This is a genomic window from Streptomyces sp. NPDC033216 (assembly GCF_055577115.1).
In genome coordinates this window covers 559736-617113 of record NZ_JBVIQK010000003.1, presented here as the reverse complement: position 1 = coordinate 617113, position 57378 = coordinate 559736, and the positions used below count along the sequence as shown (strand labels likewise).

Genomic DNA, 57378 nt, shown 5'->3' with positions numbered 1-57378 from the left:
GTGCGCCGAGGGAAGGACGCGTCACCATGCAGAAGACCGCATCTCTGAGCCCGGGCAGTGCCGTCGGCGTCCGCTCCACGGGAACGCTAGGGGCACTGCTGCGCGAGTGGCTGCCTCGGCAGCGCTGGTTCGCGGGCAAGGACCGGCCCCTCAACGACCTGCGTCTGCTGTCCATGACGGAGCTGTATCCGGGCTGTCTGCATCTGCTGGTGCAGACCGGCCAGTCGGGCATGCCCTCACCGGGCGGCACTCCCCCGCCCGATGACTGCTACCAGCTGCTCCTCGGCATCCAGCAGCATCTGTCGCCGCGGTTGGGCCGGGCCCTCATCGGCAGGGTCGAGGAAGGAGCGCTGGCCGGACTGACCGTGCACGACGCGTTGCAGGACCCGCGGTCGGCGCATCTGCTGCTGGAGCGCATGCGGCATCCAGGGCCGCTCGGTCCGCTGTGCTTCGAGTCCGACCCGTCGGTCCACGTGCCGGCCGGGCTGGCGCCCCGGCTGCTGGAGGCCGAGCAGTCCAACACCTCGCTGGTCTACGGCGACGCGTTCATCCTGAAGGTGTTCCGGCGTATCCAGCCCGGAGTCAACCCGGACCTGGAGGTGCCGGTCGCGCTGGCCGGGCAGGGGTGCGGCCGGGTGCCGGCCCCGGTGGCCTGGTACCGCACGACCCATCCGCAGGAGGCGACACTCGGTGTCCTCCAGCCGTTCCTGCCCGACGCCTCCGACGGCTGGACCCTGGCCCTGGACGCACTGGCCCGCGGGCAGGACTTCACTCCCCAGGCCCACGTGCTGGGCGGGGCCACCGCGGAGGTGCACCTCGCGCTGGCCGCGGCCTTCCCCGCCGGACCGCTCGGTGACAACGCGCGGACGGCGGCCGGGATGACCGAGCGGCTGGAGACCGCCGCCCACCACGTGCCGGCGCTGCGTCCGTACGTCCCCGGGCTCACCACGGCCTTCGGTGCGCTCGCCGCCTGCGATACGGGCCCGCCGGCCCAGCGCATCCACGGCGATCTGCACCTGGGGCAGGTGCTGCGTGCCGGACGCGAGTGGTTCGTCATCGACTTCGAGGGCGAACCGTCCCGGCCGCTGGCCGAGCGGCGCAGTGCGCAGTCCCCGGTCCGGGACATCGCGGGCATGCTCCGCTCGTTCGACTACGCCGCCCGGCAGCGCCGCCCCTGGCGTCCCGAGTGGGCCCGCCGCTGCCGGGAGGCGTTCTGCGCCGGGTACGCGGAACAGGCCGGCTGGGACCCCCGCAAGAAGCACGCCCTGCTGCGTGCCTACGAAACCGACCGTGCCGTGTACGAGGTGCTGTACGAGGCGCGGCACCGTCCCGACTGGCTACCCGTACCCATGGCGGCGATCGAACGACTCGCCGTCCGAGGAGGCTGACCGATGGCTCTGCGTGACACTTCTCGGCCCGAGTCGGCCGGCCCTCGCCCGCCGGTGGCCCCCGCGCTCGACCCCGCCGACCGGGGGCGCCTGCTGGCCGGAGCGCACCACGACCCGCACGCCCTGCTGGGCGCGCACCCGGTGCCGGACGGCATCCTGTTCCGGGCGCTGCGTCCCTTCGCACGCTCGGTCGCCGTCCTCGTGGACGGCCGACGCACCCCGCTGGTGTCGGAGGGCGACGGCCTCTTCGCCGCCGTCCTGCCACTGGCCGAGGTCCCGGCGTACACGCTGCTGGTGGCGTACGAGGGAGACGAGACGGAGGTGCACGATCCCTACCGCTTCCTGCCGGCGCTGGGCGATCTCGATCTGCACCTCATCCGGGAGGGCCGGCACGAGCAGCTGTGGAAGGCGCTCGGTGCCGAGCCGATGACCCACCAGGGCGTGGCCGGCACCCGGTTCACGGTGTGGGCGCCGAACGCCCGGGGGGTGCGGGTCGCCGCGGACTTCACCTACTGGGACGGCACCGCGTTCCCGATGCGCTCCCTCGGCTCGTCCGGGGTGTGGGAGCTGTTCCTGCCCGGGGTCGGCGAGGGCACCCGGTACAAGTTCGAGATCACCTCGCGCCACGGGCACCGCTTCCTCAAGGCCGACCCGATGGCCCGGTGCGCGGAGGTCCCGCCGGACACCGCGTCGATCGTGCACGCCTCGCACTACGAGTGGGGCGACGCCGAGTGGATGGCGCACCGGGGGGACGTGCCCGTGCACGCGGCGCCGTTCTCGGTGTACGAGGTGCACCTGCCGTCCTGGCGGCCCGGGCTGACGTACCGCCAGCTGGCCGATGAGCTGCCGGCGTACGTGAACGACCTCGGTTTCACGCATGTGGAGTTCATGCCGGTCGCCCAGCATCCGTTCTCCGGTTCCTGGGGCTACCAGATCACCGGTTTCTACGCTCCGTCCTCCCGGCTCGGCACGCCCGACGACTTCAAGCACCTGGTCGACGCGCTGCACCGGGCCGGGATCGGCGTCATCGTGGACTGGGTGCCGGCGCACTTCCCCAAGGACGACTGGGCGCTGGCCCGCTTCGACGGGGACCCGCTGTACGAGCCCGGAAACGCGCAGCGGGCGGAGCATCCGGACTGGGGGACGTTCGAGTTCGACTACGGGCGCACGGAGGTGCGCAACTTCCTCGTGGCCAACGCGGTGTACTGGTGCGAGGAGTTCCACATCGACGGGCTCCGGGTGGACGCCGTCGCCTCCATGCTCTACCTCGACTACTCGCGGGACGGCGGGCAGTGGACGCCGAACATGTTCGGCGGCCGGGAGGATCTGGACGCGAAGGCGTTCCTCCAGGAGATGAACGCGACGGTGTACCGCCGCAACCCGGGCGTGGTGACCATCGCGGAGGAGTCCACGGCCTGGGAGGGGGTGACCCGGCCGACCGACAGCGGCGGCCTGGGATTCGGGCTGAAGTGGAACATGGGGTGGATGCACGACTCGCTGGAGTACGTCGCCAAGGAGCCGGTGCACCGCAAGTACCACCACCACGAGATGACCTTCTCCATGGTGTACGCCTACAGCGAGAACTACGTCCTGCCCATCTCCCACGACGAGGTCGTGCACGGCAAGCAGGCGCTTGTCTCGAAGATGCCCGGCGACTGGTGGCAGCGGCGGGCCAACCACCGCGCCTACCTCGCCTTCATGTGGGCCCATCCGGGCAAGCAGCTCCTCTTCATGGGGCAGGAGTTCGCCCAGGGAGGGGAGTGGTCGGAGGCACACGGCCCCGAGTGGTGGCTGCTCGACGAGGGCTACGGCGCGGCGGCCGACCACCGCGGTGTACGGGACCTGGTCCGCGACCTCAACGCGCGCTATCGCGCGACCCCGGCGCTGTGGCAGCGGGACACCGACCCGGGCGGCTTCCGCTGGGTTCTCTGCGACGCGGCCGAGGACAACGTCTTCGCGTTCCTGCGCTACGACGCCGAGGGCGTCCCACTCCTCGCGGTCAGCAACTTCTCCCCCGTCGTCCGCCACGACCACCGGCTGGCCGTGCCGGACGACATCCCCGTCTGGTACGAGGCACTCAACACCGACGACATGCGGTACGGCGGCAGCGACGTGCGTCTGCTCGACGGGATCAAGCCGGAGAACGGGGAGGTCGTCCTCACCCTGCCGCCCCTCGCGACCGTGTGGCTGACGCCCACCTCCGTGTGAAGCGGTCTCGACGGGGCAGGCGGGTGCGTACCACCCACCCAGAGAAGGGCTGCATCACGTGCGCACCGTCGGAGTCGAGGAGGAACTCCTCCTGGTCGACCCGGAGACCGGAGAACCGCAGGCGCTCTCCGCCGCGGTTCTCGCCCGCGCCGCGCGGGACCGGGAGGACCAGGATGTTTTCGAGAACGAACTGCACAACCAGATGCTGGAGTTCGCCACCCACCCGCAGTCGGGCATGGACGAACTCGCGGAGGAGATCGTCCGCATACGCGGGGAGGCGGCCCGGCACGCCGGAGAGATCGGGTGCACGGTGGCGGCGCTGGCGACGTCGCCGTTGCCGGTGCGCCCCTCCGTCGGCATGAACCGGCGCTACCAGTGGATGGCGGAGCAGTACGGCATCGCCACCCGTGAACAGCTCGTCTGCGGCTGTCATGTCCATGTGTCGGTGGAGTCGGACGAGGAGGGCGTCGCCGTCCTCGACCGGATCCGGCCCTGGCTGTCGGTGCTGGCGGCACTCAGTTCGAACTCCCCGTTCTGGCAGGGCAGCGAGACGGGGTACAGCAGCTATCGCAGCAGGGTGTGGAAGCGCTGGCCGTCGGCCGGTCCGACCGAGCTGTTCGGTTCGGCGGAGCGCTATCACCAGCGGGTGGCGGACATGGTGGCCACCGGCACGATCCTCGACGAGGGGATGGTCTACTTCGACGCCCGGCTGTCGGCGCGCTACCCGACGGTGGAGATCCGGGTCTCGGACGTCTGCCTGCGCGCGGACACCGCCGTGCTCGTCGCCGCGCTGGTGCGCGGCCTCGTCGAGACCGCGGCCCGCGAGTGGAAGGCCGGCGAGGAACCTGCCGACCACAGTGTGAGTCTGCTGCGGCTGGCGGACTGGCGGGCCGCCAAGTCCGGGCTGACCGGCGATCTGCTGCATCCGGCGACCCTGCGGCAGGCGCCCGCCGAGACGGTGGTGCGGGCCCTGATCGATCATGTGGCGGAGGCGCTGGCCGACAGCGGTGACCTGGAGCGGGTCCGCACGACCTGTGCCGATCTGCTGCGCCACGGCAACGGTGCCATGGTGCAGCGCGAGCTGTGGGAGCGCACCGGAAGCCTGCGCGAGGTCGTCACCGGCTGCGTGCGGCACACCCAGGGCTGACGTCTCCCGCCGGTCCGGCCGTGGTCGGAGTGTGGGGGCTGTGGTCAGAAGATGAGGATCAGGGCGTAGGCCAGGAAGAAGCCCGCGACCAGCACGGTGAGAAGGATGATCAGGGTGAGCGGGCCCTTGGCCCAGCCCTTGGGGGGATTGTGGGTCTCCCGCGGTCCGGCCTCGGGCATGCTGCTCTCCGCGGGCGGTGTCTCGCCCGGCGGTACGCCGCCGCCCGGTTCCAGTCCTGTGCTGCGTTCCGGTTCGGGGTCGGGACTGATGTAGGTCATGTCCGCCGAGTGCCCGAACGTCCGGTTCGCCAACAGTCCGCCGCCGAGATCATCAACGCGGAATAGTTATCCGATCCCGGCCACAAGCGGTCCCGCCTGGGCTACATTCGACCACCGTCGATGACTGTCCTCGTCGGCGGAGTCACAGCCCGTACCTGTCAGGAGCAGCGCATGCGCGATGTCGCCCTCGCTCCCCCAGTCGCCCCGCCCCTGACCGGAGGTCTCGCCGACAGCGTTTTCGAGACAGCCGCCCGCACTCCCTCTCTGCCGGTACTCGCCCGCCGGTCCACTCCCTCGGGGCCGTGGGAGGACGTGACGGCCGCGGAGCTGCGCGACCAGGTCGTGGACCTCGCCAAGGGGCTCATCGCTTCGGGGATCTCGCCGGGCCACCGGGTGGCGGTCATGGCGCGCACCCGCTACGAGTGGACGGTGCTCGGCTACGCCCTCTGGGCGGTGGGCGCCGAGATCGTCCCCGTGCATCCGACGTCCTCGCGCGACCAGGTCGAGTGGATCCTGCGGGACGCGGGCTGTGTGGGCGTGCTCGTCGAGGACGAGCAGAGCGTCATGACGGTGGGTTCGGTGTGCGCGACGCTGCCGTCCCTGCGGCACGTCTGGCAGCTCGACGCGGGGGCGTTCGGGGACCTCACCCGCCGGGGCGAGGTGATCCCTCAGACCACCGTGGACTCGCTGCGCCGGATCGTGCTGCCGGACTCCACCGCGGTGATCGCGTACACCTCCGGCACCTCGGGCCGTCCCCTGGGATGCGCGCTCACCCATCGCAGCCTGGCCTCGCCGTGCGACACCCTGCTGGCCGGCTGGGGGAACACCGCGGGGCCGCCCGGACAGCAGCCGTCCGTCCTCGCCTTCCTGCCCTTCTCCCATGTGTACGGGCTGATGGTCCAGGGACTGTGCCTGCGCGGCGGCATTCTGATGGGGCACGAACCGGACCTGAGCGGGGAGGCCCTCGCCGAGGCGCTCCTGTCCTTCCGTCCGACCCACCTGTACGGGGTCCCGTCGGTCTTCGAGAAGATCTACAAGAACTTCCTGCGCGCGGCCCAGGAGACAGGCCGCGGGGCGCTCTTCGAACGGGCCGCGGACACCGCCCGGGACTTCGCGGCGGCCGTCGAACGCCAGCGGCTCGGCCGGGGTTCGGGCCCCGCCTTCGATCTGCGGCTCCAGCACGCCCTGTTCGAACGGACGGTGTACCGCAGACTCCGTGCCGCCCTGGGCGGCCGCGTGCACCGCGCGACCTCGGGCGGCTCGCCGCTCCACCGCGACCTGTCCCTCTTCTACGAGGGCATCGGCATCTACGTCCACGACGGTTACGGTCTGACGGAGACCAGCGGCGGGATCACCATGCAGCCCTTCGGGCGGGAGAAGTCGGGGACCGTCGGGCGGGCCCTGCCGGGTACGGAGATCCAGGTGGCCGGCGACGGGGAGATCCTGGTACGGGGACCGTCGCTGTTCCAGGGCTACGTCAACGACAACGCCGCCACGCGGGCCACGCTGTCGGGCGGCTGGCTGGCCACCGGGGATCTGGGGCACCTTGACGGCGACGGCTACCTGACCATCACCGGCCGCAAGAAGGACGTGATCATCACCAGCGGCGGCACGAGCGTGGCACCGGCCGCGCTCGAGCAGCGGCTGCGGCTGCACCCGCTCGTTCATCAGGCGGTGGTCGTCGGTGACGGCCGGCCCTGTGTGGGGGCGTTGATCACACTGGATCCGGAGTTCGTCGCGCACTGGCGCCGCAACCTGCCGCCGCACGGCGGCGACGGCTCCAGCCGGGAGGTTCGGGAGGAGAACGCCCTGCGGGAGGAGGTGGGGCGGGCGGTGGCCGCGGCCAGCAACGCGGTGTCCCGGTCGGAGTCGATCCGGGTGTTCCGGGTGCTGCCGGAGCCGTTCGACCACGCCAACGGGTTGCTGACTCCGTCGATGAAGCTGCGCCGCGACTCGATCGTGCGGCACTACGCCGCCGAGATCGAGGCCATGTACCAGACCCGGGTGCGGATCCCCCGGGAGAGCCCACCGGCCGAGGTGCTGAGTTGGGACGACACCGACGACGTGTTCCGCTGATGTGCGCCGGGCCGTGCCCGCACGACCGTGGCCGTCCGGTCGCCGTCCGTGGCCGGGCTCCGCGGCCCGGTGCCCGACGCGTAGACCGCCCCTCCTAGGGAACCCTGGGGAGTGGCAAGGAGAGAGCCCCACGAGAAAGGACGACGGTCCCGGCGACAGGGGGCCGCACGACGACATGGCAACCGAGCCCCGTGGTGACGACTCACCGGCCTCCTGGGCCATTCCGAGCCGCACCGCCCGCTTCGCGGGTGAACCGCAGGACGTGACAGGTGCGCGCCTGGCCGCCGAGGAGTTCCTCCGTATCCTCGCCCGCGCGACCCCGCCCGCGGCGCCCGAGTACTGGCACGACATCGTGCTGATCGTCACGGAGTTGGCGTCCAACGCGGTCCAGTACGCGCCGGGCCCTTTCGTTCTGCACCTGCGCCCCACCTTCGACGGGGTGCACGTGACGCTGCACGACACCAACCCCGCCGCGCCCGCGCCGCGCCCCTTCCACCCCGACGCGGGGGGCGGTGGGATCGGCTGGCATCTGATCCACACGCTGTGCAGCCAGGTGAGCGTGGTGTCCGCGGACGGAGGGAAGGACGTACACGTCTTCCTGCCGTGGTGACCGAAGCGGCGGCCGCTCGCAGGTCCGGGGCCGGGACGCTCGGGTCCGGATCGGGACGAGGCCGCTGACCGTCCGTCCGCCCGAGGGGCGTGGGCCGCGGCGCCGTCGCGAGGCGGTCCGATGCTCGATTTCGGCCGTGGCCATGGCCACGGCGGCGGGCCGTCGGTAGGCCGTATGCCGCGTCGGGACGACGGCGTCACCATGGTCGTGGACCCGTCAGCCGCACGCCGTCACGCGTCGGTGTCGCTTCGAAGCCGGCCGGAACCGCTGCCGTGCGGGACGGCGTCGACGACCACCTCCGGGACGACGAGCGGCAGGTGGGTGACCCCGGCTCCCGGCCGACCGTGCCGCCGCGTTCCGGCGGCGGGTGACGACCACCCCCGCCGGCGCGAGCTCGTACGGAGGTGGGGGCCGACACCCCGGCGGTGCCGCTCGGGCCGGCGCGGATTCGTCTCCCCTCACGGCACGGCCACCACCGCTCCGGTCAGGCGGTCGTGGTCCCGCGCGCGCTCAGCCGACGGTAGTAGTCGGCGACGTCCGTCAGATAGGCGGGGTCCATGGTCTCACTGTCGGTCCGGAAGCGTGGCGCCTCCTTGACCTCCTCCACGGTGCAGGCGAGGGATATCTTCCGGCCTTCCGTGTCGACGGACGTGACCAGGCCCACCGGGACGACGGCGCTCCTGCCGAACAGCCAGACGCCCGTGTCGACGACCAGGTGCCACATGCCGTGGTGGCCGTCCTCGCGTTCGACGTGCCCCACGGTGCCGTCGGTCCCGATCACCGCGTACCCCGTGAGGTCCTGTCCTTCGACATGCCCGCTGACCGACGGATAGCACCAGATGCTGTCGATGGTCACGCTGCTCCCTTCTCGTGTTCCCCAGCACTCTGATACCCGGCAGCCGCGACCGCATTCGGGGGCTTCGTGTCGTCCCGAGGTACGACCGGTTCACGCCACGCAAGACACTGGTGCGTCCGCCGCGGCATGAGTCGGGGAAGCGGGGGCAGACGGACTGCGTCATCTGGAGGCCCGGCGAACTCGGCAGTTCGGCGGGCCCACACGAACGGAGTGAGCGGCATGAAGGCCGTGACGGCACAGGAACGAACGGCCACGGCAGGGCGGCAGACCATCGACGACGCCCTGCGGGGCGGGGTTCCGCTCATCGACATGCCCACCGAAGTCAGTCCGAGGGACGCGCGGGAACTCTCCCGCCCCTTCTTCGACCGGCTGGCGGTCCTGGAGGAGGGCACGCGCGAGCACCAGTACGTGCGCAACACCCTGATCGAGATGAATCTCTCCCTGGTGCGGTACGCGGCCTCCCGGTTCCGCGGCCGGGGCGATTCGATGGAGGACATCGTCCAGGTCGGGACGATCGGACTGATCAAGGCGATCGACCGGTTCGAGCTGACCCGCGAGGTCGAGTTCACCTCCTTCGCCGTGCCGTACATCGTCGGCGAGATCAAGCGGTTCTTCCGCGACACCAGCTGGGCGGTCCACGTGCCGCGTCGACTCCAGGAAGCGCGGGGGGAGCTGGCCCGCGCGACCGACGAGCTCCAGTCGCGGCTGGGGCGCATGCCCACCACACGGGAGCTGTCGCAGCTGATGTCGCTCTCGGAGGAGGAGGTCATCGAGGCGCGCAAGGCCTCCAACTGCTACACGTCCGCCTCGCTCGACGCCGCCCTCACCTCCGACGGCGGTCCGGACGGCGAGTCGGCGCTGGCCGACTTCATCGGCGCGGAGGAACCCGCCCTCGAACTCGTCGAGGACTTCAACTCGCTGGCGCCCCTGATCGCCGAGATGGACGCGCGGGAGCGGCGGATCCTGCATCTGCGGTTCGTGGAGGAGCGGACGCAGGCGGAGATCGGCCAGGAACTGGGCATCTCGCAGATGCACGTCTCCCGGCTCATCAGCCGCATGGTGGCGCGGCTGCGGCTCGGCCTGCTGGGCTCCGAGGCCGCCTGACGAGGCCGACGGAGGGAAAAGCTTTTCTAGTACCCCGTTTCCGACCGTGCATGCACGGTGCGCACCCGGTGAATCTTCTGTGCGCCCGGCGTGGCGCGAGACTTTGTTCCGCCGTAGGCCCATGGGTTAGCCTTCGGCGGATTTATCTCATCGCGCACATCCGTGAACTGCGGAAATGCACACAAGACCGGCGAGCGCCGTCTTCCTGGGACGGCCCGGTTCCGAGCCCCCGCCGGGGGGGCTCCTGGGGAGCGGAACGAGGGTACGCATGACCAGCAACGCCACCGAGGCCGCGGACACGGCTCCCGGCGATCAGGAGCTCAGACGCCTCCTGGCCGGCCTGACAGCCGTACGGGACGGAGACTTCGGAACCCGGCTGCCCGCCGACGGCGAAGGCCTGATGGGCGACATCGCGACCGTGTTCAACGGCATGGTCGACCAGTTGTCCGTCTTCACCTCCGAGGTCACGCGCGTGGCCCGCGAGGTGGGCACCGAGGGGACCCTCGGCGGGCAGGCCGAGGTGCCCGGCGTGTCCGGCACCTGGGCCGACCTGACGGACTCCGTGAACGCCATGGCGGGGAACCTGACGACCCAGGTCCGCGACATCGCGCAGGTGGCGACGGCGGTGGCCAAGGGCGATCTCTCCCAGAAGATCGATGTGCCCGCCCGAGGCGAGATCCTTCAGCTGAAGGAGACCGTCAACACGATGGTCGACCAGCTCTCCGCCTTCGCCGACGAGGTCACCCGCGTCGCCCGCGAAGTGGGCACCGAGGGACGCCTCGGGGGGCAGGCGCAGGTGCCCGGCGTGGCCGGTGTCTGGCGGGACCTCACCGACTCGGTCAATTTCATGGCCGGAAACCTCACCGCCCAGGTGCGCAACGTCGCCCAGGTGACCACGGCGGTCGCCAAGGGCGACCTGTCGCAGAAGATCACCGTGGACGCCCGCGGCGAGATCCTCGAACTCAAGAACACCATCAACACGATGGTCGACCAGCTCTCCGCCTTCGCCGACGAGGTCACCCGCGTCGCCCGCGAGGTCGGCACCGAGGGACGGTTGGGCGGCCAGGCGGACGTCAAGGGCGTCAAGGGCACCTGGCGGGACCTCACCGACTCGGTGAACTTCATGGCGGGCAATCTCACGGCCCAGGTGCGCAACGTCGCCCAGGTGGCCACCGCGGTGGCCGAGGGCGACCTGTCGCAGAAGATCACCGTCGATGCCCGCGGCGAGATCCTCGAACTCAAGAACACCATCAACACGATGGTCGACCAGCTCTCCGCCTTCGCCGACGAGGTCACCCGCGTCGCCCGCGAGGTCGGCACGGCGGGCAACCTCGGCGGGCAGGCCACGGTCCGGGGCGTCTCCGGCACCTGGAAGGACCTGACCGACAACGTCAACGTCATGGCGTCGAACCTGACGGGCCAGGTGCGCTCCATCGCGCAGGTGGCCACGGCGGTGGCGCGCGGCGACCTGTCGCAGAAGATCACCGTGGAGGCCAAGGGCGAGGTCGCCGCGCTGGCCGATGTCATCAACACCATGGTGGACACGTTGTCGGCCTTCGCGGACGAGGTCACCCGTGTCGCCCGCGAGGTGGGGACGGAAGGCCGGCTCGGCGGCCAGGCGCACGTGCCGAACGTGGCGGGCACCTGGAAGGACCTCACCGACAACGTCAACTCGATGGCGAACAACCTCACCGGCCAGGTGCGCAACATCGCGCTGGTGACGACGGCGGTGGCCAAGGGCGACCTGTCGAAGAAGATCGACGTCGACGCCCGCGGCGAGATCCTCGAACTCAAGACGACCATCAACACGATGGTCGACCAGCTCTCCGCCTTCGCCGACGAGGTCACCCGCGTGGCCCGCGAGGTCGGCACCGAGGGCCGTCTGGGCGGGCAGGCCGAGGTGGAGGGTGTCTCGGGCACCTGGAAGCGCCTCACCGAGAACGTCAACGAGCTGGCGGGCAACCTGACCCGTCAGGTGCGGGCGATCGCCGAGGTGACGAGCGCCGTCGCCGAGGGCGACCTGACCCGCTCGATCACCGTGGAGGCCTCCGGCGAGGTCGCCGAACTCAAGGACAACATCAACTCGATGGTGGGGTCCCTGCGGGAGACCACGCTCGCCAACCAGGAGCAGGACTGGCTCAAGACCAATCTCGCGCGGGTCTCCGGGCTCATGCAGGGTCACCGCGACCTGCCCGTGGTGGCGGAGCTGATCATGGACGAGCTGGTGCCGCTGGTCGCGGCCCAGTACGGCGCCTTCTACCTCGCCGAGGACGGTGCGAAGGGTCCGGAGCTGCGGCTGGTGGGCGCCTACGGCTACCCCGACGACGACTCCCGCCCGACCCGCATCCCGTTCGGCCGCTCCCTGGTCGGCCAGGCCGCGCGCAGCCGTCGTACGATCATGGTCGACGATCTGCCCGCCGGGTACGTCGTGGTCTCCTCCGGGCTCGGTCAGGTGGAACCCAGCGCGCTGGTGCTGCTGCCGATCCTGTTCGAGGGCCAGGTGCTCGGGGTCATCGAGCTGGCGTCGGTCACCGCGTTCAAGGAGATCCACCGGGACTTCCTCGAACAGCTCAGAGAGACCATCGGGGTCAACGTCAACACGATCGTGGCCAACGCCCGCACCGACGAGCTGCTCGGCGAGTCGCAGCGACTGACCGCCGAACTCCAGGCCCGGTCCGCGGAGTTGCAGTCCCAGCAGGAGGAGTTGCAGCGCTCCAACGCCGAGTTGGAGGAGAAGGCCTCGCTGCTCGTGGCACAGAACCGGGACATCGAGGCGAAGAACCTTCAGATCGAGCAGGCACGACAGGAACTGGAGGCGCGCGCGCAGCAGTTGTCGCTGGCGTCGAAGTACAAGTCGGAGTTCCTGGCCAACATGAGCCACGAGCTGCGCACTCCGCTGAACAGCCTGCTGATCCTGGCCCAGTTGCTCGCGCAGAACCCCTCACGCAACCTGACGCCGAAGCAGGTGGAGTACGCGGGCATCATCCACTCCGCGGGCTCGGACCTGCTCCAGCTGATCAACGACATCCTGGACCTGTCGAAGGTCGAGGCGGGCAAGATGGACGTGTCCCCGGAACGGGTGCCGCTGCGGCAGCTCATCGAGTACGTCGAGGCGACGTTCCGGCCGATGACGACGCAGAAGAGTCTCGAGTTCACGATCAGCACGGCCGCCGGCGCCCCGGCGGACCTGCTGACGGACGACTCCAGGCTGCGCCAGGTGCTGCGCAACCTGCTGTCCAACGCCGTGAAGTTCACCGAGCAGGGCAGCGTGGAGCTGCGCATCGAGCCGGTGGACGCGGACGCGGCGCCCGAAGGGGTTGTCGGCGGCGGCACGGTGGTGGCCTTCCGGGTGAAGGACACCGGCATCGGCATCCCCGAGCAGCAGCTCGAAACCATCTTCGGGGCCTTCCAGCAGGCCGACGGCACCACGAGCCGCAAGTACGGCGGCACCGGCCTCGGACTGTCCATCACCCGGGAGATCGCCCACCTGCTCGGCGGTGCGGTGACGGTGGACAGCGCGCCCGGGAAGGGCAGCACGTTCACGCTCTACCTGCCGGTGGCCCGCGGGGACTTCGAGGAGGTGCTCAGCGGCGGCCGGACGGTGGAGCGTGGCCTCGACGACGGGCCCCTGGCGGAGGCCGGGCACCCGCTGGGCCTGCCCGCGGCGTCCGGCACGGCCCGGCGTCCACGCCGGCTGCTGGTCGTGGAGGAACGGCCGCGCGGGCTGCTGACGCTGGTCGCCGAGAGCGTGATGGCCGACATCGCGGGCGGCCGGGAGGACGGTACTCCGCCGCCGGTCGACGTGGTCACCGCTGTCGGAGCGCGGGAGGCGGCGGGGGCACTGGCCGCCGAGCCGTGCCACTGCGTGGTCCTGGAACTCGGAATGCCCGACGCGGAGGCCTCCCGCTTCCTGGAGGCCCTCCAGGGCGACTCGGCGCTGGCGAACGTGCCGGTGCTCGTGCACAGCGGTCACCGCACGGACTTCGCCCAGGAGGAGGCGCTCCGGTCCTGGTCGGCGGGTCGGCCACTGGAGTTCCTGTCGAGCCTCGACGAACTGCGTGAACGCATCACGCTGCACCTGTCCGCCGAGGAGCCCGGCGACGTGCTCGCCCTGGTCCGCCAGGACGAGCCGCACACCGTGGCACCGCAGCCCGTCGACGACGCCGTCGTCGGCCGGACGGTCCTGGTCGTCGACGACGACGCGCGCAACCTGTTCGCGCTCAGCGGCATCCTGGAGCTGCACGGCCTGCGGGTGCTGCACGCGGAGAACGGGCGCGAGGGCATCGAGGCGCTGCGCGACAATCCGGACATCGCCCTGGTCCTGATGGACGTGATGATGCCGGAGATGGACGGGTACACGGCCACGGCCGAGATCCGCACCATGCCGCAGTACGCCGACCTGCCCATCATCGCGGTGACCGCGAAGGCGATGCCGGGCGACCGGGAGAAGAGTCTCGCCTCGGGGGCCAGCGACTACGTCACCAAGCCGGTGGACACGCATGATCTGATGTCCTGCGTCCGCCGCTGGCTGACCGCGTGAGAGCGGCCCGCCGTCCGAGCACCAGGCGTACCGGCCGAGGAGTCGTCGCACCGTGAACATGTCCGAACAGCAGCCCGAGCGGACCGAGGGACCGGCCGGACCGGCGCAGGCCGCCTCTCCGGCACCGCCCACGGAGGGACCCGCGGTCGCCGCCCCGTCCCCCGGCGGGCCGGCCGCAGCGTCCCCGGAGGCGGCCGCGGGCGCCGGAGGCACGGCGTCCGGGCGCGGCGTCGTGGCGACCGGCCGGGAAGCGGCCCCGTCTTCCGTCGGACGCCTCGCGGCCACCGTCGAGCGGCTGCGCCGTGAGGTGCGGGCGGCGCAGGCCGAGGCCGAGGGGCGGGCGCTGGTCGAGCTGGCCAAGGGAATCCTCGTCGAGCGGCTCGGCTGCGGGCCGGCCGAGGCGGCCCGGCAGCTCACCGAGCTGGCCCGGCAGGCCGGGGTGACGCCGCTGGAGTTCGCGGTGGACGTCATCAACCAGGCCGCCCAGGACCGGGTGTCCGAGGTGACCGACGCCTTCATGGCGGCCGTCACAGGGGCCGTGGCGGCCGAGGAGTCCGCCGCCCTGCGGCTGCGGGCGGCCGAGAGCGGGGCGCTGGCGGCCCACGACGCGCAGGCTGTCGCCGACTCCCTGCTCCAGCACGCCCTGGACCCACTCGGCGCGGTGGCGGTGGCGATCTGGGCGGCGGGCTCCGACGGCTCGCTGACGCTCGCCGGAAGCGCCGGCTTCGCCCCGACCGAGGCCGCCCGCTGGCACTACGTGCCGCCGGACGTCGCCACGGTGGCCCGGCTCGGCCTCACCGAGCCCGCGGGCCAGTGGATCGGCTCCCTCGCGCAGACCGGGCTGCCCACCATCGGCCGGCAGGCCCATCCGGAAGGCGGCCGGGTCGCCGTCCCCGCCGGGACCGGAGGCCGGATCCACGGCGTCCTGGAGATCGCCTGGCCGTCGTTCCTGGATCCGCAGCCGCCACAGGTGGTACGCCAGGTGGAGGCGCTCGCGGAGCTGTGCGCGCACACGCTCCAGGCGTACCCCCACGCCCAGGGCGCCGACGGGGAACCGCGGATGCTGCCGGACGCCGCCGAGCTGATGGACCTCGCGGACGGCCTGCACGACCCGGCGCTGGTGCTGGTGCCGCTCGTCGACGCGACGGGGCAGCTGGTGGACTTCCGCATCCAGCACGTCAACGACCACTTCCTCGACCCGGCGGGTCGGCCGCGGGCGGTGGTCAACGGCGCCCTGCTGCTGGAGGCCTACCCGATGGCGGCGGGCGACAGCGACCTCTTCCAGCGCATCGAGCGGGTCCACGCCACGGGCGAACCGTTCCGGGCCCGCCGTATGAGCCTGACCGCGCTCGTCGACGAGGTACCGCTGTCGGCGGTGGCGGATCTGAGCATCAGCCGCCACGGCACCTGCGTGCTGCTCATCTGGCGCATCGAGGACGAGGCGGCCCGGCTGGCGAGCCTGTTGCAGCACGCCCAGCGTCTCGGCCGGATCGGCGGCTTCGAGGAGAACGTCCTCACGGGCGAGACGACGTGGAACGGGCAGCTGTTCGCGCTGTACGGGCGGGACCCGTCGAGCCCTCCGGTGCGGCTGGAGGAACTGAGGGCCCACGCCCACCCGGACGACGCGGTCTCCATCGGCCGCTTCCTGCGCACCCTGCTGCACCACCGGCGTTCGGCGTCCGCCGCCTTCCGGCTCCAGCAGCCGGACGGGGTGACCCGGCACGTGCGCATCGTCGCCGAGCCGGTCCTGGACACCGACAGGCAGCTGGTGGCCGTACGCGGCGCGTACCAGGACATCTCCTCCCAGCACTGGACGGAGGTGGCGCTCGCCGCCACCCGTGACCAGCTCGCCCAGACCGAGCAGCATGCCAGCGAGCGCAGCCGACTGGCCCTTCAGCTCCAGAACGCGATCATGCCGCCCACCCGGGCGCCGCTGAACATGGCGGGCCTCCAGGTGGCGGTGCGCTACCGGCCGGCCGAGGAGGAGCACCTCGTGGGCGGCGACTGGTACGACGCCTTCGTGCTGCCGTCCCGGCTGGTGCTGCTGTGTGTCGGCGACGTCGCCGGGCACGGCATCGAGGCGGCGACCAGCATGGTCGTCCTGCGCAACGCGCTGCGCGGTCTCGCCGTGACCGGCGCCGGCCCGGCTCAGCTGCTGTCGTGGCTGAACATCGTCGCCCACCATCTGACGGGCGCCGTCACGGCGACGGCGGTGTGCGGGCTGTACGACCCGGTCCGGCGCACCCTGCGGTGGGCCAGGGCGGGCCACCTGCCGCCGGTCCTGGTGCGCGGCTCGGCCGCCGCCCCGCTGCCCCTGCTCCAGGGGATGCTGCTGGGCGCTGTACCGGAGACGTCCTACGAAGAGGCGGAGATCGAGCTCGCGGCCGAGGACACGCTGCTGATGTACACCGACGGCCTGATCGAGCGGCGGGACCGGTCGGTGGAGGAGTCGCTGACGCAGCTGCTGAGCCAGGCGCGCACCAAGTCGCCGTCGCTGGATCAGCAGTTGGACCGGCTGCTCACCCACAGCAGGTCCGACACGGACGACGACACGTGCATCGTGGGGATGAGGCTGGGTTAGACGGTTCACCCGGCCGGAGACGCATACCCGTCCGCTTCCGGGGTATCCGCGGGGGCGCGGTGCGCGGCAGGAACACAGGTGGGGAGGGGAAGCGCACGGGCCGAGGCCGGTGCGCTCCCGTCCGCCCGCGTTCCTGCCGCGCACCGCAGTCGCCCACCGGGGCAGATCCCGGACCGTCAGTTTTCGGAGGTACTCGTGTCCATCGCCCAGAACCCGTTGTCCGTCGAGGTCACCCTGCCCCGGGAGGACGTGGCCCTGGTCACGGTCGCGGGCCATCTGGACCTCGACACCGCGACCGAGTTCCAGGCCCATCTGGCGAACCAGCTCCATCACGGGCGCCGGCACTTCCTGCTGGACCTGTCGGAGGTGCCGTTCATGGACTCGTCCGGGATGAACATCATCCTGCGGGTGTACCAGGAGGCACGGGAGCTGCCGGGCAGTGTGCACGTGATCGATCCGACGCCCGCCGTGCGCCGGGTACTGGACCTCACCGGGGTCAGCATCACGGTGCCCATCTCGGACAAGGTGGACGACGCCCTGGCACTCATCGACCGCGCACAGGCGTCGTCCGAGGCTCCGTAGCCCGAGGTCTTCTGTACCCGGCCGGCCGGCTCGCCGCACCCCTGCGCGCGCCGCGGGGTGCGGCCCACGGCCGTACAACAGTTGCCATTTGACAACCGTGCGGGCTGGGCAAGAGAGTGACGGGGCCGGTGTCGGCTGCCGCGCGGGTGTCGCGGCGCAGGCCGGCCCCCAGGACGAACGTCGTCCCGCCGGCCGGGCCGGTGCGCGGCGGCAGGACGCAGACGAGGAGTGAGGCATTGCCGGAGCACGAAGCGGCCGAGTCGCAGGGAACACCGACGGAGGAGGTCGGGGCCTTCCTGAGCCGCCGCCGGGAGCAGATCGCCCAGCGCTGGGCCGATGAACCCCTGTTCCGCGCCGTGTTCACCGTCTCGCGCGACGAGGCGGTCGAGGCCGGCCGGAGCGTCGTCGACGCCCTCGCCCAGGTCGTCGCCTCCGGGCGGGTGCAGGACTCCGACAGTGCCGGGTTCACCGTCGTGCGCGAGCAGCTGGCCCGGATGTCGGCCTCCCGCTCCCGGTCCGGGATGAGCACCTCGCAGGTCTCCAGCGAGGTGGACGCCCTCCGGGCCCCCGTGGTCAACCTGCTCGTCGCCGATCTGCCGGACGCGCCGGCGGACCACGTCCGGGAGTCGACGGAGGTCCTGACGGTCCTGATGGGCACCCTGCGGCTCGTGGTCATGGAGACCGCCCTGACGGAGGTCCAGTCCCTCATCGACCGGCAGCAGATGCAGCTGCTGGAGGTCGCCACGCCGGTCATCAGGCTCTGGGACGGCATCGTCGCCGTACCGCTCATCGGCACGCTCGACAGCGCGCGCAGCCAGGTCGTGATGGAGACCCTGCTGGAGGCGGTCGTCGACCAGCAGGCGCGGTACGCCATCCTCGACATCACCGGGGTGCCGACGGTCGACTCGCTGGTCGCGCAGCACCTGATGAAGACCGTCGCGGCGGTCCGGCTGATGGGCGCGGAGTGCGTCGTCTCGGGCATCCGGCCCGCCATCGCGCAGACCATCGTGCACCTCGGTCTCGACCTCGGTACCGTCATCACCCGCGCCGGTCTCGCCGATGCCCTGGCGTACGCCCTGCACGAGCTGGGCGCCGGCATCGTGCACGCCACGCCCGGCGGTGCGGGTCCACGGTGAACGACGACCACTCCCGCGCCGTCGGGGCCACCGTGCCGGTGCTCAGGATCGGCGACGTCCTGCTGGTCACCCTCCAGGGGGACCTGCACGACAGCACCGCGGAGCAGCTCCGGCAGGACATCGTGGAGGCCATCGCCCACAGCCGGGTGACCGGCGTGGTCATCGACATCTCCGGCATCGAGATCGTCGACTCCTTCCTCGGGCGGGTGCTCGCCGAGATCGCGGCCAACGCCCGGCTGCTGGCCGCGCAGACCGTGGTGGCCGGGATGCGTCCGGCGGTCGCGCTCACGCTGGTGGAACTGGGCCTGACACTGCCGGGCCTGCGGACCGCGCTGAGCACGGCGGCGGCTCTGGAACTGCTCGGACGGACGGACGGCACGGCGTCGGGCGGTCCGCGCCGGGAGCCCCGGTGAGCGGGACCGCGGCGGGCGTCGAGGCCCGCCTGCCGATCCGCTCGGATCTGGATCTGGTGTGGGTGCGGCAGCATGTACGGCAGGCCGCCGCCTCGCTCGGCTTCGGCCTGGTGGAACAGACCAAGCTGGTCACGGCCGCCAGCGAACTGGCCCGCAACACGCTGGTGTACGGCGGGGGCGGGGAGATGAGGGCGGTGCCGCTCACCGACGGCCGGGTCAAGGGGCTGCGGCTGACGTTCTCCGACTCGGGGCCCGGCATCCCCGACGTGGAGCAGGCCCTGCGCGACGGCTTCACCTCCGGTGGCGGCCTCGGCATGGGCCTGGGCGGCGCCCGGCGGCTGGTGCACGAGTTCACCATCGACAGCACGCCCGGTGCCGGTACGACGGTCACGGTGACCTCCTGGGCGTCCCGCACCCCCCGGCCGCGCGAGGAGCCCTGATGCCCCGGGTGTGGGACGTGCCGGTGCACGACTCGACGCGGGTGCGGGACGCGCGCGTGGCCGCCGAGGAGGCCGCGGCCCTCGTCGGCCTCGACGAGGGCCGCACGTCGGCCGCCGCGCTGGTGGCGACGGAACTGGCCACCAACCTCCTCAAGCACGCCGACGGCGGACAGCTCCTCGTCGACCTGGTCGCCCCGCCGGCCGGGCGGGGCGGGGTCGTCGTGCAGATAGCCGCGGTGGACCACGGTCCGGGCATGGCCGACGTACCGGCCGCGTTCGGCGACGGGTTCTCCACGGCGGGCTCCCTCGGCGCCGGGCTGGGCACCTGCCGACGGGTGTCCGACGGCTTCGACCTGCACAGCGCGCCGGGGCGCGGCACGGTCGCGCTGGCCCGGCTGGGTGCCGCCGCGCAGACCGATCCCGGCGATCCGGCACCCGCGCGGGCCGGCGGGGTGAACATCCCCTTCGCCGGCGCCGAGTGCTCGGGCGACGCCTGGACCTGGGTGCGGGCCGGTGACGTGCTGACCCTGATGCTCGCCGACGGGCTGGGCCACGGGCCACAGGCGGCCCTCGCCTCCTCGGCGGCCGTGGACGAGCTGCACCGCAGCGCCCACCTCCCGCCCGCGGAGATCCTGCACCGCCTGGACGCCGCGCTGCGCGGCACGCGGGGCGCCGCGGTCGCGGTGGCCCAGCTCGACGCGCGGGCCGAGCTGCTGCGGTTCGCCGGGATCGGCAATGTGGGAGCGCGGCTGCGCGAGGGCGACTCCTGGCGCCATCTGCTCTCCCGGCCCGGCATCGTGGGCGCGCACCGCCCCACGAGGCTGCCGGAGACCGTGGCGCCCTGGGCGGCCGACCGCCTGCTGGTCCTGCACAGCGACGGGCTGCCCAGCCGCTGGGTGCCACCCGGCGACCCCCGGCTCGCGACGGCCGACCCCGCGGTCACCGCGGCGGTCATCGTGCGCGACACCAGCAGTTCCGCCCGCCCGGTGCGTGACGACACGGCCGTGGCCGTCCTGTCCCCGATACCGCCGGACCGCCCCTGATGCGCACCTGGGAGATCACCACCGTCACCGACGCGGCACGCGCCCGTATCGCCGCCACGCGGCTGGCCGCCGCGTACGGCGTCGTGCCGCTGGAGCGGACGCGGCTGGCCACCGCGCTCAGCGGACGGCTGCGCCAGTGTCTGACCAAGGGCGGCGGCTGGCGGCTCGTCCTGGCGACCGACGGGGACCGGCTGCGCGTCGAACTCGCCCCGCTCCCCGCCACCGGGGAGCCGCCGTGGCACGTCACCGTGCCCTGCGCCGAGCCGGCCGATCCCGCCGTGGCCGCGGCGGTGGCGGACGACACGGCTGTCCTGGCGGAGGCCCTGCTCGGGGCCGACGAGGACACCGCCCTGGTGCTGGACCGGCTCGCCGAGCAGGAAGAACTGGTCGCCTTCCACCGGGAGGAGCTGCACCAGACCAACCAGGGCGTTCTGGCGCTGCACGCCGAGCTGGACGCGGCCGGACGCGCCCAGCGCGACGCGTTCGCGGCGGAGCGCGCGGCCCGCCAGGAGGCGGAGAGCGCCCGGCGCAGACTGACCTTCCTCGCGGACGCCAGCGCGGTGCTGACGGCGTCCCTCAACCACGAGGAGATCATGCGCCGACTGCCCCAGCTGCTGGTGCCCGAGTACGCGAGCACGGTCGACATCTGGCTGTTCGACTCCGAGGGCGACCCGCGGTCCTCCGTCCCGCGCCCGGCGGCCGCGGTCGTCGCCGCCCGGACCGGCCGTCCCCAGTACGCCGCCGACCACCGCGGCGGGCTGCCCGGCGTCGACGACCAGCCGCCGTCGGCACTGCACGCCGGCGGGCCGCTGTTGTGCGTCCCGCTGCCGACCCGTCGCGCCCCCCTGGGAGTGCTGACGCTGACCCCGCCGGGCGAGCGCTGGAACCCGGACGACGCCGTCATGCTGATCGAGCTGACCCGGCGGGCCAGCATCGCGCTGGACAACGCGCGCCGCTTCGAGCACAACCGGGACATCGCCGAGACGCTCCAGCGGGCCCTGCTGACCGATCTGCCGACCACTCCCGGCCTGCGCCTGGCGGCCCGCTATCTGCCGGCCACGTACGGGCTGAACATCGGCGGCGACTGGTACGACGCGTTCCGGCAGCCCGACGGCAGCCTGATCACCGTCATCGGCGACGTGACCGGGCACGGACTGCACGCGGCCGTCATGATGAGCCAACTGCGCACCGCACTGCGGGCCTACGCCGTCGACGGCGGCAGCCCCGGCGTGCTGCTGACCCGGCTGCACACCTTCCTGCACCACCTCCAGCCCGACCTGTACGCCACCGCCGTCATCGCCCGCTTCCAGCCCGGCGAGCCGGTGCTGACCTGGGCGGCCGCCGGGCACCCGCCTCCCGTGCTGCGCGACCCGGACGGACGGGTGCGCACGCTGGACGCCAAGCCGGCGGCGATGCTGGGCATCCCGCTCCACCAGGAGATCGCCGACCACACGGAGCCCCTGGTGCCCGGCTCCACGCTGGTGCTCTACACGGACGGGCTGGTGGAGCGGCGCGCCCAGGGCATAGACCCGGGAATCGAACGGCTCGCGGCGGCACTCGGCTCCTTCGGCACCGGGGACCTGGACGCGGACCTCGACGGCGCGGCCGAGCGCATCCTGGACCCGATGCTGAGCGACTCCGAGCGGGACGACGACGTGTGTCTGCTGCTGTGCCACATCGACAGCGGAGTGGTCACGGCGGGATGAGGGGCGGGCGGCCCCCACCGCCGGTCGGTCACCGGTCCCCGTCGGTCGGTGGCGCGAACCCGGTGGTCCGTGCCTGCCGGAAACCCGTCAGTCCCCGTTCCAGGGCGTTGCGCTGGCTCGGGGTCATGGCTTCGAGGACCGTCGCCAGGCGGCGTACGCGGCGTTCGGTGACGTCCGTGAGGACGCGGTGGCCGTAGGCGGTCAGCACGAGTTGCACCTCGCGCCGGTTGCGCGGCCGGACGGTGCGTTCCAGCAGGCCGGCCGCCTCCAGCCGGTCGCACAGACGGCTCGCGGTCGGCAGTGCCACGCCGAGTCGCTCGGCCAGGGCGGTCAGATTGAGCTCGGGGGTGTGGCGCACCGTCCGCAGGGCGAGCAACTGGCGGGCGGGCAGCCGGAGCGTGCCCTCCTCGGCCGTCGCGAGCCAGTCGGCCACCAGGCTCTCGACCGCGTCGACGACCCGCCTGGCCTGCGCCACCCGGCTGTCCCGCCGGCCGTCGCCGGAGCCCTCCGCGCACTCCACACCTCTGCCCTCCGGCCACCGCGCTTGTCATGTACGTCGGGCGTACCCGTAGGACGAGGGCGTACACGGGCGTTGGGCGGGTAGCACGGGCCCTCAGGAGAATCGTTCGTCTGCATGCTCCGTCCGGCTGGCGCAACCGCTCCGGTCGCGATGGGATCAACGGTGTGCGAAAAGGCCGCCGGCGGGCACCCGCACGACGTCGGGGCAGACCGCCTGGAGCCGCAGAAAGGGATGGACATCGTGACACGACCCAGGATCCTGGTGGTGGGCGCGGGCTTCGCGGGAGTGGGGTGCGTTCGACGCCTGGAACGCAAACTCGCCGCCGCGGAGGCCGACGTCACCCTGGTGACACCGTTCGCCTACCAGCTCTATCTGCCGCTGCTGCCGCAGGTCGCCTCCGGGGTGCTGACGCCCCAGTCGATCGCTCTGTCGCTGCGCCGCAGCGAGAAGTACCGCACCCGGATCATTCCGGGCGGCGCCATCGGCGTGGACCTGGAGTCGAAGGTCTGCGTCATCCGGACCATCACCGACGAGATCGTTAACGAGCCGTACGACTACATCGTGCTGGCTCCCGGCAGCGTCACCCGCACCTTCGACATCCCGGGGCTGACCGACCACGCCTTCGGGATGAAGACGCTCGCGGAGGCGGCCTACATCCGCGACCACGTCATCACCCAGCTCGACCTCGCCGACGCCAGCAACGACCCCGCCGAGCGGGCGGCACGGCTCCAGTTCGTGGTGGTCGGCGGCGGCTACGCCGGCACCGAGACCGCCGCCTGCCTCCAGTTGCTCACCCACAACGCGGTCAAGCGCTACCCCAGGCTGGATCCGAGCCTGATCAAGTGGCACCTCATCGACATCGCGCCGAAGCTGATGCCGGAACTCGGCGACAAGCTCGGCCGCAGCGCGCAGGAGGTGCTGCGCAGGCGGGGCGTCGAGGTGTCCCTCGGGGTGTCCATCGCCAAGGCCGGGCCTCAGGAGGTCACCTTCACCGACGGCCGGGTGGTGCCGACCCACACGCTGATCTGGACCGCCGGTGTGGTGGCGAGCCCTCTGATCGCCACGCTCGGCGCGGAGACGGTGCGCGGGCGCCTCGCGGTCACCTCTCGCATGGATCTGCCCGGCCACGACGGGGTGTTCGCCCTCGGCGACGCCGCGGCCGTCCCCGACGAGGCCAAGGGCGAGGAGGGCGCCGTCTGCCCGCCGACCGCCCAGCACGCGATGCGGCAGGCCAAGGTCGCCGCCGACAACGTCATCGCGCGTCTGCGCGGCCAGGAGATGCGGCCGTACGCCCACAAGGACCTCGGCCTGGTCGTCGATCTCGGTGGCACCGACGCCGTGTCCAAGCCACTCGGCATCGAACTGCGCGGCCTGCCCGCGCAGGTGGTGGCCCGCGGGTACCACTGGGGGGCGCTCCGCACGGGCGTGGCCAAGGCGCGGGTGCTGACGAACTGGACGTTGAACGCGATCGCGGGCGACGACTTCGTCCGTACCGGCTTCCAGGCCCGGCGCCCCGCCAAGCTGAAGGACTTCGAGTACACCGACACCTATCTGACGCCCGAGCAGGTGCGGGCCCAGGTGGAGGGCGGGCGCACCGAGGCCGGTTGAGACGGGCGGGAGAGTACGACGGCGTGAAGGCGGCGGCACGGTCATGGGCGGCCGGGGTACGGGACCGGGTCATGGCATCCGATCCCGGGCTTCTGCGGCTCGCGGCCGGGCTGCGGACGGTCGGCGCGATCACCCTCACGTTGGCCGTGCTGTCCCCGCTGGGCGCGGACATCACGCGTCTGGTCGCGGGAGCCATCGCCGCGATGGTCGCCACGTTCGCCGTCCGGGAGAAGCGGTGGGGCCCGCAGGCAGTGACTCTGGCACTGGGACTGCCGGTCGCGCTGGCGTCGGTGTCCCTGGCGGCCCTGCTGAGTTCCCATGTGGTGGCCGGCGACGTCCTCTTCGTCGTGCTCATCTTCTGCGCGGTGTACGGGCGCCGGTTCGGCGACCGGGGCACCGCGCTCGGCCTGATCGGCTTCCAGGTCTACTTCCTGTCCCTGTTCGTGGGCGCCACCCGGCACCTCCTGCCCGGCCTCTGGGGGGTCCTCGCCGTCGCCTTCGCGTGCAGCGCGCTGGCTCGGTTCGCGCTGGTGCCGCAGACGCCGAAGGGCATCCTGCTGCGGCTGCGGCAGGCCTTCAGGGCGCGCTTCGCGCAGTTGCTCGACGCCCAGCTGGAACTGCTCGACGCCGGTCCGGACGAGATGGACAAGGCACTGGCGCGCGTGCGTACCGGCACGGCCCGGCTGCACGAGACCGCCATGATGATCCACGGCCGGCTGGAGGAGGGCACGCCGGACGAGGCGACCGCCCGGCTGGTGCAGCGCCGGGTCGCCGACGCGGAGATCGCCGCCGAGCGGCTGGGGCTGCTGCTGCTGACGGCGCGCAGCACCGCGCGCGCGGACACACTGACCCTGCATCTGCCGGGCGCGCCGGTCCCCGGGGGCGGTCAGCCGCCGATGCGGGAGGAGGCGACGGACCTGCTCCGCCGCGACCTGCGGGCACTGCGCCTGCTGGTACGGCATCCCGTCGCCGACGGCACCGGGCTCGCGCAGGTCCGCAACCGGCTGCTCGGCTACCGCGACGAGGAGAGCCTGCCGCCCGCCTCCCCGGCCGTGCGGGACGTCTTCCGGGGCGTCGGTGAGAGCGCCCGCGCGGTCCTCGGCCTGCGCATCGCGCTCGACGGGCCGCAGGACGAGTCCGACGACAGCCCCGAGACCGCCCGTTCCCGGGAGGAGCTGGACGCGGAGGACGCGGCGATCGGCGGGTCGGAGGCCGCCGAGGGGACCGCGGACAAGCCCACGGGGCTGCGGCGGCCGACCACCCGCGCGGCCGTCCAGGTCGCCGTCGGCTCGGCGCTGGCCATCGTCGGCGGCGAGCTGCTGTCCACGCACCGCTGGTACTGGGCGGTCCTGACCTGCTGGATCGTGTTCCTCAACACCGCTTCCACCGGGGAGATCCTGGTCAAGGGATACCGGCGACTGCTCGGCACCGCGCTCGGTGTGGTCGCGGGGATCGGGCTCGCGGGACTGGTCGGTCACCACACGTGGACGGCGTTCGCGGTGGTGCTGCTGTGCGTGTTCGCGATGTTCTACACGGCACCGCTGTCCTACACCCTGATGTCGTTCTTCGTCACCGCCGCGCTGGGCGTGCTGTACACGCTGCTGCACACCTACAGCCTCGAGGTGCTGGTACTGCGCGTGGAGGAGACGGCGCTGGGGGTGGCCTGCGGAGTGGTCGCGGCGGCCTTGGTACTGCCGGTGCGCACGGACCGGCGGACGGACGAGCTGCTCACGACCGTCCTCGAACGGCTGACCGACGTCACCGGGGCCGCCGTGGAACAGCTCAGCGGCGGGCCGCCGACCGAGCTGCTGGACCGGGCCCGGGAACTGGACCAGGCGCTGGCCGACCTGCGCTCCGCGACACAGCCGCTGACCCATCCGGTCACCCCGCTGCGTACCCGGCGGGACACCGCCCAGTACGTCGTCGCCCTGCTGGAGACCTGCGCCTACCACGCCCGGTCGCTCGCGGCCACGGCCGAGCTGCTGCCGACCCACCCGTCCATCGCGGCCGACCCCCGGCTGCGCGGTGCCGGGCAGCGCATCCTGCACAACATCGGCGCCATCGCCGCTCGCGTCGCCGACGACCGCAGCGGCGTCGAGGTCCGCACCGGGGCGAGCGTCGCCTCCCTCCTCGGCCCGGGCGCACCCGGCGCGTCCCGTTACGGCCGCGTCACCGACCGCGTCCTGCGCCACCTGCAACGCCTGGACGAAGCGGTGACCGGCCTCGCCCGGCCGCTGGGGGTCGCGGTGGCGTCGCCGGAGAGGTAGGGGCGCAACGAGCGGGACACCCTGACGGCAGGACCGGCGAGCCGGACGTGAAGAAGGCCCTCGACCTCGCCAAGGGCCTCGAGGACCTGGTACGGCAGGGTCACGCGCGTGTGCCGCGTCCTCGGTGGCCCCGCGGCAGCGCGGCGACCGGCCGACGTCGGTGGGCGTCCGTCCGCCCCGCCACCGGCCTCCGGTCCCACGTGACCGTGGCGAGGCCGGGGATGCCGGACGACGGACTTCTGGCCCTGCTGCGCGCGCGTGCTTCGGGCGCCTGCCCCGACGCCGACCCGCGGTGCGCCGGCCACGCGGAACGGGCGCCCGCCTCGCGCCGGTCGGCGTCGGGGCGGGCGCCCGAGGTGGTCGTGCGGCCCGACCGAGGTCAGAAGTCCGTCGGCAGGCCGCTCGCCGCCGCGATGCCGCGCAGTTCTTCCGTGTCGTTCTGACGCTGCTGGATGCAGCCGGCGATCTCGGCCAGGCGGTCCGGGTCGGAGGCGGTCACCGCGTCGGTGACCACGCGGACCGGGCCGGTCCCGTCGACCTGGATCTCGACGAGCTGGTTGTCCAGTCGGCCGGTGACGGCCGTGGCGATGACCAGGGCGGCCTCGTCGCGGATCTCCTGGGGCAGTTCCTCGGTCTCCTGCGGGTCGAGCGCGAAGTCGAGGGTCGGGACGGATTGTTCGTCGAGGGCACGCAGAGCGGGCGCGACGACCTTGAGCAGCATCGCGAAGTCCTCGCTGTCCATGCGGACGCGCAGGAGGTCGAGGTACATGTCCACGGGCCGTCCGTCCGACGGGAACTCGGATTCGTTCATCTCCCCCGGGTTCCCCTCCGAAGGCATGTTCAGACCTTCCGCCAGCGTGCCATCGCGAAGGAGAACACCCCGAACAGCACCAGACCGGCCGCCACGCAGGCCAGCAACCACGGCCCGGCGGGCGTCTCGGCGAAAGAGCGCAGGGTGTCGTCGAGCCCCTTGGCCTTGTCGGGCTCGTAGTCGACGGCCGCGCGCACGGCGAAGGCGCCCGCCACCGCGAACACCAGGCCACGCGCCGCGCCGCCGGCCACTCCGGTGACGTCCACCAGGCGGCGCGTCCGCTCGGACATCTGCTCGAGCCGCAGCTTCTTCCGGTACTTGCGCAGGACGGCCCGGCCGCCGATCCAGAGGCCGGCGACGACGATCCCGACGCCGACCGCGCCGACGATCCACCGCCCGCCGGGAAGGTCCAGCACCCGCGCGGTGACGTCGCGGGACTGCTGGTCGCTCGACCCTCCGCCGTCACCCGATCCGGCGGCGAAGGCGAGGACGGAGTAGGCGACGAAGCCGTAGAAGACGCAGCGGGCGAGGGCCAGCAGGCGCTTCTTCGCCTTGCGGCCGTCCGGTCCGACGGAGCCGAAGACCACCTCCGACAGCCGCCACAGCGCCATGCCGACCAGGCCGATCCCGAGGGCCCAGAGCAGGACGGAGCCGAAGGGTCTCTCCGCTATCTCGGCTAGGGCACCCTGCCGGTCGGCCTGCCGTTTCTTGTTCTCGCCGAAGGCGATCTGGAGGGCCAGCGCCCCGACGAGCAGGTAGATCACTCCGCGCGCGGCCAGTCCGGCCCGCGCGGCCCCCTGCGTGACCGAACCCCGCGCCGCGCGCTCGGCCTCGGTACGACCGTTCCGCGCCAGGGCACTCGCGTTCATGTCAAACCTCCTGAAAGAGTCCCGGGAGACCCGGATGCCCCGGCTCGGGCCCCGCACACACAGACTCCGCACACAGACCCCGCACACGAACGCCACACGCGCGGACGCGCCCGGGCGCCGTACTCACAGGCGCCACTCGCACCTGCCCGACCCACACGGAAGTCCCGCCGCGGACGGGCCGCGGCGGGACGTTCGGGCGCCGGCCGGTCAGGCGTAGGCGTGGGGCCCGTGCTCGGTGGTGCGAGTGGTCTGGCGGGCCGGGGCGTCGATGTCGGTGGCCGCGGTGAGCCAGCCCCGGGCCACCTCCAGCGCCTGGACCACGTCGCGGGTCCCGGTGGAGACGCACAGCGTGTAGGCGAGGTCCTGCGCCCGCGTGGCGGTCGCGTGCGATCCGGCCGCCGTCGCGGCCTCGTACTCGGCGACGAGGGTGCGCAGGACGGCAGGATGGGGCATCAGCATCAGAGGTCGCTCCTTGTCCGAAACGGGGGTGAGTGCGTACGGCTGGCGGGGCGGGGATCAGCGGTCGTCCGATCGCCCCATCGCTTCCTGGCGCACCTGGGCGCAGCTGCGGCTGATGAGCCGCGAGACGTGCATCTGGGAAATGCCGAGCCGGTCGGCGATGCGGCTCTGCGTCATGTCCTCGAAGAAGCGCATGTAGAGGATGGCCCGCTCGCGCTCCGGAAGACGGCGCAGGCTCTCCTTGGCGGACTCGCGGTCGACCACGATGTCGTAGGAGACCTCGGGGGCGCCGAGGGTGTCCGCGAGGCTGTAGCCGTCGTCGCCGGCGGGGAGTTCGGCGTCCAGCGACAGGGTGCTGAAGCTCTCCAGGGCTTCGAGGCCCGCGACGACCTCCTCCTCGGTGAGGCCGGTGTGGGCGGCGAGGTCGGCGGTCGACGGCTCCGGCGCGCCGGGGGTCTGGGCCAGCTCGCGTCGGGCGACGCGCACCTTGTTGCGCAGTTCCTGCACGCGGCGGGGCACCCGCAGGGCCCACATCCGGTCCCGGAAGTGGCGCTTGATCTCCCCGGTGATGGTGGGGACGGCGTAGCTCTCGAAGGCGCCGCGTTCCGGGTCGAAGCGGTCGACCGCTTTCACCAGGCCGAGCGCCGCCACCTGCCGGAGGTCCTCGATGGCCTCGCCGCGGTCGCGGAAACGGCCGGCGATCCGATGGGCCATGGGCAGCCAGGCGGTGACGATCCGGTCGCGTACGGCGTCCCGGTCGGGCCCTTCCTCCATCGTGGTCAGCCGGATGAACAGGCTTGCCGTGTCGGGAGCGTCGTCGTGGGTCCTGCGGGACTGGGGGGTCGAGTTCGGGGCGGTGGTGGGGGGACGGCTTGTCGACATGTCGATGAGCATGCGAAATCGCTCCTGAACGGTGGAGTCAGGGGTATGACCACGAGAGGGAGGGTCGCTGCCGTCCGGGGCATCCGAAGCGCCCCGGAGCGGTCATACCGCTCCCGTCGGCGCGCCTCCGGTCCGAAGCACGAACCTCCGTCTGCCCTGCGTCCGGACGAACAAACTCCGGTCGCCGGGAAAGGTGATCGGAGGGTCGGTGCGACCGAGACGGCGGATCACCATACGGGAACCACGGCGGTGATCCGCTTGCCGCCGGACGGCAGGCCGGACACCCGGACGTCGCGAGCCAGCCGGCAGACGATGGACCAGCCCCGACCGCCGGTACGGCGCCGCCCCTGGGCGTCGAGCGGGTCGCGGACCACGGGCAGCCGGTCGCTGCGGTCGCTCACGGAGACCCGCACGGCCCGCCCGTCCATGTCCACGTCGAAGCCGGTGACGCCGCCTCCGTGGAGGATGGCGTTGGTGGTGAGTTCCGAGGCGACGAGCAGCGCGTCGGAGACGGCCGCCTCGTCGTAGGGGCCGCGGGCCCCCTTGCCTCGTCGGTCGATCGCGCGCCGGACGGCGCTGCGGACGTCGGCCGGCAGGCAGGGGCCGTCCCCGTGGCAGTGCACCGGAAGCGCTCCGTCCGCGCGGTCGGTCCTTTCGGTGCGGTCGGACCTGTCGGACCTGTCCGACCTGCTCGTGCGGTCGGTCCAGTGCTTCGCGTTCGCACGCATCCTTTCGCTCTCCTGACGTCTTCGACTGATCGGTGGACCCTCTCCCCCGCCGGGCGGGCACCGCCCTCTCCCTTCCGGCTGGCCCCGGGAGGCGAGGCCAAACCTGCCTTTCCGGGCATTCGGCAGGATCCGGTGAGGCCGTCGACGGCGGCGGGGGATCGACGAAGGATCGTGGTCATCGACGGACCGCGCGGGGGTAGGCGGACCACATGACGGATGTCGTGGACTCGGACGAACTGCTGCGGCGCATCCAGCGCGCCAGGACCTGCGCGCGCGAGGAGCTGCGGACCCTTCGATCCCGGAGCGAGGAGCTGGGCCGTACCGATCCGGACGCGGCGCGCGACGCGCATGTCCGGAGCCTGGCGTACGAGGCGGTCCTCGAAGTACTCGAGGAGATCGTGACGCCGGGGCACCACACGAACAGCACCTGACGAGGTCCTTTTCCCCGATGCCCGCGGGACGGGCGGGGGCTCGGGCACCCGGGCCGCAGGGCGGCGGTCGATGAGCCCTGCGGCCCCGGATCGCTGCGAGCGGCACACAGCACACCCGTCGCAGCGGGCGTGGCGGCTCCGACCGACGGGGCGGGCGCGCGACGGCGCCGCCGTATCCGCCGGCGCCGTCTGTGGCGCGCCGACCGGACGCCGTATCCGCCGGGGGCGGCGGCGCGCCGACGCCTTCTTCCCAGCGGGCCGCTGCCGGCCCGCGGCGGCACATCGGACCGACCGACCGGCGGCTCGACACGGCCAGGGTGCTCCCGCGGGACCGCGGCGTGAGCGGGGCGGGCGGCGCGGCTCGGGGCACGCGACTCGGGACGCGGGCGCGACAGCAGTGAAACAGGTCACGTGACCGGGTTATGACTGGGTGAAAGGTGCCGGAATGGTTTACGGTTCACCCAGTGGTGGCGGAGTCGAGTTCCACTCCTCCGCATGCCGCATGTGGCGGCCCTGGCTGGTTTCCCCCGTCCAGCCAGGGCCTGCCCATGCCCGCGGACAAAACATGCCACCGCCGAGGTGCCCGAGGCGCCCGCAGCGGCTGAAATGGGCTTAGGGCCGCGAGGCCCCAGGGAACGTCCCGGAACCATCGCCGGCGAGGAGCCCCGCGCCATGACCCAAGCCACAAAGCTGCTGACCGCCCTCCCCCCGCCCCAACGCCAGCACCTGATGACCCTCGCCCGCGAGGTGTCCTTCCCGGAGGACACCAGGATTTTCGAGGCGGGCGGCACGGCCGACCGGTTCTGGGTCATCCGCTCCGGCGCGGTCTCCCTCGACCAGCGGGTGACGTCCGTACACCGGGTCACCGTCGCCAGTCTCGGCGCCGGCGACCTGCTCGGCTGGTCCTGGCTGTTCCCGCCGTACCAGTGGGACTTCGGCGCGGAGGCGTTCAGCCCGGTCCGCGCCTACGAGTTCGAGGCCCGGCCGGTGCTCAAGCTGTGCGAGGAGGACCCCGCGCTCGGCCTCTCCCTGGTCCGCATCGTGGCGGAGATCCTCGCCCACCGCCTGGAGACGACCCGGGGCAAGCTCATGGAGCAGTACGGCATGCACCGCCGCGGAGTCATCTGACCGGCGCCGGCCCGGCTCCTTCCCGGCCCCTGGGAACACGTCCCCCGTCATGCGGGCGTGGGGGCCGGGTCGCGTCTGGGCAGAGGCGTCGTCCGCCCGTCCGCGCAGACCTGCCGCGCGCCGGTCATCAGCCCCGCCGGACCAGGCCCTGGCGGCCCAGACCAACGCCACGGTCGAACGCTTCCACCGCACCCTGCTCGGCGACGAGTGGGCCTACCACCGGCCCTACACCTCGGACCGCGGACGCCAGGCCGCGTTCCCCGACTGGCCGGACACGGGTACACCCGGTCTCGTCGCCGACGACAGCCGAGACGCTGCTGGAGCCCGCGAACGCCGCCGAGGGCACGCTGTGCCTGGCTACCACCGACCCCACACCGGCATCGGCGGCCGGCCACCGGCCGGCCGCCTCACCGACCTGTCCGGTCAGTACACCTGGACGCGGTACCGCCGCAGAGCCGGTGCCGCGGCCGCCAGGCCCAGCATCACGGCGACGACCAGCAGGCCGCCGCCCGCCACCGCCGCGCGGGGGCCGAAGGCCGCGCCCGCCGTGCCGTGGAGCACGTCGGCCAGGCGCGGGCCACCCGCGACGACGACCGTGAAGACGCCCTGCATGCGACCGCGCATCTCGTCGGTGGCCGCGGACAGCAGGATCGCGCCGCGGAAGACCATGGAGACCATGTCGGCGACGCCCGCGGCGGCCAGGAACACCACCGCGAGCCACAGGCTGCCGCTCAGCCCGAAACCGGCGATCGCCGCGCCCCAGGCGACGACGGCGCCGATGACCATCCAACCGTGCCGGCGGGCCCGCGAGAACGTGCCGGAGAACAGGCCGCCGAGCACCGCACCGATGGGGACGGCGGCGAACAGCAGACCGAGCGCCAGACCCTCCCCGTAGGGCGCGTACGTCTCGGCGGCCAGTTGCGGAAAGAGGGCGCGGGGCATGCCGAAGACCATCGCGACGACGTCCGCGAGGAAGGAGAGCAGCAGCACCTTGTGCCGTGCGATGTAGCGGAACCCCGCCAGGATCTCGCGCAGTCCCGCGCGCCGTGCGACCGAGCCGTCGAGCGGCGGCAGCGCGGGCAGGCGGGCGACGGCCCACAGCGTCACGCACAGGGCGAGCGCGTCGAGCAGGTACAGCTCCGGCAGGCCGATGACGGGTATCAGGGCACCCGCCAGCAGCGGGCCGGCGACCAGACCGGTCTGCATGACGGTCGAACCGAGGGCGTTGGCGGCGGCCAGTTCACCGGCGGGGACGAGGCGGGCGATGGAGGCGGTACGGGCCGGCGCGTTGAGGCCGAAGAACGCCTGCTGGGTGGCGAGCAGCACCATCAGCACCGCCACCGAGTCGAGTCCCGCGGCGGCCTGGAGCCAGAAGAAGACGGAGGTGACGGCGATACCGGTGTTGGTGATCAGCAGCAGCTTGCGCCGGTCCATGGTGTCGGCGACCGCGCCGCCCCACAGCGCGAACACCACCATGGGCAGCAGTCCCGCGAGGCTGGCGTAGCCGACCCAGGCGGAGGATCCGGTGATGTCGTAGACCTGCTTGGGTACGGCGACGGCGGTGAGCTGGCTGCCCACCGCGGTGACGATGGTCGAGGACCACAGTCGGCGGTACGCGGGCCGGTGCAGCGGACGGGTGTCCATCCCCCAGCGGCGCCAGCCGCGCCGTGCCTCGCCCCGCGGACCGGAATCGGGGCCCGAACCGGGAAGGGGACCCGAATCGGGAACGGGGCTGGGGCCGGAAGTCTGCCCGACGCTCTCGGTTTGGGCCCTGGCCTCGGGTGCGTCGTTGCTCTCGCTCGTGTTCACGGAGTCCCTGGTTGCTCGTTACACCTTTTCTTGTCCGGGGGTCACTATCGCAGCTCGGACCGCGGCGTCACGGCCGCTCAGGCTCCCGCGATGAGGGTGGCACCGAGGGTGATCATCGTGACGGCGACGAGTCCGTCCAGGACGCGCCAGGCGCCGGGCCGGACCAGGAAGCGGCCGAGCAACCGGGCGCCGAAGCCCAGCGCGGCGAACCAGCACAGGCTGGCCGCCGCCGCACCGAGGCCGAAGGTCCAGCGCAGCGCGCCGCGGTCGGCGGCCACGGTGCCCAGCAGGAAGACGGTGTCGAGGTAGACGTGCGGGTTGAGCCAGGTCATCGCGAGGCAGGTGAGGACCGCCCGCCGCCGGGAGCCCGCGGCCTCGCCCGTCGTCTCCAGGGCACCGCCCGGCTTGAGCACCCGGCGGGCGGCGAGGGCGCCGTAGCAGAGCAGGAAGGCGCCGCCGAGCCAGGCGACGGCGGTCAGGACGCCCGGCCAGGCCACCACCAGCGCGCCCACCCCGGCCACACCGAGGGTGATGAGGACGGCGTCGGACAGGGCGCAGATGGCGACGACGGCGAGGACGGCGTCGCGGCGGATGCCCTGGCGCAGGACGAAGGCGTTCTGTGCGCCGATGGCGACGATGAGGGACAGACCGGTGCCGAAGCCGGCCGCCGCGGCGGCGAGGGAGGTGGACATGAGGCCCACGCTAAAGAGGGAATCACCGCAGGTACAGCTAAAGATTCTTACGTATCATTAGTGATTGTGATGACAGATCTGCCCCTGGACCAGGTCCGCACCCTGCTTGCCGTGGTCGACGAGGGCACCTTCGACGCCGCGGCCGCCGCGCTGCACGTGACGCCCTCGGCGGTCAGCCAGCGGGTGAAGGCGCTGGAACAGCGCACGGGACGGGTCCTGCTGCTGCGCACCAAGCCGGTGCGACCGACGGAGTCCGGGGAGATCGTCGTTCGGTTCGCCCGGCAGCTGGCCCGGCTGGAGCGCGACACACGGTCCGAGCTGGGCATGAGCGGCGCCGGGGATCCGACCCGCGTCACCGTGGCGGTCAACGCCGACTCGCTCGCCACCTGGTTCCTGCCCGCCCTCACCCGCGTACCGCGCGAGCCGCGGTTCTGCTTCGAGCTGCACCGGGAGGACGAGACCCGGACGGCGGAACTGCTGCGGGAGGGCCTGGTGATGGCCGCGGTGACCTCGTTGCCGGACGCCGTCACCGGCTGCTCGGTCAGGCCCTTGGGCTCGATGCGCTACTTCGCGGCGGCGAGCCCGGACTTCGCCGCGGCCTTCCTCGACGGCATGCCGCTGGGCGAGGGGCTCACGCGGGCGCCCGTGGTCACCTTCGATCGGCGCGACGACCTCCAGGACGCCTTCGTACGCCGGCTGCGGCGCGGCCCCGACGGCGCGAGCCGGCTGCGACACGCGGTGCCGACCTCGGAGGGGTTCCTCGACGCGGTGGTGGCCGGGCTCGGCTGGGGCATGGTGCCCGAGATGCAGGCCGAAGGACTGCTGACGGCCGGGCACCTGATCTCACTCGCGCCGGAACGCCCCCTCGACGTCCCCCTGTTCTGGCAGCAGTGGAAGCTCGATTCCCCCGCCCTCGCCGCCGTGACGACCGCCGTCGCGGCGACCGCGGCGCAGACCCTGCGGAGCTGAGCACTCGTCGGATCATGGCCACCGGCCTGCCCGGCGCGGTTTCACTTCGGCCTCACCGGTGACCCGATCGGGAGCAACCCATTCGAACCGACTTCGATCGCAGGTGACTTCGATGGACGACTGGCGACAGCGCGCCGCGTGCCGCCAAGAGGACCCGGAACTCTTCTTCCCGATCGGTACCTCGGGGCCGGCACTCCTACAGACCGAGCAGGCGAAGACGGTCTGCCGGGGCTGCCCGGTACAGGCCCCGTGCCTGGAGTGGGCGCTGGAGACCGATCAGGGGCTAGGGGTCTGGGGCGGCACGAGCGAGACCGAACGGCGCTCCCTCAAGCGGCGCATCAGGGCGCGGCAGCGCAGTTCATGAGCCGGGGCCCCATGGGCGGACGGGCCGGTACTCACCGGCCCGTCCGCCGCAGCGGGCCCCATGCCGCCTCCAGCCGCGCCATCTCCTCGCGCGCTTCGTCGATCACCGACGGGTCGATCCAGCACAACGGCCGTACGTCGGTCACGAGCGGCTCGTTGTCAGGGCCCCGGCCGATCTCCCGTCCCGTGAGGATCCAGGGGCGCACGCCGGTGCCCTTCTCGTGCGGCAGGTGCGCGTAGTCGTACAGGCGCCGGGCCACCCAGAGGGTGCGGGAGCGGCCCTCCCACCAGTCCTCGACGTCCAGGGGGTTCGCCGACAGGCCGGGCATCGGGAGGCCGGTCAGGTCATCGATGCTGGAAGCCCTGCCGAGGTCCGTGCCGGGTCCGCGCGACCAGCGGACGAACAGCCCTCTCCGCCGTACGACCAGGTCAGCCAGTTCGGTCAGGGAGCGTGCGACCGGCAGGTCGTCGGACGAACTCATGATTGACCTCCTACTCCGTCAGGGCGTCCTCCGCCGTCCGGCACCGGGGTACCCGCACCGCCCGGAGGGAATCAGGCGCCCGGACCGTCCCTGAAGACTCAGCCGTCCCGCGGTGCCGTGGCAGCGGGCAGCGGGCAGCGGTATGACGTCGGCGGCCGGACGGGACTGCGCGCTCTCGCCTCGATCTCGCTGCGCGGGCGCGATGCGTGATCATGACTCGACCTGGGCCGAGGTCTGAGGAACTGGGCGGATCCTCAGGGTCGGTCGGGCTTTCCCGGAGCGTAGAGCCAGGTCTTGAACACACTTCCGAGATCCTTGCCGGACACCTTCTCCGCCAGGCGCTCGAACTGGACCGTGGTGCCGTTGCCGTCGCGGTGGGCGGACGCCCAGGCACGCAGGACGCGGAAGAACGCGCGGTCGCCGACCTCGGTGCGCAGGGCGTGCAGGGCCATGGCGCCGCGGGCGTAGACGGGCGTGCCGAAGATGTTCGCGCCGCTGCCGGGGTCACCGGGCGGGAACGCCCACAGACCGTCGCTCGCCGGGCGGGCGTACAGCGCGTCGAACGCGGCCTGCGCGCTCTCCCCGCCGTGCTGCTCGGCGTAGAGCCACTCGGCGTAGGTGGCGAAGCCCTCGTTGAGCCAGATGTCCTTCCAGGAGGTGAGCGAGACGGAGTCGCCGAACCACTGGTGGGCGCTCTCGTGGACGAGCGTGCTCAGGTCGGGCGCGCTGTCGTAGACGGGCCGGGTCTGGGTCTCCAGGGCGTAGCCGACGTCCGGGGCGTGATCCACGATGGACCCGGCCGCGCGGTACGGATACGGGCCGAACAGGCCGCTCCCCCACTCCAGTACGGAGGGCAGCTTCGCCAGCACGGGCTTGGCCGCGGCCGCCTCGCGAGGATCGACGGCGTCGTAGACCTTGATGCCGTCGCGGGTGGTGTACTGCCGGACCTGGAAGGTGCCGACGGTGGCCGTGGCGAGGTAGGCGGCCATGGGCTCGGCCTGCCGCCAGCGGTAGGTGGTGCTGCCGTGGGCGGTCCGCTTGCCGAGGAAGACGCCGTTGGCGACGGCCGTGCGGCCCGCGGGGACGGTGATCGTGAAGTCGTACGACGACTTGTCCGTGGGGTGGTTGTTCGCCGGGAACCAGGTCATGGCGCCCTGCGGCTCACCGGCGACGAACGCGCCGTCGTCGGTGGGGATCCAGCCGTCCGGTGAGCCGTCGGGGTCGGTGACCGGGCCGGGCGTGCCGGAGTAGGTGACGGTCACCTGGAACCGCTCCCCCTGGCGCAGCGCGCGGCGCGGGGTGACGACGAGTTCCTGGCCGTCGCGCCGGTGTCGGGCCTTGACGTGGTCGACGGTCAGGGCGGTGACCTTGAGGCCGTGCAGGTCGAGGTCGAAGCGGCTCAGGGACTGCTTGGCGCGGGCGGTGAGGACGGCTTTGCCCTCGAGGTGCCGGGATGCGGGGTCGTAACGGAGGGTCAGGCCGTAGTGGTCGACGTGGTAGCCGCCGTTCCCGGCGAGTGGGAAATAGGGGTCGCCGACGCCGGGCGTGCCCACCGGACCGGCCGCGAGCGCGGGATCGGCGGCGGCGAGCAGGGCCGTCACGGCGAGGGGTACGGCCGCGAGGAGGGCGGGGCGTCTGCGGAGGTGTGTCACGTTCGCTCCTGGGAGGTGGCTGTTGATCAAACGTGATCAGACTAGGCACCGAGCCCCTCGGATTCGCCCACGTTCAGGTCAAGCCGCGCGGCGCGGGCGGGCGTCCCGTGCTTACCCTCGGCATCACCGTCCCCCCCGTGGAGAGGTCGCCCATGAGTGTCCGCGTACGCCGTGTGTACGACCCGCCCGAGCCGGACGACGGCGTCCGTGTCCTCGTCGACCGGCTGTGGCCGCGCGGTCTGGCGAAGGACGCGGCGCGGGTCGACGAGTGGCCCAGGGGGCTGACCCCGTCGAACGAGCTGCGCCGCTGGTACCACGCGGGCGAGGGCTCGTACGAGGAGTTCGCGCGGCGGTACGAGGCGGAGCTGACCGAGCCGGAGGCGGCCCAACTCCTCGATCACATGCGTGAGTCGGCGGGCGCGGGGCCGGTGACCCTGCTCACGGCCGTGAAGGAGCCCGAGCACAGTCACGCGGCCGTCCTGGCCCGCCTGCTCGGCCGAGGGCAGGCGGGCCCGGCCGGCTGAGGGCGTGCCGCCTGCCCGGCAGCGGGGCGCGCCGCCCACTCGACGGCGGGCCGCGCCTGATGCTCGGCCGCCGACCGGGAGTCGGCCCGCCTCCCCTGTCGAGGGTCGGCCCGTCCAGCCGAGGGCCGGCCCGAGGCCGCCCCGGGCCTCACCCCGTCTGTCGCGCCGCCGCCCGTCCCGCCGCGCGTCCCGAGAAGAGGCAGCCGCCGAGGAAGGTGCCCTCCAGGGCGTTGTAGCCGTGGACTCCTCCGCCGCCGAACCCGGCGACCTCGCCCGCCGCGTAGAGGCCCTCGACCGGGCTGCCGTCGGCGCCGAGGGCGCGCGAGTCCAGGTCGGTCTGGATGCCGCCGAGGGTCTTGCGGGTGAGGACGTGCAGCTTGACGGCGATGAGGGGGCCGGCGTCGGGGTCGAGGATGCGGTGCGGGGTCGCGACGCGGCCGAGGCGGTCGCCGATGTAGCGGCGGGCGTTGCGGATGCCCTGCACCTGGGCGTCCTTGCTGTAGGGGTTGGCCGTCTGGAGGTCGCGGGCGCGGATCTGACGACGGAGGACGTCGGCGTCGAGGAGGGTTCTGCCCGTCAGTGCGTTCATCTTCTCGACCAACCGGTCCAGGGTGCCGGCGACGACGAAGTCCGCGCCGTGGTCCAGGAAGGCCCGCACGGGGGCGGGCGCGCCCTTGCCGAGGAGGCGGTCGCGCAGGACGGCCTTGCGGTCCTTTGCGGTGATGTCCGGGTTCTGCTCGGAGCCCGACAGCGCGAACTCCTTCTCGACGATCTTGCGCGTGAGGACGAACCAGGAGTGGTCGTGTCCGGCGAGGTCGTCGGTGGTGCGCAGATGCCGCAGGGTGCTGAGGGTGTCGTAGCCCGGCAGACAGGGGTCGGGCAGGCGGCGGCCGAGGGCGTCGAACCACATCGACGACGGGCCGGGCAGGATCCGGATGCCGTGTCCGGGCCAGATGGGGTCCCAGTTCCGGACGCCCTCCGTGTAGTGCCACATGCGGTCGCGGTTGACGAGCCGGACACCGGCCTGGGCGCTGATGTCGAGCATGCGGCCGTCGACGTAGGCCGGGACGCCGGTCACCATCTCGGCGGGCGGGGTGCCGAGGCGTTCGGGCCAGTGGCGGCGGACCATGTCGTGGTTGGCGCCGATGCCGCCGCTGGTGACGATTACGGCCTGGGCGGTCAGTTCGAAGTCGCCGACGCGGTCGCGGTTGGAGGAGACCCCGCGCGGTGAGTCGTCGGGCGCGAGGACCGTGCCGCGTACGCCCCGGGCGGCGCCGGCCTCGACGACCAGCTCGTCGACGCGGTGGCGGTGGTGGAAGGTGAGCAGCCCGTCCCGCGCGGCCTGCTCGGCGTACCGCACGAACGGTTCGACGACGCCCGTGCCGGTCCCCCAGGCGACGTGGAAGCGGGGCACGGAGTTGCCGTGTCCGTCGGCGCGCAGGTCGCCGCGCTCGGCCCAGCCGACGGTCGGCACGAAGGAGATGCCGTGCCCGGCGAGCCAGGTCCGCTTCTCGCCGGCCGCGAACTCGACGTAGGCGCGCGCCCAGCGCACCGCCCAGGAGTCCTCGTCGTCGGTGCGGTCGAACTGCGCGCTGCCCTGCCAGTCGCTCCAGGCGAGGTCGAGGGAGTCCTTGATGCCGAGGCGCCGCTGCTCGGGCGAGTCCACGAGGAACAGCCCGCCGAAGGACCAGAACGCCTGGCCGCCGAGGTTGGCGGCGTTCTCCTGGTCGACCAGGGCGACCCGCCGGCCCCTGCTGGTGAGTTCGTGCGCCGCGACCAGGCCGGCGAGGCCCGCTCCGACGACGATGACGTCCGCGTCCATGGCGACCGTTGCCCTTCTCATTCGGGGTGGTTTTCGACGTGGCTTTGGGGGTGAGGGCTGCCTTCGGTCAGCAGCGCGGTCAGGAGCTGTTTGAGCCAGGCGCGGGCGCCGTCCACGTCCTTGTCGAGCAGCAGTTGGGTGGTGACCCCGTCGTACGCGGCGACCACCGCGCGGGCGGCGGCGTCGGCGTCGCCGAGCGCGGCGGGCAGCGCGGTGCGGCCCCGGTCGCGGCCGAGCCGGTCGGCGATGGCGCCGCGCAGCGTCGCCCGGTGTTCGAGCAGGGTCCGGGCGACGGCCGGGTCGCGGGCGGCGTGCACGAGGAAGTCCGTCTTCACCAGCAGCCAGTCGTGGTCGAGGAGCAGCACCTCGGTGACGCGGTCCACGGAGGCGGGGACGTCGAGGCCGGGGCCGTCCCCGGCGAGGGCGTCGGCGACCTGGCGGGCGATGAGCTCGGCGCGCTGCCGGTAGAGCGCGAAGAACAGCTCGTCCAGGCTGGCGAAGTTGGAGTAGAAGGCGCCCCGGCTGTAGCCGGCGGCCTCGCAGACCTCCTCGATGGACACCCGCCCGAAGCCCTTGGCGGCGAACACCGCGAAGGCGGCGTCGAGGAGGTTGGCCCGGGTGCGCGCCCGGCGCCGGGTGACACGCCTCGCCGTCTGCTCCGCCGCCATGCCGGACACCCCCCGTTCGATACATGAATGTATCCGATGCACTGATGTATCGAAAGGGGCGTGCGCCGACGACGAGGGGCGACCACCTCGCATGGAACGTATATTCGATTACGAGTACGCTGGATGCATGACCAGGCACCTCCAGGGCTCCCTCTTCGACCAGACCGACGAGCTGCGCCTCGGTCCGCTCGCCGGGATCCGCCGCACCGCGCTCGGCTCCGGCGCCTGGATCGACGTGCTGCCGGGCTGGCTGTCCGGCGCGGACCAGCTGTTCGAACGACTGGCGGCGGAGGTCCCGTGGCGTGCCGAGCGCCGCCAGATGTACGACCAGATCGTCGACGTGCCGCGGCTGCTCGCGTTCTACGGAGAGGACCGGCGGTTGCCGCACCCCGTCCTGGACGAGGCCCGCGCGGCCCTCAGCGCGCACTACGCGGACGAACTGGGCGAGCCCTTCGTGACCGCGGGGCTGTGCTACTACCGCGACGGACGCGACAGCGTCGCCTGGCACGGTGACCGGATCGGCCGGGGCGCCCGCGAGGACACGATGGTGGCCATCCTCTCCGTGGGCGCGCCCCGCGACCTGCTGCTGCGTCCGGTGCGCGGCGGCGACACCGTACGGCGGCCGCTGGGCCACGGCGACCTGATCGTCATGGGCGGCTCCTGCCAGCGGACCTGGGAGCATTGCGTGCCCAAGTCGGCGCGGGCCGCGGGTCCGCGCGTCAGCGTCCAGTTCCGGCCGCGCGGCGTGCAGTAGAAGGCGGCCGGGACCCGCCCCGGCGTCCGCGCGTCCCCGGTGGTCTGCTTTGCTGTCCCCCGTCGAGCACGGACCTCACCCCACGGGACGATCATGCGGGCAGACGTACGACAGGTCGCGGACGGCACCTACCTGGTGCACGGCAGCAACACCAACTGGGTGATCCTCACCGAGGGCGACGCCCTCACCCTGATCGACACCGGCTACCCGGCGGACCGGCAGGGGCTGCTCGAATCCCTTGCAGCCGTGGGCGGTTCGCCGGCGGCGGTCACCGCCGTCCTCATCACCCACGCGCACAACGACCACCTCGGGTCCGCCGAGCACCTGCGCACCGAGTACGGCACCCCGGTCCAGCTGCATCCGGCCGAAGTCCCGCACGCGAGGCGGGACTTCCTCCAGCAGGTGAGCGTCGGCACGGTACTGCGCAACGCCTGGCGGCCCGGTGTGCTGCCCTGGATGGTGCACGCACTGCGCTCCGGCGGCACGGAACAGCACCCGGTCACCGCGCCGGAGCCGTTCCCGGCCGCCACCGGCGCCCTGGACCTGCCGGGCCGGCCCGTCCCCGTGCACACCCCCGGTCACACGGACGGCCACACGGTCTTCCACCTGCCCGAGGCCGGGATACTCGTCTCCGGTGACGCGCTGGTCAGCGGCCACGCCACCTCACGGGTCCGGGGGCCGCAGTTGCTGCCCGACATGTTCCACCACGAGCGGGCCCGCGCGCTGGCCTCGCTGGACGTGATCGAGTCCCTCGCCGCCGACACCCTGCTGCCCGGCCACGGCCCCGTGCACCGGGGGTCCGTCCGGGAGGCCGCACAGCGGGCCAGGGAACGCGCCGTCTAAGGTCGGGCCATGGCTTTGCAGATCAGTGCCACGAACCCGGAGCACCCGGCCCTCCTGCTGGAACTGCCCTGGCAGATCCCGCTGGAGGAGTGGCCCGAGGACGTCCTCGTACCGCTGCCGCGCGGCATCTCCCGGCACGTGGTGCGCTACGCCCGCGCCGGCGACGAGGTGATCGCCGTCAAGGAACTGGCCGAGCGCCCGGCGCTGCGCGAGTACGAGCTGCTGCGCGACCTGGACCGGCTGGGCATCCCGGCCGTCGACCCGCTGGCCGTGGTCACCGGGCGCACCGACTCGGAGGGCGATCCGCTGGAGTCGGTGCTGGTCACCCGGCATCTGGGCGGGTCGATGCCGTACCGGTCGATGTTCGAGACGACCATGCGCCCGGCGACCATGCACCGTCTCATGGACGCCCTGGCGGTGCTGCTGGTGCGGCTGCACCTGGCGGGGTTCGCGTGGGGCGACTGCTCGCTGTCCAACACGCTGTTCCGGCGCGACGCGGGCGCCTACGCCGCGTATCTCGTCGACGCCGAGACCGGTGACCTGCATCCGCAGTTGAGCCCCGGGCAGCGGGACTACGACCTCGACCTGGCCCGCGTGAACATCAGCGGCGAACTCCTCGACCTGGAGGCCTCGGGCGCCCTGCACCCCTCGGTGGATCCGGTCGGCTTCGGCAGGGAGATCTGCGCCCGCTACCTGGGCCTGTGGGAGGAGCTGACCCGCACCTCCGTCTACCCGGCGGGCAAGTACCACTACATCGAGCGCCGGATCCGCCGGCTCAACGAGCTGGGTTTCGACGTGGCGGAGATGCAGATCGAGCACTCCTCCAACGGCGACACGGTCACCTTCGTGCCGAAGGTCGTCGACGCGGGCCACCACCAGCGGCAGTTGCTGCGGCTGACCGGACTGGACACCGAGGAGAACCAGGCCAGACGGCTGCTCAACGACCTGGAGAGCTGGATGGCCACCCAGGACGACTACGCCCCGGGCGACCCCCTCGCCGCCCGCCCCGAGGTGCTGGCGCACCGCTGGGTGCGCGACGTGTTCCGGCCCACCGTCCGGGCGGTTCCGGTCGAACTGCGCGGCTCCATGGACCCGGCGGAGATCTACCACGAACTCCTCGAACACCGCTGGTACCTGTCGGAGCGCGCCCAGCACGACATCGGGCTCGACACGGCCGTCCAGGACTACATCGCCAGGGTCCTGCCCCGCGCGCGGGAGACCCTGGAGCCGACGACACCGCAGTGAGCCGGACGCCTGCCGCGTCGGACCCGCGAGCGGGTCACTCGTGCGGGACCACCGCGACCGGGCAGTCGGCGTGGTGCAGCACGCCGTGCGCCACCGAGCCGATCCGGGCGCCGACCGCGGTACGGCGGGCCCGCCGGCCCACGACCACCAACTGGGCCCGCCCGGACACCGACAGCAGCACCTGCCCCGCGCTGCCGATCTCCACGTGCTCCACCACCGGCACCTCGGGGAACCGCTCACGCCACGGCGCGAGGGCTTCGGCCAGCGCCTTCTTCTCGTACGGCTCCAGGCCACCCGCGTCGTCCAGCAGCTTGAGCGAGGCGGGGCTGTAGGAGAACACCGGGGGCAGCGTCCAGGCCCGCACGGCGCGGACCGAGGCACCGCGGGCGGCGGCCGTCTCGAAGGCGAACCGCAGCGCGGGCGCGCTGTCCTCGGCCGAACCGTGCTGCCCCACGACGATCTCGTGCCCGGCCACCTCGGCGGCGGGCCTGTCGCCGGCCCGCACCAGCACGACCGGGCGGCGGGTGTCGGCGATCACCTGCTGGCCGACCGAACCGAGCAGGAACCCGACGACCGCCCCGTGCCCGCGCGAGCCCAGCACCAGCATCTCCGCCTCCGCCGCGGCGGCGACCAGCGTGTCCGCCGCGTCGCCCTCCAGGACGTCGGAGGTCACCCGCAGCCCTGGGTGCCGTCCCGAGACCTCGTCGACGGCCTCCCGGACGGCTGCCCGCACCCACTCCGCCTGGGCGTCCCGGTCCGCCACCTCGGCCGCCGCGTCCCGCTGGAATCGCCAGGCGTGCACCACCCGCAGCGCGAGCTCCCGCCGTACGGCCTCCCTGGCCGCCCAGGCCAGTGCAGCCAGGCTCTCTTCCGTTCCGTCGACCCCCGCCGTGATCGGGCCCGTCATCCCGCCGCCTCCCCGCATCGCACTTCATCCGTCGGGAACAGTCTTCCCCATCGGCTTTCCTCGCTCGGAGGCCGGCCCGTCCTGGCCGCCGGGCACGTGCCCGGCGGCCAGGACGGTCAGGATCCGTCTCCACCTGGACGTCGGTGACGAGGACCACCGCGCGGAGGCAGACCGTCCTGTCGCCGGGTGGGCCACCGACGACAGGGGGAGGGCGACGGACCGTGGCTGCGGGGAGGGGCCTCCGTCCCGCGGTCGGCGGGCACACGCGGAATTCGTGGTCCTCGGGCCCCCGGCCCTCCACCGACGGTGCCCCGTCGTGCACCGAGAGCGCACGCCCCGCCCGGTCCCGGGGCGGACGCGGACTATCGAACATACGATGGGCGGAAACCGGCGCGGGGCCCGCCGTGCCGCGAGTCCGGAACATCCGGGGTGGGAGACGTATGGCACAGGCCGCCGAGACCGCGCGGACCGTCATCCTGACCGTGGACGACGACCCGGGGGTCTCCCGTGCCGTCGCCCGCGATCTGCGGCGCCGCTACGGCGCCGCGTACCGGATCGTGCGCGCCGAGTCCGGTCAGTCCGCGCTGGAGGCGCTGCGCGAGCTGAAACTGCGGGGCGACCTGGTGGCCGTGATCCTGGCCGACTACCGCATGCCGCAGATGAACGGCATCGAGTTCCTCGAACAGGCCCTGGACGTGTATCCGGGCGCGCGCCGCGTGCTGCTGACCGCGTACGCCGACACCAACGCGGCGATCGACGCGATCAACGTCGTCGACCTCGACCACTACCTGCTCAAGCCGTGGGACCCGCCGGAGGAGAAGCTCTACCCGGTCCTGGACGACCTGCTCGCCGCCTGGCGCGCGAGCGACCACCGGCCCGTGCCGGCCACCAAGGTCGTCGGGCACCGCTGGTCGGCGCGCTCCTCGGACGTGCGTGAGTTCCTGGCCCGCAACCAGGTGCCCTACCGCTGGTACTCCTCCGACGAGCCCGAGGGGCAGCGGCTGCTCGCCGCGGCCGACGCCGACGGGCAGCGGCTGCCACTGGTGATCACCCCCGAGGGCACCCCGCTGATCGAGCCGGACGCCACCGAGCTGGCCTCCCACGTCGGTCTGGCGACGACTCCGGAGTCCGAGTTCTACGACCTCGTGGTGATCGGCGGTGGCCCGGCCGGGCTCGGCGCGGCGGTCTACGGCGCCTCCGAGGGGCTGCGGACGGTGCTGGTGGAGCGGTCGGCGACCGGCGGGCAGGCCGGGCAGAGTTCCCGCATCGAGAACTACCTCGGCTTCCCGGACGGCGTGTCCGGCGCGCAGCTCACCGACCGGGCCCGCCGCCAGGCCGCCAAGTTCGGCGCCGAGGTCCTCACCGCCCGTGAGGTGACGGGACTGGAGGTCAACGGCGCCGCCCGCGTCGTCCGGTTCTCCGACGGGTCGGCGGTCGCCGCGCACAGCGTGATCCTGGCGACCGGCGTGTCGTACCGGCAGCTCCTGGCGCCGGGCTGCGACGACCTCAGTGGCTGCGGTGTGTACTACGGCTCGGCGCTCACCGAGGCGGCCTCCTGCCAGGGGCAGGACGTGTACATCGTGGGCGGCGCCAACTCCGCGGGCCAGGCGGCCATGTACCTGGCACGGGGCGCCAAGTCGGTGACGCTGCTGGTGCGCGGGGAGTCCCTGGCGGCGTCGATGTCGTACTACCTGATCCAGCAGATCGAGGAGGCGCCGAACATCTCCGTGCGGACCCGAACCGTCGTGGAGGCCGCGCACGGTGAGGACCACCTGGAGCAGCTGACGCTGCGGGACGTGGAGACCGGGGCCAGCGAACTCGTCGACGCGCAGTGGATGTTCGTGTTCATCGGCGCGGCCCCGCTGACCGACTGGCTGGACGGCACGGTGCTGCGCGACGAGCGCGGGTTCATCCTGGCCGGGCCGGACCTCACCGCGGACGGACGGCCGCCGGCGGAATGGGAGCTGGACCGGCCGCCGTACCACCTGGAGACCAACGTCCCCGGCGTGTTCGTGGCGGGCGACGCGCGCGCCGAGTCCGCCAAGCGCGTCGCGTCCGCCGTCGGAGAGGGAGCCATGGCCGTCATGCTCGTCCACCGTTATCTGGAGCAGTCATGAGCGGGCGGCCGATGCCCTGCGACCCGGCCGACATCAGCACGCTGTTCCTGTTCGAGAAGCTCTCCGCCGAACAGCTGGGGCGGCTGTGCGCCGAGGGGCGGGTGGAGCGCTTCGAGCCCGGCCCGGTGTACACCGAGGGCGACCCCGCGACCTGCTTCTACGTGATGCTCGAGGGCACCGTGGTGCTGTACCGCCGGGTCGGCGGTGACGACGTCGAGGTCAGCCGCACCTCGCAGCGCGGCGTGTACGCGGGCGCGATGCAGGCCTACCTCGGGGACCGGGTGCCGCAGGTCTACAACAACTCGATGCGGGTGACCGAGCCGACCCGCTTCTTCGTGCTGCCCGCGGAGTCCTTCTCGGACATCATGCGGGAGTGGTTCCCGATGGCGGCGCATCTGCTGGAGGGGCTGTTCTTCGGCTCGAAGAACACCCAGCGGGCCGTCGGGCAGCGTGAACGGCTGCTGGCGCTCGGCTCCTTGTCGGCCGGGCTCACGCACGAGCTGAACAACCCCGCCGCCGCGGCCGTACGAGCCACGGCGACGCTGCGGGAACGTGTGGCGAAGATGCGGCACAAGCTCGCCGTCATCTCGCAGGGCGCCTACTCCCGCGAGGTGCTCGCCGGACTGATCGACATCCAGGACCGCACCGCCGAACGGGTCGCCAAGGCACCGGTGCTGAGCCCCCTGGAGGCCTCCGACCGGGAGGACGAGCTGACCGACTGGCTCGACGACCACGACATCCCGCAGGGCTGGCGGATCGCGCCGACGTTCGTGCAGGCCGGGCTCGACGTGGACTGGCTGGAGCAGGTCGCCGCGGCCGTGCAGGCCGACATCCTGCCCAACGCGATCGGCTGGCTCAACTACACGGTCGAGACCGAACTGTTGATGGACGAGATCGGCGACTCCACCAACCGGATCTCCCACCTCGTCGACGCGGCCAAGCAGTACTCCCAGCTCGACCGGGCGCCCTACCGCGTCGTCGACGTCCACGAACTCCTCGACAGCACCCTGCTGATGCTGTCCGGGAAGATCGGGCAGCGCATCAAGGTCGTCAAGGAGTACGACCGCTCCCTACCGGACGTCCCCGCGTACCCGGCGGAGCTGAACCAGGTGTGGACGAACCTCGTCGACAACGCGGTGTTCGCCATCAACAGCGCCGGCGGGGAAGGCACGCTGACCGTGCGGACCGCCCGTGAGGGCGACCGGCTGCTGGTGGAGTTCGGCGACACCGGACCCGGCGTCCCGGCGGACATCCGCAGCCGGATCTTCGACCCCTTCTTCACCACCAAGCCGGTCGGCGAGGGCACCGGCCTCGGCCTGGACATCTCCTGGCGGATCGTCGTGAACAAGCACCACGGCAGCCTCCAGCTCGAGTCCGCGCCGGGCGACACCCGCTTCCAGGTGCTGCTGCCGCTGACCGCGCGGGAGGCCGCGCCCTCCGACACCGATGCCGGCCCGGAGAGCGCTTCGGGCACCGCCACCGACCCCGACACCGCCGAGGAGTCCGTATGACCGACGCCCACGCCATCGACCCGAGCGTCCCGCCCAGCGGCGCCGGCTGCGCCGAGTGCGACGCGACGGGCGGCTGGTGGTTCCATCTGCGGCGCTGCGCCCAGTGCGGCCACATCGGCTGCTGCGACTCCTCCCCCGCCCAGCACGCCTCCGCGCACTGGAAGTCCACCGGTCATCCCCTGGTGCAGAGCTTCGAGCCGGGCGAGGACTGGTTCTGGGACTACGACAGTGACGAGCTGTACGAATCCGGCCCGGAACTGGCGCCGCCGTCCGGCCACCCCCTGGACCAGCCCACGCCCGGCCCCGCGGAACAGGTCCCGGAGGACTGGACCCGGTTGCTGAACCGCTGAGCCGCCGAGGTCCCGAAACGGGCCTCCGCCGCTCGCGGGCGGGGTCGTCGGTGTCGCGTGCCAGGATGGAGCCGTGCCACCCGCAACGTTCGCCACCCCGTTCATCGGCCGGGACGAGGAAGTCGCCCGGCTCTCCGACGTGCTGGAGCGCGCCCGCGCCGGGGAGGCTCGGGCGGTGCTGCTCGCCGGGGACGCCGGCGTCGGCAAGACACGGGTGCTGGACGAGATCGCGGCGAGGGCCGCGCGCACCGGCACGACCGTGCTGACCGGACACTGCGTCGACCTCGGCGACGTGGGCCTGCCCTACCTTCCGTTCACCGAGATCCTCGGCCCGCTCGCCGGGGACGAACGCTTCGCGGCCGTTCTCGCCGCGCACCCCGTCGTCGACCGGCTGCTCGGCGGCGGGCCGGACGACGCCGTACGGGACCCGGACGGGCGGCTGCGGCTGTTCGAGGGGATGGCGGGCCTGCTCGCCGACCTCGCGGAGGTCACCCCGCTGCTGATCGTGCTGGAGGACCTGCACTGGGCGGACGAGTCCTCGCGGGACCTGCTGCGGTTCCTGCTGAGCCGGGGTGTCCTCCAGCGGCCCGCGGGCGGTGCGCCCGCCCACCGCCTCGCGGTCCTGGCCTCCTACCGCGCGGACGACCTGCACCGCAGACATCCGCTGCGGCCGCTGCTGGCCGAGCTGGTGCGGCTGCCGGGTGTGGAGCGGCTCGAACTGCGGCCCCTGGCGGACGCCGAGGTGACCCGGCTGGTGCGGGCCCTGGAGGACCGTCCGCTGCCGGACGCCACGGTGCGCCGCATCGTGGAGCGCGCCGAGGGCAACGCGTTCTACGCGGAGGAGCTGCTCGCCGCGACGGACAGCGAGGCGGGCGGGATGCCGAGCGGGCTGGCCGACCTGCTGCTGATCCGCGTGGAGCAGCTCTCCGAGACCGCCCAACTCGTGCTGCGGACGGCGGCCGTGGCAGGGCGGCGGGTGGATCACGGCCTGCTGCGGGACGCGGTCGCGCTGCCCGAGGACGAGCTGGAGTCGGCGCTGCGCGAGGCCGTCGGCCGGCAACTCCTCGTCGCGGGCGCGGGCGACACCTACGCCTTCCGGCACGCGCTCGCGCGTGAGGCGGTGTACGCCGACCTCCTGCCAGGGGAACGGGCGCGGCTGCACGGCGCGTTCGCCCGGCTGCTCGCCGCCCGCGGGCGGCGCGCCGAGACCGCCGCCGAACGGGCCCACCACTACCGCGAGAGCCATGACCTTCCGGAGGCGCTCGCCGCCTCGCTGGAGGCCGCCGACCACGCCCAGCGGGTGGGCGCGCCCGCCGAGGAGCTGCGCCACCTGGAGACCGCGCTCGACCTGTGGCCCGCGGTGGACGCCTCCGCCCGGCCGCCGGGCGAGGGCACCGACCGGGTCACGCTCATGCTGCGCGCCTCGGCGGCTGCCGCGCACGCCGGACAGGGGCACCGCGCGGTCTCCCTGACACGCGCCGCGCTCGCCGGGGTCGGCCAGGACGCCGACTCCGAACTGGCCGCGCGTGTGCGGTACACGCTGGCCGGCACGCTCCTCGGCGTCGACAGCCTCACGGCCGCCTTCCGCTACAGCAGCGAGGCCCTGGCGATGATCCCCGCCGAGCCGCCGTCCGCGACGTGGGTGTGGGCCGCGGCCACCCATGTCCTGACGGCTCGCCAGGTCGGGGACAACGGGACCGCGTTGCGGGTGGCCCGCCAGGCGCTGGGCGTCGCGCGGCAGCTGAAGGTGACCGACGCACAGGCCGACCTGCTGATCTCGCTGGCCGTCCTGGAGGGCCACGGCCGGCGTTCCCCCGAGGGCCGCGAGCGCCTGCGCGAGGCCCGCGAGCTGGCCCGGCGGGCCGGCAGCGCTCCGGTGGAGATGCGGGCCCTGTTCAACCTGGCCATCGGCTGCTACGAGGCCGGGGAGTTCGAGGAGTGCCTGCCCTGGCTGGCCGACGGCCTGGACCGGGCCCGCCGGGCGGGCCTGCTCTCCTCGCCGTATCCGCTGGAGATGCGCTATCTGCAACTGCTGCTGCTCCACACCCTCGGCCGCTGGGACGAGTGCGTGCGGACGGCGGCGGCCGACTTGGCCCTCCTGCCCTCGACGGGCGGGTACGCGGCAGGGCCCGCGCTGTACGTCGCCCTGGCCCGCGGTGAGCACGGCGCTGTCGAGCGGGCACGGGCCCTGACGGCGAAGGGCGCCCCCGACTGGATGGCGACACTGGTGGCGGCCGTCGTCCTCACCGACGCGGCGGCCCTGCGGGGCGACGCCGAGGCGGCCGTGGCGCAGCTGCGCGCCTCCCTGGAGGCGCTCACCGACGAGGCGGGCAGCCGCCCCGACGTCACGGTCCGGCTCGTCGCGCTCGCTCTGCCGCCGGTCGCCGACACCGCCGCCTCGGCCCGCACCCGCGGCGACGAGGCGACGGCCGCCCGCTGGACCGCGGTCGCGGCCGAACTCGTGGACCTGGCCCGGGCGGTGGCGCGGTGTGGCCAGGCCGGGGTGCCGCAGGGTCTGGAGGGGCAGGCCTGGCTGGCCCGCGCCGAGGCCGAGCGGGCACGAGCGGCCGGTGAACCGGACGCGGCGGCCTGGGAACGGGCGGTGGCCGCGTTCGAGTTCGGCGATGTCTACGAGCGGGCGCGCTGCCGACTGCGGTGGGCGGAGGCCCTGCTGGCCGCCGGCCGGCGCGAGGAGGCGGCCGGCGAGGCCCGCGCCGCCCGGGAGACGGCCGTACGGCTGCGGGCGGCGCCGCTGCTGGAGCGGGTGGACTCCCTCGTCCGGCGGGGCCGACTCGCGCCGGCCCCGCCCGGCAGGGTGGGACCGGCCGTCCTCACCGCCCGGGAACGGGACGTCCTGCGGCTGCTCGCGCTGGGCCGCACCAACCGGCAGATCGGCGAGGAACTCTTCATCAGCGGCAAGACGGCCAGCGTCCATGTCTCCAACATCCTGGCCAAGCTGGGCGCGGCCGGCCGCACGGAGGCGGCGGCGATCGCCCACCGGGAGGGGCTGTTGGGGCCGGAACCGGAGACCGGTGCGGGGGCCTCGGGCTGAGTACGGCGTGGCGGGGCGTGACCGGCAGCCCCTCTCCCTCGCCGCGCGTCTCCCGGCCCAACCCGGTGAGGGCCGGCGCCCGGGATGTCGGGACGGCAGGATGTGGGCGGGTTTCCGGGGACGCGGCGGCGTCGCCGGAAGGTGCCCCGGCCGCTCCGGGCGGCGCGGTCCACGGAGCCGCGTGCGGCGGTGCGTCCGACATGCACCGGCCGACATGTGCGGGGCCCAACTCCGCTCCGGCGGAAGCCTGATGGGCTCCGGCGGCCCCGGCGAGTGATCTGCGCCTCACAGGCAACCCCGTCCGCCGTACGCACGTCTTGACCGGCAGCAACACACGGGAAACGGTGACGCCCGCCCCGGCCGGTTCTCTCGGCCGGGGCGAAATTCCGGCGCACTATACACATCAGGTATACACACAGCGCATACCTGATGGCGGAAAGGAATCGATGTACGGCAAGGCTTTCGCCCCGGAGTACCAGGGCGCCCTCACCACCCTGTCCGTGAATTCCTCCCTGGTCGACGTGCTGACAGCCGGCACCGAGCAGTTGGAGGCGGCCGAACGGGCCGGAGAGCACGCCGAGGCGGCCCGCTCCGGACTCGCGGTCGCCGAGGCGCACCGTCGGCTGGGCCAGGTACGGGAGGCGGACCGGGCCTGGAAGGCGAGCTACCGCGCGGCCCGGGACGCGGGCGACGTGGCGGCGATGGCGTGGGCCCTGTGGAGCGGCGGCACCCTGGCCCGGCAGCGGGGGGCCTTCCCCCTGGCCCGACGGCTGCTGGGGGTGGCGGCCGATCTCGGGGAGCGCGGCGGCGACGTCGTCGTCCGCGGCTACTCGCTGGCCGGGCTCGCGGAGACCGGCCGCATCCAGGGGGACTACGAGGCTGTCGGCAGGCTGCACGAGCAACTGCTGGCCGAGGCCCGCAGGCGCGGCGAGGCACGGCACACGGTGTGGGCGCTGGAGGGCATCGCGCAGATGCACCGCAACTCCGGGGATCTCGACACCGCTCACACCCTTTTCCAGGAGGCGGCCGAGATCTCCGCGCGCGCCGACGACCGGCGGGGACACGCCTGGGCGCTGCGCGGCCTGGCGGACATCGCCTCCGTGCGGGACGGCGACACCGAGCGCGCCCTCGCCCTGCTGTCCGAGGCGGAGACGACCTGCCGTGCGATGAACCTCACCAGCGCACTGGCCTACAACCACAAGATGCGCGGCAACGTCCTCTACCGCGCCGCCCGTTACGCCGAGGCCCGGGACCTCTACGAGCAGGCCCTCGCGGAGTTCGGTGCGATGAGCGAGCCGCGCGGGACGGCCCTCGCCCGGCTCGGACTGGCCAAGTCGCTGGCCCGCCTGGGCCGCGACCGTTCCGAGACGGCCGCCGAACTCGCCGCATTGGCAGCCGAGTTGGAGCGGATCGGGTTGCGGCACGCGCGGGAGATGGTGGCGCGGGCCGAGGAAGAACTCGGCATCGGGACGGACCCGGCCCGTCCGGGCGACGCGAGCGCGCGGGCCGTACGGTGACGGCGCTGTCCACGGCATGCGGCGCGACGGCGGCCTCGGCGACGGCCGCCCCACTGCCTGCCGCCCGCGTTCCCGCCGTCCTCGACCGCTGCCGCGCACTGGTGCGACCCGCGCTGGCCGAGGCGGTCGGCCGGCTCCATCCGTGGGTGGGCGAGATGGCCGCGTACTCCCTCGGCTGGTGCGAGGTGGGCGGGGCGCCCGCCACCGCGTCGGGCGGGAAGGGGCTGCGGCAGGCCCTCGCCGTGCTCGGCGCACAGGCCGCGGGGGCGCCCGCACGCGCCGGGGTCGCCGCGGCCGTATCGGTCGAACTCGTGCACACCTTCTCCCTGTTGCACGACGACATCATGGACGGAGACCCCACGCGAAGGCGCCGCCCCACTGTCTGGAAGGCGTACGGCACGGGACCCGCGGTCCTCGCCGGTGACGCCCTGTTCGCGCTGGCCGTCGAGACGCTCGCCGCGGCCCCCGGTGGCGCCGGCGGCGTACGGCTGCTGTCCGGAGCGCTCGCCGAACTGGTGCACGGGCAGGCCGACGACCTGCTGTTCGCCGCGCGACCGTGGTCGGGGCCCGATCGGGTGCGGCCGGACGCGTACCGGGCGATGGCCGAGGGCAAGACCGGCGCGCTGCTGGGCTGCTCGGCCGCGTTGGGCGCCCTGCTCGGCGGGGCGCCCGAGGAGACCGTCACGGCACTGGACCGGGCCGGGCGGCATCTCGGGATCGCTTTCCAGGTGGTCGACGACCTGCTGGGGATCTGGGGCGACCCGGACGTGACCGGCAAGCCCGTCCACGCCGACCTGCGCGAACGCAGGAAGACGTTCCCGGTGCTGGCCGCCCTGGAGTCCCCCGCACCGGCGGCCCGACGCCTCGCCCGACTGCTGGAGGCGGGGGGCGACCCGCTCGAGGCGGCCGGACTGGCCGAGGAGGCCGGGGGGCGGGCGGCGGCGCTCGCCGAGGCGCGCCGGCAGGTGTCCGCCGTGGAGTCGGCGCTCGCCGGGGCGCCGCTGCGGAGGCGGGCCGCGGAGGACCTGCGGTCACTGCTCGACTTCCTGGTGCGACGCGATCTGTGACCACCTGGTGGCAGGCGACCTGCGACCGTCCCGGCGTCGCAATCCGACACTCGCCGGGTCGCACTCCGACACCTCGTGCGACGCGATTTCCGACGCCGGGGTCGCGCTCCGACACCTCGTGCGACGCGATTTCCGACGCCGGGGCCGCGCTTTGACACCTGGTGCGACGCGACGTCCGACCATCCGGTGCGCCGCGCCGTCCCACCAGCGTCCGGCCCCGGTTGACCTGGTCCACCGCCGCGCGGCAGGGTGCGGGGAGCGCGCGGCACAGCGCGCGGGAAAGGTGGTCGTCTTGATCGGCATCACGGACATCGAAGCCGCGGCGGAACGTATCGCCGGGCACGTCGTCCGCACCCCGACCCTCCCGAGCCCCGGACTCTCCGGGCTGCTCGGCGTCCCCGTCACCGTCAAGCTGGAGCTGCTCCAGCGCACCGGCTCCTTCAAGGCGCGCGGGGCCACGGCGAAACTGCTCTCCCTCGGCGAGGCGGAGCGGGCGGCCGGGGTGGTCGCGGTGAGCGGCGGCAACCACGGGATCGCGGTGGCGGTCATGGCCGCGGCCCTCGATGTGAAGGCCACGGTCGTCATGCCGCGTTCGGCGCCCGCCCGGGCCGTCGAGATCGTCGAGGAGGCGGGCGCGTCGGTACGGCTGACGGACGGGATGGGCAGCGCCTTCTCGCTCGTGAACGACCTGCGGGACGAGGGACTGACCCTCGTCCACCCGTTCGACGATCCGGTCGTGGTCGCCGGGCAGGGCACGGTCGGCCTGGAGTTGGCGCGGGACGCCGACGACCTGACGGACGTCCTGGTCAGCGTCGGAGGCGGCGGGCTGATCTCGGGTGTCGCCGCGGCCCTGCGGGCGCTGCGGCCGCGGGTGCGGATCTGGGGCGTGGAGACCGAGGGCGCGGAGGCGATGGCGGAGGCGCTGAAGGCGGGCGGTCCGGTACCGGTGGAGGTGTCGTCGATCTCCACCACGCTGAGCGCGCCGGCCGTCGCGCCGCTGACGTACGAGCATGTGTCGGCGCTGGTGCGCGAGGTCCTCGTGGTCCCCGACCGGGAGGCCGTACGGGGCTGCCTGGAGCTGGCCGAGCACGGCAAGGTGTGGACCGAACCGGCCGCCGGGTGTCTGGTGCCGGCCGCCCGGCGGGTCGTGGAGCGGGTGGGCCCCGACGCCCGGCTGGGACTGGTGGTCTGCGGTGGCAACGCGTCGGCCGCTGACATGGCTTCCTGGGTCGAGCGTTTCGGTCTGCGCTGAGACGTCGAAAACGCCCTCGACGGCCGTCGTCCGGGAATGCGCCGAAGGCCGTCGAGGGTGATTCGACAGGCGCCCGGAGAACCTTCACCCCCTGGTTGCACCCCCGGACCACCCGAAGTGATTTCCTTTCCTCGCACATATGACCGGCGTTCCGCGCGTCATTTCTTGAATGGAAGACAGAAATCACGCCGGATCCGCCGATCTCTTGAACGCACACCCTCTCGATCCCCGTACCACTGGGAAAGGTGAGCAGCCGGGGTTTCAGCGAGGGATGACCATGGTCAAGGCGCACGTCTCCACGCACGAGTTGGTCGCCGGTCGCTACCGGCTCCTCGACGTCGTCCACCGCGAGACGAACCGCGTCAGTTGGTACGGGGAGTACGCCGACGAGTCGGCCGGCACCCGGCCGTGTCTGATCACCCGGATCGCGCTGCCGACGGACCTCGGCGAGGACGACGCGCACCGAGCCGCCGAGCGCGTGATGCGGATGTCCGAGACGATGGCCCGGCTGTGCCCCGGCCGGGTCGCCACCGTCCTCGACGCCCTCGCGGAGGCGGGGTCCCTGTGGGCCGTGACCGAATGGATCGACGGCCTCCCGCTGGGGCAGCTGATCGAGCAGCGGCGCGTGTTCCCGTGCGCCCGCGCCGCCCGGATCGGACTGGAGCTGCTCGACGTGGTGGAGGCCGCGCACGGCGAGGGCATCACCCACGGGGAGCTGAGCCCCGGTCAGGTGTTCGTGCGGGCCCACGGTCCCGTCGTCGTCACCGGCTTCGGCCTCGCCGGCGCGACCCTCGCGCCGCGCCTCGCGGCACCGTCGTTCGCCTCCCCCGAGCAGGCCCGCGACGAGCGCATCGGTCCGGCGGCCGATCTGTGGGCGGTGGGGGCGATCCTCTACACCATGGTCGAGGGCCGGCCGCCGTACCGGGACCGGGACCGGCCGGAGGCCACGCTGAAGGGCGTGGACCGGCTGCCGTTGCGCATGCCGCTGCGGGCCGGTCCGCTCGGGCCCGCCGTGCAGGGGCTGCTGCGCAAGGACTCGCGGGAGCGGATGACCCGGCCGGTGGCGCGCCAGAGCCTCGTCCGCGTCCTGGACGAGGACACGCACGCGGTGCCCGCGCCACCCCGGCTGCGGCGCGCGTACGCCGTCGCCGGGTTCGCCGGTCCGCGGTGGAGCGGTCGGGCCGTGGCGGCCGGGACCGCGCTGGCCGTCGTCACGGTGGCGGTCGCCGCCCTGGCCGCGACGGGCCGGTTGCCCGGAACCGAGGACACGGCGTCGGACAGCGCGCAGTCCGGTCCGGCCGCGCCCAGCGCCCCGCCCGGCGAGGACGGCTCCGGCGAAGTCACCGACTTTCCGACGCCGACCCCCAGTCCGCCGGCCCCCAGCCCGTCGGCCCCCTCCTCAACGGCAGCGGCCTCCCCCGGCCCGACCCCGCCCCCGAGCCCCACGGCCGCCTCACCGACAGCCACCGCCGGCAGCCTGCCGGCGGGCTTCCGGGTGTACCGGGCGGCCGAGGGCTTCTCCGTCGCCCTCCCCGAGGGCTGGACCCGGCTGGGGACCGCGCGCTCCGGCGACCTCGCCTATCGGGTCACCTTCGGCACCGAGGGCGACGCGCGCACCCTCGCCGTCACCTACAGCGAGCGCGTCGGACCGGATCCGGTGGCGGTCTGGCGCGACGACGTGGAGCCGGGCCTGCGCCGGGCCGCCGGGTTCGAACGCGTCGGAGCGATCGAGGCGACGACGTACCAGGGGTACGAGGCGGCCGACATGGAATGGCTCGCCGACGTCGACGGCGCCCGGGTACGCACCTTCGGCCGCGGCTTCCTGCTCGGCGGGCACCGCGGCTTCTCCCTGCGCTGGACGACCCCCGCCGCCGACTGGGACACGCCCGCCAACAGGCAGGCGCTGAACGCCTTTCTCCGGACCTTCCGGCCGGGTTCGGATTAGGTGCCTGGCCTGGGCCTGTCGTCGTG

At 73.1% G+C, this 57378-nt stretch carries 47 protein-coding genes and 1 pseudogene; 33 read left to right on the top strand and 15 right to left on the bottom strand.

Going from position 1 to position 57378, the window contains the following annotated elements:
* Positions 1-26 precede the first annotated feature (26 nt).
* The 3 genes from ACZ5Y0_RS09395 to ACZ5Y0_RS09385 are packed head-to-tail and all read left to right on the top strand — an operon-like array spanning position 27 to position 4743.
* The gene (locus tag ACZ5Y0_RS09395) at positions 27-1388 is read left to right on the top strand and encodes a maltokinase N-terminal cap-like domain-containing protein (RefSeq protein WP_469128012.1); all 1362 of its coding nucleotides are present in this window, start codon (positions 27-29) and stop codon (positions 1386-1388) included.
* Between the two features lie 3 nt (positions 1389-1391).
* Complete coding sequence (gene glgB, locus ACZ5Y0_RS09390) at positions 1392-3596, top strand: 1,4-alpha-glucan branching enzyme (RefSeq protein ID WP_469128011.1); 2205 nt, start codon at positions 1392-1394, stop codon at positions 3594-3596.
* A gap of 58 nt (positions 3597-3654) precedes the next feature.
* Positions 3655-4743, top strand: coding sequence for a glutamate--cysteine ligase 2 (locus ACZ5Y0_RS09385; protein ID WP_469128010.1), 1089 nt, complete (start codon positions 3655-3657; stop codon positions 4741-4743).
* Between the two features lie 44 nt (positions 4744-4787).
* On the opposite strand, the gene ACZ5Y0_RS09380 is transcribed toward ACZ5Y0_RS09385, so the two are convergent.
* Positions 4788-5021 carry a DUF6480 family protein gene (locus ACZ5Y0_RS09380; RefSeq protein WP_469128009.1) on the bottom strand — a complete coding sequence of 78 codons (234 nt, stop codon included), beginning with the start codon at positions 5019-5021 and terminating at the stop codon, positions 4788-4790.
* Positions 5022-5192: 171 nt separating this feature from the next.
* On the opposite strand from ACZ5Y0_RS09380, the gene ACZ5Y0_RS09375 reads away from it, so the two are divergent.
* Both ACZ5Y0_RS09375 and ACZ5Y0_RS09370 read left to right on the top strand, forming a co-directional pair.
* Positions 5193-7097: an AMP-dependent synthetase/ligase gene (locus ACZ5Y0_RS09375; RefSeq protein ID WP_469128008.1), complete on the top strand. Its 1905-nt coding sequence runs from the start codon at positions 5193-5195 to the stop codon at positions 7095-7097.
* A 175-nt stretch (positions 7098-7272) separates the two neighbouring features.
* On the top strand, positions 7273-7707 hold the full coding sequence (locus tag ACZ5Y0_RS09370; protein ID WP_469128007.1) for an ATP-binding protein: 435 nt from the start codon (positions 7273-7275) through the stop codon (positions 7705-7707).
* 484 nt (positions 7708-8191) lie between these two features.
* Here ACZ5Y0_RS09370 and ACZ5Y0_RS09365 read toward each other — a convergent pair whose 3' ends face one another.
* Entirely contained in the window at positions 8192-8563 is a 372-nt protein-coding gene (locus ACZ5Y0_RS09365; RefSeq protein WP_469128006.1) for a PRC-barrel domain containing protein, read from the bottom strand.
* Positions 8564-8782: 219 nt separating this feature from the next.
* On the opposite strand from ACZ5Y0_RS09365, the gene ACZ5Y0_RS09360 reads away from it, so the two are divergent.
* From ACZ5Y0_RS09360 to ACZ5Y0_RS09320, 9 genes are all read left to right on the top strand, one after another.
* Entirely contained in the window at positions 8783-9667 is an 885-nt protein-coding gene (locus tag ACZ5Y0_RS09360) for an RNA polymerase sigma factor SigF (RefSeq protein ID WP_469128005.1), read from the top strand.
* 268 nt (positions 9668-9935) lie between these two features.
* Complete coding sequence (locus ACZ5Y0_RS09355) at positions 9936-14207, top strand: hybrid sensor histidine kinase/response regulator (RefSeq protein ID WP_469128004.1); 4272 nt, start codon at positions 9936-9938, stop codon at positions 14205-14207.
* Positions 14208-14265: 58 nt separating this feature from the next.
* Positions 14266-16788, top strand: a complete 2523-nt coding sequence (locus tag ACZ5Y0_RS09350; protein WP_469128044.1) for a SpoIIE family protein phosphatase — start codon at positions 14266-14268, stop codon at positions 16786-16788.
* 195 nt (positions 16789-16983) lie between these two features.
* Complete coding sequence (locus ACZ5Y0_RS09345; RefSeq protein WP_469128003.1) at positions 16984-17370, top strand: STAS domain-containing protein; 387 nt, start codon at positions 16984-16986, stop codon at positions 17368-17370.
* A 236-nt stretch (positions 17371-17606) separates the two neighbouring features.
* Positions 17607-18506: an STAS domain-containing protein gene (locus ACZ5Y0_RS09340; RefSeq protein WP_469128002.1), complete on the top strand. Its 900-nt coding sequence runs from the start codon at positions 17607-17609 to the stop codon at positions 18504-18506.
* On the top strand, positions 18503-18919 hold the full coding sequence (locus ACZ5Y0_RS09335; RefSeq protein WP_469128001.1) for an STAS domain-containing protein: 417 nt from the start codon (positions 18503-18505) through the stop codon (positions 18917-18919). Before ACZ5Y0_RS09340 ends, ACZ5Y0_RS09335 begins: the two co-directional genes overlap by 4 nt.
* Positions 18916-19359: an anti-sigma regulatory factor gene (locus ACZ5Y0_RS09330; protein ID WP_469128000.1), complete on the top strand. Its 444-nt coding sequence runs from the start codon at positions 18916-18918 to the stop codon at positions 19357-19359. Before ACZ5Y0_RS09335 ends, ACZ5Y0_RS09330 begins: the two co-directional genes overlap by 4 nt.
* Positions 19359-20402 carry a SpoIIE family protein phosphatase gene (locus ACZ5Y0_RS09325; RefSeq protein ID WP_469127999.1) on the top strand — a complete coding sequence of 348 codons (1044 nt, stop codon included), beginning with the start codon at positions 19359-19361 and terminating at the stop codon, positions 20400-20402. The genes ACZ5Y0_RS09330 and ACZ5Y0_RS09325 overlap by 1 nt, the downstream gene beginning before the upstream one ends.
* On the top strand, positions 20399-22108 hold the full coding sequence (locus ACZ5Y0_RS09320; RefSeq protein ID WP_469128043.1) for a PP2C family protein-serine/threonine phosphatase: 1710 nt from the start codon (positions 20399-20401) through the stop codon (positions 22106-22108). The genes ACZ5Y0_RS09325 and ACZ5Y0_RS09320 overlap by 4 nt, the downstream gene beginning before the upstream one ends.
* Positions 22109-22136: 28 nt before the next feature.
* On the opposite strand, the gene ACZ5Y0_RS09315 is transcribed toward ACZ5Y0_RS09320, so the two are convergent.
* The gene (locus ACZ5Y0_RS09315) at positions 22137-22628 is read right to left on the bottom strand and encodes a MarR family winged helix-turn-helix transcriptional regulator (RefSeq protein ID WP_469127998.1); all 492 of its coding nucleotides are present in this window, start codon (positions 22626-22628) and stop codon (positions 22137-22139) included.
* A 231-nt stretch (positions 22629-22859) separates the two neighbouring features.
* On the opposite strand from ACZ5Y0_RS09315, the gene ACZ5Y0_RS09310 reads away from it, so the two are divergent.
* Positions 22860-24236 carry an NAD(P)/FAD-dependent oxidoreductase gene (locus tag ACZ5Y0_RS09310; RefSeq protein WP_469127997.1) on the top strand — a complete coding sequence of 459 codons (1377 nt, stop codon included), beginning with the start codon at positions 22860-22862 and terminating at the stop codon, positions 24234-24236.
* A gap of 71 nt (positions 24237-24307) precedes the next feature.
* Positions 24308-26503 (top strand): FUSC family protein, encoded by a 2196-nt coding sequence (locus ACZ5Y0_RS09305; RefSeq protein WP_469127996.1) that lies wholly within the window; start codon positions 24308-24310, stop codon positions 26501-26503.
* Positions 26504-26882: 379 nt separating this feature from the next.
* Here the strand turns inward: ACZ5Y0_RS09305 and ACZ5Y0_RS09300 are convergent, their stop codons facing one another.
* The 5 genes from ACZ5Y0_RS09300 to ACZ5Y0_RS09280 form a co-directional block, all read right to left on the bottom strand.
* The gene (locus ACZ5Y0_RS09300; RefSeq protein ID WP_469127995.1) at positions 26883-27314 is read right to left on the bottom strand and encodes a hypothetical protein; all 432 of its coding nucleotides are present in this window, start codon (positions 27312-27314) and stop codon (positions 26883-26885) included.
* Positions 27315-27343: 29 nt separating this feature from the next.
* Entirely contained in the window at positions 27344-28183 is an 840-nt protein-coding gene (locus tag ACZ5Y0_RS09295; RefSeq protein WP_469127994.1) for a DUF1206 domain-containing protein, read from the bottom strand.
* A gap of 207 nt (positions 28184-28390) precedes the next feature.
* On the bottom strand, positions 28391-28642 hold the full coding sequence (locus tag ACZ5Y0_RS09290) for a DUF5133 domain-containing protein (protein ID WP_469127993.1): 252 nt from the start codon (positions 28640-28642) through the stop codon (positions 28391-28393).
* A gap of 57 nt (positions 28643-28699) precedes the next feature.
* Positions 28700-29536 carry a SigB/SigF/SigG family RNA polymerase sigma factor gene (locus ACZ5Y0_RS09285; protein WP_469127992.1) on the bottom strand — a complete coding sequence of 279 codons (837 nt, stop codon included), beginning with the start codon at positions 29534-29536 and terminating at the stop codon, positions 28700-28702.
* A 215-nt stretch (positions 29537-29751) separates the two neighbouring features.
* Positions 29752-30252 (bottom strand): ATP-binding protein, encoded by a 501-nt coding sequence (locus tag ACZ5Y0_RS09280; protein WP_469127991.1) that lies wholly within the window; start codon positions 30250-30252, stop codon positions 29752-29754.
* Between the two features lie 209 nt (positions 30253-30461).
* Here ACZ5Y0_RS09280 and ACZ5Y0_RS09275 point away from each other — a divergent pair, with 209 nt between their 5' ends.
* From ACZ5Y0_RS09275 to ACZ5Y0_RS09265, 3 genes and pseudogenes are all read left to right on the top strand, one after another.
* Entirely contained in the window at positions 30462-30683 is a 222-nt protein-coding gene (locus ACZ5Y0_RS09275; RefSeq protein WP_469127990.1) for a hypothetical protein, read from the top strand.
* A gap of 672 nt (positions 30684-31355) precedes the next feature.
* The gene (locus ACZ5Y0_RS09270; protein ID WP_469127989.1) at positions 31356-31811 is read left to right on the top strand and encodes a cyclic nucleotide-binding domain-containing protein; all 456 of its coding nucleotides are present in this window, start codon (positions 31356-31358) and stop codon (positions 31809-31811) included.
* Positions 31812-31945: 134 nt separating this feature from the next.
* Positions 31946-32059, top strand: a pseudogene (locus ACZ5Y0_RS09265) (IS481 family transposase); the annotation flags it as partial.
* Between the two features lie 175 nt (positions 32060-32234).
* Here ACZ5Y0_RS09265 and ACZ5Y0_RS09260 read toward each other — a convergent pair.
* Positions 32235-33620 (bottom strand): MFS transporter, encoded by a 1386-nt coding sequence (locus tag ACZ5Y0_RS09260; RefSeq protein ID WP_469127988.1) that lies wholly within the window; start codon positions 33618-33620, stop codon positions 32235-32237.
* Positions 33621-33697: 77 nt separating this feature from the next.
* A complete protein-coding gene (locus tag ACZ5Y0_RS09255; RefSeq protein WP_469127987.1) occupies positions 33698-34312 on the bottom strand; it encodes a LysE/ArgO family amino acid transporter in 615 nt (204 codons plus the stop codon).
* 69 nt (positions 34313-34381) lie between these two features.
* Between ACZ5Y0_RS09255 and ACZ5Y0_RS09250 the strand changes: the two genes are divergently transcribed.
* Positions 34382-35281: a LysR family transcriptional regulator ArgP gene (locus ACZ5Y0_RS09250; protein WP_469127986.1), complete on the top strand. Its 900-nt coding sequence runs from the start codon at positions 34382-34384 to the stop codon at positions 35279-35281.
* Positions 35282-35393: 112 nt separating this feature from the next.
* Positions 35394-35645 (top strand): WhiB family transcriptional regulator, encoded by a 252-nt coding sequence (locus ACZ5Y0_RS09245; RefSeq protein ID WP_469127985.1) that lies wholly within the window; start codon positions 35394-35396, stop codon positions 35643-35645.
* Positions 35646-35676: 31 nt separating this feature from the next.
* Here the strand turns inward: ACZ5Y0_RS09245 and ACZ5Y0_RS09240 are convergent, their stop codons facing one another.
* Positions 35677-36126 carry a DUF6098 family protein gene (locus ACZ5Y0_RS09240; protein ID WP_469127984.1) on the bottom strand — a complete coding sequence of 150 codons (450 nt, stop codon included), beginning with the start codon at positions 36124-36126 and terminating at the stop codon, positions 35677-35679.
* A gap of 254 nt (positions 36127-36380) precedes the next feature.
* Positions 36381-37778, bottom strand: coding sequence for a M1 family metallopeptidase (locus ACZ5Y0_RS09235; protein ID WP_469127983.1), 1398 nt, complete (start codon positions 37776-37778; stop codon positions 36381-36383).
* A gap of 152 nt (positions 37779-37930) precedes the next feature.
* Here ACZ5Y0_RS09235 and ACZ5Y0_RS09230 point away from each other — a divergent pair, with 152 nt between their 5' ends.
* A complete protein-coding gene (locus ACZ5Y0_RS09230; protein ID WP_469127982.1) occupies positions 37931-38302 on the top strand; it encodes a DUF488 domain-containing protein in 372 nt (123 codons plus the stop codon).
* Positions 38303-38450: 148 nt separating this feature from the next.
* Here ACZ5Y0_RS09230 and ACZ5Y0_RS09225 read toward each other — a convergent pair whose 3' ends face one another.
* Both ACZ5Y0_RS09225 and ACZ5Y0_RS09220 read right to left on the bottom strand, forming a co-directional pair.
* Entirely contained in the window at positions 38451-40124 is a 1674-nt protein-coding gene (locus tag ACZ5Y0_RS09225) for an FAD-binding dehydrogenase (protein ID WP_469128042.1), read from the bottom strand.
* Between the two features lie 17 nt (positions 40125-40141).
* On the bottom strand, positions 40142-40792 hold the full coding sequence (locus ACZ5Y0_RS09220; RefSeq protein ID WP_469127981.1) for a TetR/AcrR family transcriptional regulator: 651 nt from the start codon (positions 40790-40792) through the stop codon (positions 40142-40144).
* A 127-nt stretch (positions 40793-40919) separates the two neighbouring features.
* Between ACZ5Y0_RS09220 and ACZ5Y0_RS09215 the strand changes: the two genes are divergently transcribed.
* The 3 genes from ACZ5Y0_RS09215 to ACZ5Y0_RS09205 all read left to right on the top strand — a co-directional run bounded on the left by ACZ5Y0_RS09215 (position 40920) and on the right by ACZ5Y0_RS09205 (position 43634).
* On the top strand, positions 40920-41546 hold the full coding sequence (locus ACZ5Y0_RS09215; protein WP_469127980.1) for an alpha-ketoglutarate-dependent dioxygenase AlkB: 627 nt from the start codon (positions 40920-40922) through the stop codon (positions 41544-41546).
* 93 nt (positions 41547-41639) lie between these two features.
* Positions 41640-42389, top strand: a complete 750-nt coding sequence (locus ACZ5Y0_RS09210) for an MBL fold metallo-hydrolase (protein ID WP_469127979.1) — start codon at positions 41640-41642, stop codon at positions 42387-42389.
* A gap of 9 nt (positions 42390-42398) precedes the next feature.
* Complete coding sequence (locus ACZ5Y0_RS09205; protein ID WP_469127978.1) at positions 42399-43634, top strand: DUF4032 domain-containing protein; 1236 nt, start codon at positions 42399-42401, stop codon at positions 43632-43634.
* A gap of 34 nt (positions 43635-43668) precedes the next feature.
* On the opposite strand, the gene ACZ5Y0_RS09200 is transcribed toward ACZ5Y0_RS09205, so the two are convergent.
* Complete coding sequence (locus ACZ5Y0_RS09200; RefSeq protein WP_469127977.1) at positions 43669-44541, bottom strand: universal stress protein; 873 nt, start codon at positions 44539-44541, stop codon at positions 43669-43671.
* 440 nt (positions 44542-44981) lie between these two features.
* Between ACZ5Y0_RS09200 and ACZ5Y0_RS09195 the strand changes: the two genes are divergently transcribed.
* The 8 genes from ACZ5Y0_RS09195 (at position 44982) to ACZ5Y0_RS09160 (ending at position 57352) form a co-directional block, all read left to right on the top strand.
* A complete protein-coding gene (locus ACZ5Y0_RS09195; protein ID WP_469127976.1) occupies positions 44982-46658 on the top strand; it encodes an NAD(P)/FAD-dependent oxidoreductase in 1677 nt (558 codons plus the stop codon).
* Positions 46655-48169: an ATP-binding protein gene (locus ACZ5Y0_RS09190; RefSeq protein ID WP_469127975.1), complete on the top strand. Its 1515-nt coding sequence runs from the start codon at positions 46655-46657 to the stop codon at positions 48167-48169. The genes ACZ5Y0_RS09195 and ACZ5Y0_RS09190 overlap by 4 nt, the downstream gene beginning before the upstream one ends.
* On the top strand, positions 48166-48519 hold the full coding sequence (locus tag ACZ5Y0_RS09185; protein ID WP_469127974.1) for a UBP-type zinc finger domain-containing protein: 354 nt from the start codon (positions 48166-48168) through the stop codon (positions 48517-48519). The genes ACZ5Y0_RS09190 and ACZ5Y0_RS09185 overlap by 4 nt, the downstream gene beginning before the upstream one ends.
* Before the next feature lie 73 nt (positions 48520-48592).
* Positions 48593-51571 carry an ATP-binding protein gene (locus tag ACZ5Y0_RS09180; protein WP_469127973.1) on the top strand — a complete coding sequence of 993 codons (2979 nt, stop codon included), beginning with the start codon at positions 48593-48595 and terminating at the stop codon, positions 51569-51571.
* Between the two features lie 446 nt (positions 51572-52017).
* Positions 52018-53088 (top strand): tetratricopeptide repeat protein, encoded by a 1071-nt coding sequence (locus tag ACZ5Y0_RS09175; RefSeq protein WP_469127972.1) that lies wholly within the window; start codon positions 52018-52020, stop codon positions 53086-53088.
* A 5-nt stretch (positions 53089-53093) separates the two neighbouring features.
* Positions 53094-54155 (top strand): polyprenyl synthetase family protein, encoded by a 1062-nt coding sequence (locus ACZ5Y0_RS09170; RefSeq protein ID WP_469128041.1) that lies wholly within the window; start codon positions 53094-53096, stop codon positions 54153-54155.
* A 292-nt stretch (positions 54156-54447) separates the two neighbouring features.
* Positions 54448-55407 (top strand): threonine/serine dehydratase, encoded by a 960-nt coding sequence (locus ACZ5Y0_RS09165; protein ID WP_469127971.1) that lies wholly within the window; start codon positions 54448-54450, stop codon positions 55405-55407.
* A gap of 271 nt (positions 55408-55678) precedes the next feature.
* Complete coding sequence (locus ACZ5Y0_RS09160) at positions 55679-57352, top strand: protein kinase domain-containing protein (protein ID WP_469127970.1); 1674 nt, start codon at positions 55679-55681, stop codon at positions 57350-57352.
* Positions 57353-57378 lie beyond the last annotated feature (26 nt).

Excerpts from the sequence above, each read along its gene's own strand:
- ACZ5Y0_RS09375 (WP_469128008.1), top strand. The coding sequence starts at position 5,193 with ATGCGCGATGTCGCCCTCGCTCCCCCAGTCGCCCCGCCCCTGACCGGA.
- ACZ5Y0_RS09190 (WP_469127975.1), top strand. The coding sequence starts at position 46,655 with ATGAGCGGGCGGCCGATGCCCTGCGACCCGGCCGACATCAGCACGCTG.
- ACZ5Y0_RS09250 (WP_469127986.1), top strand. The coding sequence starts at position 34,382 with ATGACAGATCTGCCCCTGGACCAGGTCCGCACCCTGCTTGCCGTGGTC.
- ACZ5Y0_RS09195 (WP_469127976.1), top strand. The coding sequence starts at position 44,982 with ATGGCACAGGCCGCCGAGACCGCGCGGACCGTCATCCTGACCGTGGAC.
- ACZ5Y0_RS09295 (WP_469127994.1), bottom strand. The coding sequence starts at position 28,183 with ATGAACGCGAGTGCCCTGGCGCGGAACGGTCGTACCGAGGCCGAGCGC.
- ACZ5Y0_RS09370 (WP_469128007.1), top strand. The coding sequence starts at position 7,273 with ATGGCAACCGAGCCCCGTGGTGACGACTCACCGGCCTCCTGGGCCATT.
- ACZ5Y0_RS09245 (WP_469127985.1), top strand. The coding sequence starts at position 35,394 with ATGGACGACTGGCGACAGCGCGCCGCGTGCCGCCAAGAGGACCCGGAA.
- ACZ5Y0_RS09350 (WP_469128044.1), top strand. The coding sequence starts at position 14,266 with ATGTCCGAACAGCAGCCCGAGCGGACCGAGGGACCGGCCGGACCGGCG.
- ACZ5Y0_RS09290 (WP_469127993.1), bottom strand. The coding sequence starts at position 28,642 with ATGCTGATGCCCCATCCTGCCGTCCTGCGCACCCTCGTCGCCGAGTAC.
- ACZ5Y0_RS09395 (WP_469128012.1), top strand. The coding sequence starts at position 27 with ATGCAGAAGACCGCATCTCTGAGCCCGGGCAGTGCCGTCGGCGTCCGC.
- glgB (WP_469128011.1), top strand. The coding sequence starts at position 1,392 with ATGGCTCTGCGTGACACTTCTCGGCCCGAGTCGGCCGGCCCTCGCCCG.
- ACZ5Y0_RS09255 (WP_469127987.1), bottom strand. The coding sequence starts at position 34,312 with ATGTCCACCTCCCTCGCCGCCGCGGCGGCCGGCTTCGGCACCGGTCTG.
- ACZ5Y0_RS09270 (WP_469127989.1), top strand. The coding sequence starts at position 31,356 with ATGACCCAAGCCACAAAGCTGCTGACCGCCCTCCCCCCGCCCCAACGC.
- ACZ5Y0_RS09360 (WP_469128005.1), top strand. The coding sequence starts at position 8,783 with ATGAAGGCCGTGACGGCACAGGAACGAACGGCCACGGCAGGGCGGCAG.
- ACZ5Y0_RS09240 (WP_469127984.1), bottom strand. The coding sequence starts at position 36,126 with ATGAGTTCGTCCGACGACCTGCCGGTCGCACGCTCCCTGACCGAACTG.
- ACZ5Y0_RS09275 (WP_469127990.1), top strand. The coding sequence starts at position 30,462 with ATGACGGATGTCGTGGACTCGGACGAACTGCTGCGGCGCATCCAGCGC.
- ACZ5Y0_RS09355 (WP_469128004.1), top strand. The coding sequence starts at position 9,936 with ATGACCAGCAACGCCACCGAGGCCGCGGACACGGCTCCCGGCGATCAG.
- ACZ5Y0_RS09230 (WP_469127982.1), top strand. The coding sequence starts at position 37,931 with ATGAGTGTCCGCGTACGCCGTGTGTACGACCCGCCCGAGCCGGACGAC.
- ACZ5Y0_RS09205 (WP_469127978.1), top strand. The coding sequence starts at position 42,399 with ATGGCTTTGCAGATCAGTGCCACGAACCCGGAGCACCCGGCCCTCCTG.
- ACZ5Y0_RS09210 (WP_469127979.1), top strand. The coding sequence starts at position 41,640 with ATGCGGGCAGACGTACGACAGGTCGCGGACGGCACCTACCTGGTGCAC.
- ACZ5Y0_RS09325 (WP_469127999.1), top strand. The coding sequence starts at position 19,359 with ATGCCCCGGGTGTGGGACGTGCCGGTGCACGACTCGACGCGGGTGCGG.
- ACZ5Y0_RS09280 (WP_469127991.1), bottom strand. The coding sequence starts at position 30,252 with ATGCGTGCGAACGCGAAGCACTGGACCGACCGCACGAGCAGGTCGGAC.
- ACZ5Y0_RS09160 (WP_469127970.1), top strand. The coding sequence starts at position 55,679 with ATGACCATGGTCAAGGCGCACGTCTCCACGCACGAGTTGGTCGCCGGT.
- ACZ5Y0_RS09175 (WP_469127972.1), top strand. The coding sequence starts at position 52,018 with ATGTACGGCAAGGCTTTCGCCCCGGAGTACCAGGGCGCCCTCACCACC.
- ACZ5Y0_RS09310 (WP_469127997.1), top strand. The coding sequence starts at position 22,860 with ATGGACATCGTGACACGACCCAGGATCCTGGTGGTGGGCGCGGGCTTC.
- ACZ5Y0_RS09185 (WP_469127974.1), top strand. The coding sequence starts at position 48,166 with ATGACCGACGCCCACGCCATCGACCCGAGCGTCCCGCCCAGCGGCGCC.
- ACZ5Y0_RS09305 (WP_469127996.1), top strand. The coding sequence starts at position 24,308 with ATGGCATCCGATCCCGGGCTTCTGCGGCTCGCGGCCGGGCTGCGGACG.
- ACZ5Y0_RS09285 (WP_469127992.1), bottom strand. The coding sequence starts at position 29,536 with ATGCTCATCGACATGTCGACAAGCCGTCCCCCCACCACCGCCCCGAAC.
- ACZ5Y0_RS09215 (WP_469127980.1), top strand. The coding sequence starts at position 40,920 with ATGACCAGGCACCTCCAGGGCTCCCTCTTCGACCAGACCGACGAGCTG.
- ACZ5Y0_RS09220 (WP_469127981.1), bottom strand. The coding sequence starts at position 40,792 with ATGGCGGCGGAGCAGACGGCGAGGCGTGTCACCCGGCGCCGGGCGCGC.
- ACZ5Y0_RS09225 (WP_469128042.1), bottom strand. The coding sequence starts at position 40,124 with ATGGACGCGGACGTCATCGTCGTCGGAGCGGGCCTCGCCGGCCTGGTC.
- ACZ5Y0_RS09380 (WP_469128009.1), bottom strand. The coding sequence starts at position 5,021 with ATGACCTACATCAGTCCCGACCCCGAACCGGAACGCAGCACAGGACTG.
- ACZ5Y0_RS09200 (WP_469127977.1), bottom strand. The coding sequence starts at position 44,541 with ATGACGGGCCCGATCACGGCGGGGGTCGACGGAACGGAAGAGAGCCTG.
- ACZ5Y0_RS09300 (WP_469127995.1), bottom strand. The coding sequence starts at position 27,314 with ATGAACGAATCCGAGTTCCCGTCGGACGGACGGCCCGTGGACATGTAC.